The organism is Mixta intestinalis, from assembly GCF_009914055.1.
Lineage (GTDB): Bacteria > Pseudomonadota > Gammaproteobacteria > Enterobacterales > Enterobacteriaceae > Mixta > Mixta intestinalis.
Genome location: NZ_CP028271.1, coordinates 1,141,521 through 1,198,809, shown reverse-complemented (window position 1 = coordinate 1,198,809; position 57,289 = coordinate 1,141,521). Strand labels below are relative to the sequence as shown.

Below are 57,289 nucleotides of genomic sequence, written 5' to 3'. Positions count from 1 at the left end.
GCTGCAAAGCCTGCACCACCACGGCTTTTTACGTCTGGCCAACGATGTGGTCTCCGCCAATACCCAGATCGCTAAGGTGCTGGTGGACGGCCTGAATAAGCCGGGTTCGCAGAATGCGATGCAAAACCTGTCGGCACTGCTGATGGCGCTGGCGGATATTCCGCCGGGTGAGTTTTATAAGACGATTTCTGCCGTTAAGTCAGCGCTGAGTGCGGTCAATCACCATACGCAAACCCAGCAGCAACATGACGTGGCACCGGGCGTCAGCGGCACCTGGAAACTGCTGCATGATGAAGATCTCTGGCACGCGGTAATGCCGCTAGTTGCCGGACTGAAAGCCTTTGCCAGCGCGATGGAACAGCCAGCGCCGGAGAAACCGATCAGCGCCTTCAGCGGCAAAGACAGCCATGCCTGATACCGAGCTGACGCTGCTGCTCTCCCGCGCCCAGTTTGCGATAACTATCGGCCTGCACATTATCCTGGCAGGTTTTAGCTTCGGCCTGTCGCTGTGGCTGACGATACTTGAAGGGCTTTGGCTGTGGCGTAAACAGCAGCGTTATCTCGACGTCTATAACTTCTGGTTGAAGATCTTTGCGCTGAACGTGGCGGTCGGCGTGGTTTCCGGCGTGGTGATGGAGTTTCAGTTTGGCACCAACTGGGCCCCTTTTATTGAGCGCGTCGGCGGGCTAATCGGCCCGCTGATGTTCTACGAAGTGCTGGTCGCCTTCTTTCTGGAAGCAGGCATGGTGGGCGTAATGATGTTCGGTATGGATCGCATCGGCCCGCGCCTGCATTTTATGGTGACGGCGCTGGTGGCAGTGGGCGCGCTGATCAGCGTGTTCTGGATCATAGCCGCCAACGCCTGGATGCAAACGCCCGCCGGGTTTGTGCTGGATGAGCAGCAGCGTTTCCAGCCACAGAGCTGGCTGGCGATTATTTTTACCCCTTCTTTTCCCTGGCGGCTGGCACATATGACGCTGGCGATGCTGATCGGCACCGCTTTAATGGTAGCGGCGGTGGGCGCATGGCAATTGTTGCGCAACGAGGATAACGGGCGAGGAAAGCTGATGGCTTCAATGAGCCTGTGGGGGCTATTGTTCCTGACGCCGCTTCAGGCGCTGATCGGCGATCTGCATGGTGAAAATACGCTGCGCTATCAGCCAGCAAAAATTGCCGCCGTCGAAGGCGACTGGCAGCGACCGCCGCCGGGCCAGGGCGAGCCGTTGCGTCTGTTCGCCCTGCCCGACCAGCAGCAACAGCGCAACCGCTGGGAACTGGCGATTCCTGATATCGGCTCGCTCTATCTGCGCCATAACTTAAGCGGTCAGATAAAAAGTCTCAGCGAGTTTCCGCCGCAGGATATCCCGCCGGTTGCCCCGCTATTTTTTGCCTTTCGTCTGATGGTTGGGCTGGGCATGTTAACGATCGCCGTTAGTCTGGCGGCGCTGGTGCAGCGGCTACGCGGGCGTTTGTGGCAAACGCGCTGGCTGTTAAAAACGGTGGTGTTAATGGGGCCGGCAGGCTTTATCGCCATGCTCGCCGGTTGGGTCGTTACCGAGATGGGGCGGCAGCCCTGGACCGTTTACGGTCTGCTGCGTACCGCCGACAGCGTCTCACCGCTTGATAGCAGGCTGGTCATCGCCTCCGGCTGCGCTATTTTGTTCATCTACGGCCTGGTCTTTTTTATCGGCCTGCGTTATCTGCTGCGCTATGCCAATCGCACCATTGAGGTCGGTGAGGCTGGTCCGGCACCGGAAATGGATCCTTCAGGAGATAAATCGTGATTGCCCTGTCGCTGGCTGATATTTCTGCCGCCACGCTGGCGGTCTCGCTGCTGCTGTACCTGCTGCTGGACGGCACCGATCTTGGTGTCGGTATGCTGCTGTTCTGTTTTCGCAACGCCGAATCACGTCGCCGCCTCACCGCCACTATCCTGCCGATCTGGGACGCCAATGAAACCTGGCTGGTGCTGCTGGCGGGCGGCATGCTGGCGCTGTTTCCTGTGGCCTACAGCACGCTGTTTAGCGCCATCTATTTACCGCTGTTTATTATGCTGCTGGCGCTGGTGATGCGCGCCGTGGCGCTGGAGTATCGCGGTCATGTTAATCAGCGCTGGCACCGTGCGCTGGATAAACTTCACCAGCTTAGCTCGCTGATTGCCGCTTTTATTCAGGGCGCGCTGGTCGGTTTGGTGGTGAGCGGACAAACTGAATCCGGGCCTTTTGCCTGGCTGTCGCTCTATCCGGCGCTGTGCGGCCTGGGGCTGATTGCGGCTTATCTGCTCTGCGGCTGCTGCTGGATTCAGTGGCGTATCAGAGGACCGGAGGTCGTGCTGGCGCACCATTTGGCCTGGCTGTTTCTGGTACTCAGCCTGGCGCTGCTGGTGGCGATTAATATGCTGGATAATCGTGCCCTGCTCCAGGCCTGGCAGCGTCTGCCGGGCCGGATAGTGCTGCTGCTGACGCTGCTGACGCTGGCAGCTTTGCTTATCGCCATGGTACGCAGACGCCCCATGCTGTCGCTGATGCTGGCGTTAAGCCTGATAACCTTATGTTGGGGATTGCTGATTATCGGCCTCTATCCCTGGATACTGCCGGGCAAACTGACGATTCAACAGGCCGCCGCTGCGCCAGCAACGCAGCTATTTCTGCTGAGCGGCTACGCGCTAATCCTGCCGGTCACCCTCGCCTATAACAGCTGGGCCTTCTGGGTATTTCGTGCCAAAGTGCGCTAGTTTCGCCGTAGCTGTACTAATATGCTGCATGTTAACGCTATGAGAGGCATAATCTTTCTCCCGCTGAGAACACTAAGGAAAAGATATGCTCACTGGCCCATACGTTAATGGTGCTGCGATAATTATTGGCGGTTTGCTCGGTGCGGTAGCAGGTCGCCATATTCCGGAACGCATTAAAACGGCTCTGCCGCTGACCTTTGGACTCTGTTCAATCGGTCTCGGTATCAATCTGGTGGTCAAAGTAAACTATATGCCCGCCGTGGTCATCGCCATGGTACTCGGCGCGGTCATTGGTGAGCTGTTTTGGCTGGAACAAGGCGTCGGTAAAGCTGCGGGGTTGACACGTGGCCTGGTTAACCGCTTTCTACCGCCGGTAAAAGGTATCGGTGCCGAGAGCTTTACTGAAAATTTCGTCGCGATTCTGGTACTGTTTTGCGCCAGTGGAACCGGCATCTTTGGGGCGATGCATGAAGGAATGACCGGCGATCCCTCCATTCTGTATATTAAAACGGTGCTCGATCTGTTTACCGCTGCGGTTTTTGCCACCATGCTGGGCTATGCGGTGATCGCTATCGCCGTTCCACAGGTGCTGATACAGGTAGGGCTGGCGATGCTGGCGGTGGTCATCTTACCGCTGATCTCGCCGGCGATGATGGGCGATTTTTCCTGTGCGGGCGGCCTGATTATGATTGCGGCTGGCCTGCGCATCTGCAACATCAGGCTGTTTCCGGTGGTAAATATGCTGCCTGGCCTGTTCCTGGTGATGCCCTGCTCTTACCTGTGGGCCACGCTGGTCAGTTAACCTGCTAAAGAAAACGGGCCGCGACTGGCGGCCCGTTCTGCTCACATTGCGTAAGAAAGCAGAATCTGCGTTTTGGTATCGGTATGTTCCGAGGCCGACTCCGGCGGATTATTATTCCAGGTGACGTTGTACGCCAGCTTCAGCGCGAAGTGCGCATTGATCGCGACCTGCAGGCCGGTTTCAGAGTTAACGGTAGTGTTATCGTTAAAGCTGCTCAGCACCGATACGCCCTGAATAAATTTGGTAGTATCGGTCAACTGCCATTGGTAGCTCAGTGCGCCGTAGCCCAGCCCCTGAGTTTCAGAACCGCCGTCATGGAAATCGTCATAGCGCACGCCTGGACCCAGTTCCACGCGCAGCAAGTGCACCGGACCATTCAAAACCTGGCGTCCATAACCTATCGCCAGTACATCACGGGAATCATAGCCGTTAAAGCGATCGCTGAGCCAGCTCGCCTGACCAAACAGATAGTCATTAGCGTTCATGTTATAGCGGGTGCGTCCACCGATCTGATAGGTTTCGGAAGAGCGCTCATCGTTGGATGACGTGTTAGCCGCATTGCCCCATAAACTGTAGGCAGTATTTGGCTGATACCATGTCATATTGGTCTGGGCAGTTAACGAGGAGCTGGTGGTGTTCCCGGTTTGCGCCAGGTAGCCCGCCGCCGCGTTACCTTCAAACGGCTTTTTTGCCGTAGAGGGATCGTCCATGACGGTAAAAACGTTATTATCCGCTAAAGCCTGGTGACAAAACGCGCTGGCGGAAAGCAGCAGCGCAGCAGACAGCTTATTAAGCACTTTCATTATTGTGTGATCCGTACGACAGTTTTAAAAAAAGAAGAGTCTGAAGCGTTTTACGCGCCGATCAACGCCATTTAGCATAAATATTGTAAACAGGCGTTAAAAAGCCCATACGCTGATAAACAAACTGATAAAAATCGCTCTGAATGGGATTCTTCTGATTAACGGCGCGCATTATAAAGGCGTACTGAAAGACTTAAAAGCAGACGAAAATAAATATTTTTCTGATGAATAAGCAAATATAAAGCACGCCGTTGGCGTGCCTTACGCGATCAGTTTTGCGGGGCCTGCGCTGCCAGTACGCCCTTTCCTTCCGGAATAGTGGTAAAACGCGTGACAATTTGATGCCAGCTGTTTGCCGGATCGAGCTGGGTGAATGTCTGCGGATAAATAAATTTCGCCAGATATTCGAGGCCGACAATATTCCATGGATGATTATAAAAGTTGTGATAAATGCCGTAAAAACGTCCGGCTTTAATGGGCTGTAGCTCAGCAAAGCCGGGGCGCTGTTTCATATGGTTAAACGCGTTATCGACCTGCTGCTGCGTCACGCCATAGCCAAAGGGAATCGCCGCGTTATTTTTACTCGCCCACTGTGAACCAGAAACAATATACGCGTCCGGCTTCATGGCGATCACCTTTTCCAACGCCACATCACCGGTTGCGCCCGGCAGTAGTTCAGAGCCGAGGTTGATAGCGCCTACCGCTTCCACCATCGATCCCCAGCCAACGTGCGCATGGGTAAAACAGCAGGACTCCAGTCCGGCCAGACCCGCTTTGGCCTCAATAAAGACGCGTGGCTTTGGCGATACGTCACGCACCTTCTCCTGAATGGCCTGATAGTGCTGCTGATAAAAGTCGGTGTACTGCTGTGCTTCCTGCTCACGGTTTAGCGCCTTGCCCATCAGAGTAATACTTTGCGGCGCATCCCTGACCGGGTTTTCAAAGGTATCGATAAACATGACCGGAATATTTAACTGACGCAGCTTTTGCAGCACGCCGGTTTCGGTAAGCGAAGGCTTAGATCGCAGCTGGGCAATCATCAGATCGGGACGCTGGGCGATAACGCTTTCCAGGTTAACCTCCCCTTTGTCGCTAAAGCCCATATCGGTGATATGGCTGGCCTGTGGCCATTTGCTCAGCATCAGCTGCCAGGTTTGCCCGTCGCTTTTTTTCAGCAGGTTATTCCATGCCACGATACGCTGGAAAGGATTGGCGCGATCCAGCAGCGCCAGCGCGAGAATATCCCGTCCATCCTGTACCACAATGCGTTCAGGCTCCTTATTCAGGGTGATGCTCTGCCCGTCGAAATCGGTTAGCGTAACGGGATAGCGGGTAGCGACCGCCGGGGCGGAAGCCATCAGCATCAGAACCGGAACAGAAAATTTTATCGCGCGATGCACATCGTCTCCTTGTTACAGGTGGGCCTGTTATTAATAAGTTATATCGTTGGCAGACAGATAGTAATGATAATTAATTGCATTAGCAAACCCGTTTTAGGGCTGATTCGCCCCTTGCGCCTGCATGGACTAAGCTAAAAATGCGTTCGGGAACAACAGGCTGGATTTGCACATGACGACTGTGGCCTGCCACACGGTTACTTTTTTACCGACTTAACCCTGAATGGCGCTGTGAAGATTATCAGGCAGTTGCAGCCACATTATTCCTGACGACGCTTCCAGCCTGTGCGCTCGCGCTGATTTTGTATGAAATTTGCGCGTTACAATGATCATTACACAGCGAAGATGAGGATAACCCCATGTGGTCAGCCATAAGTCGTCTGTTGAGTGAGCAGTTAGGCAACGCAGAAATCAGCCTGCGCACAGAGCTACCGGGTGGCGAAATCCACGCCGCCTGGCGTCTGCGCTATGGCGGGCAATGGATATTTGTAAAAAGCAACGGCCCGGAGATGCTACCCGCCTTTACCGCAGAGGCGGATCAGCTGGCGTTGCTGGCACGCAGCCAGACGGTACGGGTGCCGCATGTCTATGGCATCGGCAGCGATCGTGATTATAGCTTTCTGCTGCTGGAATATATTCCCGCACAGCCGCTGGATGCGCAAAACGCCCGCCGGTTAGGAGAGCAGCTGGCGCGCCTGCATCAGTGGAGCGAACAGCCGCAGTTCGGCCTCGATTTTGATAACAACATTACCACCATGCCGCAGCCCAACAGCTGGCGTCGCCGCTGGTCGCGTTTCTTTTCCGAGCAGCGCATCGGTTGGCAATTACAGCTGGCTGAGGAGAAAGGCATTCGCTACGGCAACAGCGATCTGATTATCGATTGCGTACAGCGCGTGCTGGCCAGCCATCAGCCGCAGCCTTCGCTACTGCACGGCGATCTCTGGCCGGGCAACTGTGCGGGCAGCGACAGCGGACCCTGGATCTACGATCCTGCCTGCTACTGGGGCGATCGCGAGTGCGATTTAGCCATGCTGTCACATTTCCCCACGCTGCCGGATAAAATTCTGGAGGGCTATCAGTCGGTATGGCCGCTGCCTGCCGGATTTGCCCAGCGTCAGCCGGTTTATCAGCTTTATTATCTGTTGAACCGCGCTAACGTTTTTGGCGGCGGCTGGCTGAAAGAGGCGCAGCTGGCGGTGGAACGCCTGCTGGAGCTGGATGATTTACGGCAGCATCGGGCCTGAGTTTCAGGCCCGTTGTTCGTATCAGATCAGGCCCAGCAGCGACAGGACGAAATAGCCAGCAATGGCAATAATTACCGGCAGTACATACAGCGGAAAAATTTGCAGAAAGAGAGTATGGCGCGGCACGACGATCTTCTCTTCGAGCTGCTGGCGGCTGCGTCCTTCGTCGCCTTTCGCCTGCTCCAGAATCAGCATATCCTCCACGCCCTCTTTCAGATGACGTGACTGCCGCCACATCCGCGCCCCGGATGCCTGTAGCGCCAGGCCGACAAAAATCAGAATGTAAATCACCCAGAAACCTATATTGCTGCCGCTATGGAAATTCGGCACCGGCGAATTTCGCCAGAAAAAACCGAGAAACGGCGTGTTAAAGCGGATCATATCGATCATCACATGCATAAAATCGAGCAGGACGGCATCAATACCGGGCCGTTTTCCGCTGTGCTGAAACATAAATCCCAGTAGTGAGATCAGCGTTGAAATCAGCGCCGGAATAAAAATAATCCAGCCAGCCACGCGTTTGATGATGGCAACACGGCCAGCCTGTTGATAAGTCATGGGTTCTCCTTGTACCTGTTGTCTGGCTGTAAGTCTACCTGCTGTCAGGGAAATCTGCCTGAAAAAAAGCGTTGGCAATGGCTATTATCCTGGCGAGACATACATACCTGTTTGGCTGCTTCATGCTATGGTGAAACAAACTGTCAAACCGGAGTTTCGTATGACCTATACCCGCCCTGTACTGGCCGCAATATTTGATATGGATGGATTGCTGATCGATTCTGAACCGTTATGGGATCAGGCCGAGCTGGATGTTTTTGCCACGCTGGGCGTGGATCTTTCGCGGCGCAGCGAACTGCCCGATACGTTGGGTATGCGTATCGATCAGGTGGTACGCATGTGGTATGAAACGCTGCCGTGGAACGGCCCCAGCCAGCAGGAAGTCACCGAGCGCATTATCGCCCGCGCCATTAACCTGGTGGAGGAGAAAAAACCGCTGCTGCCGGGCGTGGAGCAGGCGCTACAGCTTTGCCATGCGCAGGGGTTGAAGGTCGGCCTCGCCTCCGCCTCGCCGCTGCATATGCTGGAAAAGGTAATGGCGATGTTTAACCTGCGCGACTATTTTGAAGTCCTGGTTTCCGCTGAATCGCTGCCGTGGAGCAAGCCTCATCCGCAGGTTTATCTGGATGCCGCCGCGCGACTCGGCGTCGATCCGCTCAACTGCGTCACGCTGGAGGACTCTTTTAACGGCATGATCGCCACCAAAGCGGCCCGGATGCGTTCGGTGGTCGTGCCCGCACCGGAGTATCGTGACGATCCCCGCTGGGCGCTGGCTGACGTTAAGCTGGACTCGCTGCTGGCGCTGACGCCTCAGCATCTGAAAGGTTATTAAGCGCGGCCCGCTTCGCTGATGCAGCGGGTTTGCTGCCTGCGATGATTATGCCCGGCGCGGTTTAACTCGCGCGTCGGGCTGTTTTAATACCGCGACAAGCCAGGTAATTTTCTGACAAACTTGATCTGGCGTGCAGAATAAATAAAACACCATTTCATTTTTATTGAATTCATCTTCCGTCAGGCCTATCATGTTTCTCACGATACAGGTGAGCTATCACCCTATATTTTTAACGACAGAGAGGCATCGACATGCAAGTTCGTCAGAGCATCCACAGCGACCATGCCCGTCAGCTGGACACAGCGGGTTTACGACGCGAATTCCTCATCGAAAAAATTTTTGATGCTGATAATTACACCATGACCTACAGCCACATTGACCGCGTTATCGTGGGTGGCGTTATGCCGGTCCACAACAGTGTGACCATCGGTAGCGAAGTAGGTAAACAGCTGGGCGTAAGCTACTTCCTGGAGCGTCGTGAGCTGGGCGTAATCAATATCGGCGGCCCAGGTATCATCGAGGTTGACGGTAAAGCCTGGGAAATCGGCAACGAAGAAGCGCTGTATGTCGGTATGGGCGCGCAGTCCGTGGTGTTCAAAAGCGTTGACGCCAGCAAACCGGCCAAGTTCTACTACAACAGCGCACCGGCCCATACGCGCTACCCTGACAAAAAAATCACCCCGGCTGACGCCTCTCCGACCACGCTCGGCGATGCATCCACCAGCAACCGCCGCACCATCAATAAATATATCGTGCCGGACGTGCTGCCTACCTGTCAGCTGACCATGGGCCTGACCAAGCTGGAAGAAGGCAGCCTGTGGAACACCATGCCTTGCCACACGCATGAACGCCGTATGGAAGTTTACTTCTACTTCGATATGGATGAAGAAACCGCCGTATTCCATATGATGGGTCAGCCGCAGGAAACACGTCACCTGCTGGTTCATAACGAACAGGCTATTCTTTCACCGAGCTGGTCAATCCATGCAGGCGTTGGCACCAAACGCTATACCTTCATCTGGGGCATGATGGGTGAAAACCAGGTGTTCGATGATATGGACCACGTAAAAGTCAGCGAGCTGCGTTAACGTCGAAAGTCGAAAGAAGGAAGCGAATGAATGATCCTTAATGCATTTAATCTGCAGGGCAAGGTCGCGCTGATCACCGGTTGCAACACGGGTCTGGGCCAGGGCATGGCTGTCGGTCTGGCGCAGGCGGGCTGCGATGTGGTTGGCGTCAACCGCTCCGGCGCACGTGATACCCCTGCGCTGGTTGAAGCCGCAGGCCGTCGCTTCGTCAATATTGATGCTGATTTAATGGACAGCAGCGCGATTCCGCAGGTGGTGGAAAAAGCGGTAGCCGCCTTTGGTCGCATCGATATTCTGATCAACAACGCCGGGATTATCCGCCGCCAGGACGCGATTGAATTCAGCGAACAAAACTGGGACGACGTAATGAATGTCAACAGCAAGACGGTATTCTTTATGTCGCAGGCGGTAGCGCGTCAGTTTATCAGCCAGGGCAGCGGCGGTAAGATCATTAATATCGCCTCCATGCTTTCCTTCCAGGGCGGAATTCGCGTCCCGTCCTATACCGCGTCAAAAAGCGCGGTAATGGGCCTGACGCGTCTGATGGCGAACGAATGGGCGGCGCACAATATCAATGTGAACGCCATCGCGCCGGGTTATATGGCAACGAACAACACTGAACAGCTGCGTAATGATGAAGATCGCAGTCAGGAAATTCTGAGCCGTATTCCTGCCGGACGCTGGGGCGTACCGCAGGATCTGATGGGTCCGGTGGTCTTCCTCGCCTCATCCGCTTCTGATTACGTAAACGGCTATACGCTGGCGGTTGACGGCGGCTGGCTCGCTCGTTAACCCTTACCGGGCGGGGTTTCACCTCGTCCGGCATTCACTTCTGGTTACAACGTCACAACTTCCCTTCTACTGGATAAATCCCCTATACTGGATACATTGACAGTTAGTTTCCAGGTTATTTCCATGACGGCCGAAGGCCACGTTATTTTCGCCATTGCCAGCGCTATTTTTGCCAAGCGCGCCGAGCTAACGCCTGAGCTGGCTAACGGTGACTGGTGGCATATTATTCCGGCGGTGCTGCTCACCTGCCTCCTGCCCGATATCGATCATCCTCGTTCCACGCTCGGTCAGCGCTTTCGCTGGATATCGCAGCCTGTAGCGCGGGCATTTGGCCATCGCGGTTTTACCCACAGCCTGCTGGCAGTGCTGGGCGGTGTGGCGCTGTTACAGTTTAATCTGCCCCAAACCTGGCCAGTGCCTGCTGATGCCCTGCACGGCATGGTACTGGGCTATCTCAGCCATATCGCGGCGGATATGCTGACGCCCGCTGGCGTGCCGCTGCTTTGGCCCTGCCGCTGGCGTTTCCGCTTACCGCTGCTGAATACCCGCTCCGGCAACCAGCTGGAGCGCATCTTTTGCCTGGCGCTGGTGATCGGCGCACTCTGGTTCCCACCGGGTATGCCGCATTTTGGCGCAGACGGCTGGCCCACCAAACTTATGAATAACGTTCAGTTTGGCATAAACCGCTTAATTAACCTGCGATATGACTGATTTTTATACTAATTAATCAAAAAAGTTATAAACAATTCCATTCGGATCTAATCCCCCTTTTGGCCAAGCTGTTACCATGCGGCCAACCGCGCCATATCGGCGTCAGAAATTAATTTCGCCCTGCTTCACCGCCTCGGCAATCCCGGCGGTGAGGCAAACTCATGGAGAAACAGGATGACTGTCCCGCTTATTCTCAATATCCTGGTGTTTATCGTACTGCTGATCGTGCTATCCCGTCTGGGACGCAACGGCTGGAGTCTGTCGAAAAAGGTGCTGGCAGGCCTGGTGATGGGCGTACTGTTCGGCCTGGCCTTACAGCTGATCTATGGCGACAGCGCGCCGGTGCTGAAAGCGTCTATCGCCTGGTTTAACGTGGTCGGCAACGGCTATGTGCAGCTGCTGCAAATGATCGTTATGCCGCTGGTTTTCGCCTCAATCCTCAGCGCCGTGGCGCGTTTGCATAACGCCTCCTCACTGGGAAAAATCAGCGTATTAACTATCGGCGTCCTGCTGTTTACTACCGCTATTTCTGCACTGGTGGGCGTTTTCGTTACCTCGCTGTTTGGTCTTAGCGCAGAAGGTCTGGTACAGGGCGCGCAGGAAACCGCTCGTCTCTCCGCCATTCAGTCCAACTACGCGGGTAAAGTTGCCGATCTCAGCGCGCCGCAAATGCTGCTGTCGTTTATTCCGAAAAACCCGTTTGCCGATCTGGCCGGCGCTAACCCTACTTCGATCATTAGCGTGGTAATTTTTGCTGCCTTCCTCGGTGTGGCGGCGCTGCAACTGCTGAAAGACGATCGGGAAAAAGGCGAGCGTGCGCTGAAAGCGATTGAGGTTTTACAGCTGTGGGTAATGAAGCTGGTGCGCCTGATCATGAAGCTGACGCCGTACGGCGTACTGGCGCTGATGACCAAAGTCGTGGCCGGTTCTAATTTGCAGGATATCATCAAACTCGGCAGCTTTGTGGTTGCCTCCTATCTTGGCCTGGCGATTATGTTTGCGGTGCATGCGCTGCTGCTGTCGGTAAACGGCATCAACCCGATGCGCTTTTTCCGCAAGGTCTGGCCGGTAATTACCTTCGCCTTCACCAGCCGCTCCAGCGCGGCCAGCATTCCGCTTAATGTGGAGGCGCAAACCCAGCGTCTGGGCGTACCGGAATCGATCGCCAGTTTCTCCGCCTCATTTGGTGCGACTATCGGTCAGAACGGCTGTGCCGGACTTTATCCGACCATGCTGGCAGTGATGGTGGCACCGACGATGGGCATCAACCCGCTCGATCCGGTCTGGATCGCCACGCTGGTGGGTATCGTTACCCTCAGCTCCGCCGGGGTTGCAGGCGTTGGCGGCGGTGCCACCTTCGCGGCGCTGATCGTACTGCCAGCGATGGGGCTGCCGGTGACGCTGGTAGCGCTGCTGATCTCCATCGAACCGCTGATCGATATGGGCCGTACCGCGCTGAACGTCAACGGCTCCATGACCGCCGGTACGCTCACCAGCCACTGGATGAGGCAGACCGATAAGCGGTTGTTCAACAGCGATGAGCACCAAGAACTGGCGCACCGCTGACAGACTAAGGGCCGGATATCCGGCCCTTTTTTATTGCCGCTATCTTTTCAGACGCGCACCGCCCCGCCCGTGCGCTATAACACAAATCCCCGGAAAATCCAGGCGTACCTATGGTGCTGTTCTATAGTTAATGGAGTCTTGCACGACATCAACAGGAGCGATGCCAATGTCGAAAGAAACCGATAATAAGGAACTGAGCCACAGCGCACCGGCTACTGGTCCTGAATCCGCTAAGCCCGGCCTTGATTCACTGGCGCCAGAGGATGGTTCACATAAGCCTTCAGCCGAACCTACTCCGCCCGGCAAACAGCCAACCGCCCCCGGCAGCCTGAAATCACCCGCTACGCGTAACGCCAAGCTCGATCAGCTGGACGCCCACCGTAAAGGCGGCGAAAATTTCCCGCTCACCACCAATCAGGGAACTCGCATCGCCAACGATCAGAACTCCCTGAAAGCGGGCACGCGTGGCCCAACGCTGCTGGAAGACTTTATTATGCGTGAAAAGATCACGCATTTTGACCATGAGCGCATCCCGGAACGTATCGTTCATGCCCGCGGTTCGGCGGCGCACGGCTATTTCCAGCCCTACCGCGCCATGAGCGAGGTGACCAAAGCCGATTTTCTAAGCGATCCCAATCGGGTGACGCCGGTATTTGTACGCTTTTCCACGGTACAGGGCGGCGCAGGGTCGGCGGATACCGTGCGTGATATTCGCGGCTTCGCCACTAAATTTTATACCGAGGAAGGCGTTTTCGACCTGGTCGGTAATAATACCCCGGTGTTCTTTATTCAGGACGCCCATAAATTTCCCGATTTCGTTCATGCGGTAAAACCGGAACCGCATAACGAAATTCCACAAGGCCAGAGCGCCCACGACACCTTCTGGGATTACGTCTCGCTCCAGCCGGAAACGCTGCATAACGTCATGTGGGCGATGTCCGATCGCGGCATTCCGCGCAGCTATCGCACCATGGAAGGCTTTGGTATTCATACCTTCCGGATGATTAACGCCGAAGGCAAGGCAACCTTTGTGCGCTTCCACTGGAAACCGGTGGCGGGCAAAGCCTCACTGCTGTGGGATGAGGCGCAAAAGTTGACCGGGCGCGATCCTGATTTCCATCGTCGCGATCTCTGGGAAGCAATTGAAGCCGGTGATTTCCCGGAGTATGAGCTTGGCGTACAGCTAATCCCGGAAGAGGATGAGTTTAAATTCGATTTCGATCTGCTGGATGCCACCAAGCTAATTCCGGAAGAGCTGGTACCGGTGGAGCTGATCGGCAAAATGGTGCTCAACCGCAACCCGGATAACTTCTTCGCTGAAACCGAGCAGGTCGCCTTCCATCCGGGTCATATCGTGCCGGGACTCGATTTTACCAACGATCCGCTGTTGCAGGGACGCCTCTTCTCCTACACCGATACGCAAATCAGCCGTCTCGGCGGCCCTAATTTCCACGAGATTCCCATTAACCGCCCCGTCTGCCCTTACCACAACTATCAGCGTCAGGGCATGCACCGTATGGATATCGATACCAATCCGGCCAACTATGAGCCGAACTCCATTAACGATAACTGGCCGCGTGAAACGCCGCCGCAGCCGCGTCGCGGCGGTTTCGAAAGCTATCAGGAGCGTATCGAAGGCCACAAGGTGCGCGAGCGCAGCCCTTCGTTCGGCGAATACTATTCGCAGCCGCGCCTCTTCTGGCTAAGCCAGACGCCGGTAGAGCAGCAGCATATTATTGAGGCCTTCTCTTTTGAACTGAGCAAAGTGGCACGCGCCTATATTCGCGAACGCGTGATCGATCATCTGCTGCATATCGACGTCTCACTGGCGCACGGCGTGGCGCAGAATCTGGGTATCGCACTGTCGGATGAGAAGCTACACACCGCGCCGCCGAAAGATGTTAACGGCCTGCGTAAAGATACCAGCCTCAGTCTCTACGCGGTCTCCAGCGGCAATATTAAAGGCCGTCAGGTGGCGCTGCTGTTAAGCGATGGCGTAAAGGCTGCCGACGTGCTGGCAATTTTACAGGAGCTGAAAACGCACGGCGTGCATGCCAAACTGCTGGCGGCGCATATGGGCCAGGTGCGCGCTGACGACGGCTCGACGCTGCCGATTGATGGCACCTTTAGCGGTCTGCCGTCAGTGACGGTGGATGCGGTTATCGTCCCGGACGGCAACATTGATGCCCTGCTGCTGAGCGGCGACGCCCGCTACTATCTGCTGGAGGCCTATAAGCACCTTAAGGTGATTGCCCTGAGCGGCGAGGCGCGTCGTTTTAAAGCGCAGTTCGGGCTTGGCGATGATGAGCCGGAAGAAGGTCTGGTGGAAGATGTGAAAGCAGAAGGCGTGCTGATGAGCGAGTTTATCTCTTTCCTCGGCGCACATCGTATCTGGTCACGCAGCCAGAAAGCGCTTAGCGTACCGGCCTGATCGCGCATCTTGCCTATGGCGTAAATGACGCCCCGCATCGCCAGGTGTGGGGCTTTTTTTTGCCGTTAAGCAAAGGCGCCTGGCCTTCAGGCAATGATTTTCAGAAAACGTAGCTAATTATCAGACACAGAGCGGCGTGATGGTAAGGAAAAGCAGCGGCGGGCGGTTATACAGCGGCGATAACAGAGGGCAGCCTGCTTTCAGGCTGCCCCTACACCATTATCGCTGTAGCGATTACTGGTTAGCCTGCGGATCGGTATCGTACTCTTTACAGCTCTGGAAGCCGTAGTTCATTACGCGACCGGTATCGCTGTAGCTGACAAAATAGGTTTGCGGTTTACCATCACGCTCGCCCAGCACATAGGTCTGGCAGGTGCCGCGTGCGTGAACCATGGTGATTTCCGTTGAGGCCGGACCCGCAATCTGACGAACCTGTTCGCGGGTCATTCCTTTCTTCACATCCTTAACAACCGGCTGAGTCACGTAGCTTTCAGCACGATCGTAAGCGCTACAGCCGGATAACACGGCCAGAGCCACAGCAGCACCAATGAATCCTGTGAATTTCTTCATTTTGTTGTTCCTCATTTATTGTCCATGTCAGCTAAGCGTGGAACATAAATGCTGATTTATCAAATTTATGGCTGGCTTTTCTGCTTTTTTCGCCGTTGCGCTGCGGCTTCGCCAGCAGAGCGCACGTTTTTCAGGTAAAGGGTGACCAAAAAGCGTAGGGTGAGACTGCACATCCTCTTATAATCCGCCCCTGCGCCCGCAGGTATTAACACAAATTTGAAAAAATTCGCGGCGTTATTCACTATCGATAATGATTCCTGACAGGGAGAGACAAGGAAAATGAACTCAACTCACCATAACCGTATCGGTTATGCCATTAGCCTGGGTTTACTGGCAGCACTGGGGCCGCTGTGCATCGATTTTTACCTGCCAGCCTTACCTGAGCTGGCGGCGGATTTACAGACGCCAACGGCTACCGCACAGCTGAGCCTGACCGCGGGCCTGCTCGGACTGGGTGCCGGACAGCTTATTTTTGGCCCGCTCAGCGACAAAATGGGCCGCATGCGTCCGCTGGCACTGTCGCTGATATTACTGTTTATCGCCTCTGTCGGCTGCGCGCTGGCGCAGAATATCAACCAGCTGTTGATGGCACGCCTGTTTGAAGGGCTGGCCGGCGCGGGCGGCGCGGTACTGTCGCGCGCCATTGCGCGTGATATGTACAACGGTCACGATCTAACCCGCTTTTTCGCCATGCTGATGCTGGTCAACGGCCTGGCTCCGATCGTTGCCCCGGTGATGGGCGGCGCGCTGCTGTCTTTCCTCGACTGGCGCGGGCTGTTTATGGTGCTGGCGCTGATCGCCCTGCTGCTGCTGGTTATGACGCGCTTTAAACTCCCGGAAACGCTGCCGATGGAGCGGCGCAGTCAGGGCTCTGTCCTCTCTGCCTGGACGGCGCTGGGCCAGGTAGTCACTCATCGCCCCTTTATGGGCTTCTGCCTGACGCAGGCTTTTATGATGGCGGGTATGTTCGCCTACATTGGCGCCTCACCTTTCGTGCTACAGGAAATTTATGGCCTGTCGCCGCAGGCGTTTAGCTTCTGTTTTGCGGTTAACGGGCTGGGACTGATTATCGCTTCGCAGGCCAGCGCACGCCTTTGTCCGCTGTGGGGAGAATATCGCGTGCTGAAAGGCGGGCTGGCGCTGGCGTTTATCTCCGCTGGCACGCTGCTGCTGGCTGGCTTCTCCGGCGCGGCGCTGTCGCTGATGCTGATCGCCCTCTTCTTTACCGTTGCCAGTAATGGCGTGATCGCCGTCACCGCCGGGTCGCTGGCGATGCAGAGCCAGGGCAAGCGCGCGGGCAGCGCCTCGGCAGTGCTGGGCGTCACCATGTTCACCCTCGGTGCCATCAGCGTACCCATCTCCGGCCTGGGCGGTACATCTGTGCTGACCATGACATTGACGATTTTCGGCTGCTACCTGCTGGCGATAGTGATGTTTGTCCTGCTGACAAAAAAACCGCAAACCGTCTGATTTCGCAGCGCCTGACATAAGATCGGGCGCATACCGGCTTGTTGTTTTGTCGGATGCACGTTAGTTTTAACTAAACAGACATGCGTAACGCGCTATCAGGCCACTGATTTGAGGAGAGGTTTATGTCATTGCAGCAGGAAATAATTGCGGCGCTGGGGGTAAAACCCACGATTGATGCTCAGGAAGAGATCCGCACCAGCGTTGAGTTTCTGAAATCCTATCTGAAAACCTATCCCTTTATAAAAACCCTGGTGCTCGGCATCAGCGGCGGCCAGGACTCGACCCTGTGCGGGAAGCTGTGTCAGATTGCGATGAGCGAGCTGCGCGAAGAAACCGGCGATAGTGAATATCAGTTTATCGCCGTGCGTCTGCCCTACGGCGTGCAGGCGGATGAGAAAGATTGCCAGGACGCGCTCGATTTTATTCAGCCCGACCGCGTGCTGGTAGTCAATATCAAAGAGGCGGTGCAGGCCAGCGAGCGGGCGCTGAAGGCGGCGGGCATTGAGCTTTCCGACTTTGTGCGCGGCAACGAAAAAGCGCGCGAGCGCATGAAGGCGCAGTACAGCATCGCCGGAATGACCAAAGGCCTGGTGGTAGGCACCGACCACGCGGCGGAAGCGGTGACCGGCTTCTATACCAAATATGGCGACGGCGGCACCGACATTAACCCGATCCACCGCCTGAACAAAGGCCAGGGCAAAATGTTGCTGAAAGCGCTCGGCTGTCCACAGCACCTCTACCTGAAACACCCTACCGCCGATCTGGAAGACGATCGTCCCGGTCTACAGGATGAAGTGGCGCTGGGCGTGACCTATGGTCAAATTGATGCGTATCTGGAAGGCCAGCAGATCGAGGAATCCGCAGCGAAAACGATTGAAAGCTGGTATCAAAAGACCGAGCACAAGCGCCGCCTGCCGGTTACCGTTTTTGACGATTACTGGAAGAAATAATCTTTCGATGAGCGGGCTGCTGGCCCGCTTTTTATTTATACCCCGGCGCTATATCTGGACGTTCATATTCAGCTTCTTCGTTAATAAATAATCCTTTTCTTATCAATCAGCTCTTTTTACTTCGCTCGGCCTTTCCTCACTATTGCTGCATTCATTCGGCAATAACGCTGCCATGTGTACCGAAAACGTCCTCTTACCGCGCCGCTTTTTTGCACTGTTCAATTTCCATGCTCGCTGATAAACTGGATATGCAACCAGTAACCGGAGTTTCCTGTGGTAAGACGTGCTGCCAGTCATCGCCTGGAATTTGAGCCAGCGGCGATTTATGAATATCCTGAACATCTGCGCGCTTTTTTAGCCGATATCCCTAAACTGCCCGGCGTTTATATCTTTCACGGCGACAGCGATGTTATGCCGCTCTATATTGGAAAGAGTATTAACCTGCGCACACGCGTTATGTCCCACTTTCGCACGCCGGAAGAGGCGAAAATGCTGCGCCTGACGCGTCGCATCAGCTGGATCACCACCGCTGGCGAGCTGGGCGCGCTGTTGCTGGAGGCGCAGATGATCAAAAACCAGCAGCCGCTGTTTAATAAGCGTCTGCGGCGCAACCGCCAGCTCTGCTCACTACAGTGGGATGGCATTAACCGCCCGGAAGTGGTTTACGCCCGCGATCTCGATTTCTCCGCCTCGCCGGATCTGTTCGGGCTGTATGCCAGCCGACGCGCGGCTTTAGAGACGCTAAGGAAAATCGCCGATGAGCGTCAGCTCTGTTATGGCCTGCTGGGGCTGGAGAGCCACAGCCGCAACCGCGCCTGTTTCCGCGCCAGCCTGGGGCGCTGTGCCGGAGCCTGCTGCGGCAAAGAGCCGGTCAGCGAGCATCACAGCCGCCTGCTGGAGGCGCTGGAGAAAGTGCGCGTCATCTGCTGGCCATGGTCGGGCGCGGTCGCGCTGGTGGAAGAAGGCCCGCAGGAGACGCAGATGCATATTATCCATAACTGGTTCTATCTCGGTTCCGTCAGCCATCTCGACGAGGCGAAAGAGTTATACAGCCCGCCGAAAGGCTTTGATAACGACGGTTATAAATATCTCTGCCGTCCGCTGCTGAGCGGAAAGTATCCCATTATTCCACTCTGATCCCGTTGCCGCTTCGCTTCGCGCCATCCGCGATCCGCGTCTACCTTTTACTCAGTTGTGTCGCCGTTTGTTGGGCACTTTACTGATGAAAGGAGCAAGCATGTCTCAACATGATCACAGTGGATTTTCGCGCCGCCAGGTAGTTGGCGGCTTAATGGGCAGCATGGCGGTTACCGGTATGGCGATGGCAGGCAGCGCCAGCGCTGCACAAGGCGGCAACGGTACGCAAGGTCAGAACCCCGCGCCGCCGCTTACCGGTAAAGACCCGCGCGAAGCTTACCCAAAACCCCCTTTCGAACGTCAGCCGCAGGATCCGCCAGGCCTGGCCAGCAAAATGGTGCCGCGCCCCGATCACGGTGAAGAGAGCTATCGCGGCAGCGGGCGTCTTGCCGGGCGCAAAGCGCTAATTACCGGGGGCGATTCCGGCATCGGGCGTGCCGTCGCTATTGCCTATGCGCGTGAAGGTGCTGACGTGGCGATTAACTATCTGCCGGAGGAAGAATCTGACGCGCAGGAAGTGATCGCGCTGATTCAGCAGGCTGGACGGAAGGCAGTAGCGATTCCGGGCGATATTACTGATGAAGCGTTCTGCCAGAAGCTGGTTAGCGAGGCAGCAAAGCAGCTGGGCGGGCTGGATATTCTGGTCAATAACGCCGGACGCCAGCAATATGTCGAATCGATTACCGATCTCACTACCGAATCCTTCGATAAAACCTTTAAAACCAACGTCTACGCCATGTTCTGGATTACCAAAGCGGCGATGGCACATCTGAAGCCGGGCGCATCGATCGTTAATACCTCTTCGGTACAGGCGGGCAAGCCCAGCGCAATCCTGCTTGATTATGCCCAGACCAAGGCGGCGATCGTGGCCTTTACCAAAGGGCTGGCTAAGCAGCTGGCGGAGAAAGGTATTCGGGTCAATGCGGTAGCGCCGGGGCCTTACTGGACACCGTTGCAGTCCAGCGGCGGGCAGCCAATGGATAAAGTGATGAAGTTTGGTGAGGAAGCGCCGTTTGGCCGTCCGGGCCAGCCGGCAGAGATCGCTCCGCTCTATGTAACGCTCGCCTCGGCGGAAAGCAGCTTTACTTCCGGCCAGGTGTGGTGTTCAGACGGCGGCACCGGCACCTTCTAAAACAAAACCGCCGACGCTGCCCACGGCCTTAAGGCAATGTGGGCAACGTCGGCGGTCTCACTATGTTTCCGCGCGGCGATTATTCAGCAGCAGGCGGAGGCGTCATTTTACCGTCGTGATGCGGCTTTTCAGTCAGACGTTTCTCAAAGTTAGCGTTGTACTGCTTTTTCTGTTCCGGCGTCAGCACGTTATACAGCTTGTTCTGCGTTTCCATCATCGCCAGCGCGTTCTCTTTGGCGTTAGCGGTCATTTTTTCCGCCTGGGCTTCCGCTTTGCTGCGGTCAAAGCTGTCAGCCGCGATGATTGCGTGGTTAGCGCGGCGCTCTTCCAGCGACGGACGCTTCATATCTTTACGGGCATCTTTCATGATGTCGCGCATCTGCTGTTTTTGCGCATCGGTCAGGTTGAGGTTTTTGTACATGCCCATCGGACCGTGCTCCATTGGCCCCCTGTGATGCATCGGCTTTTCATTACCGGCTGGCGGTGTGATGGTATCTGCCGCATGGGCGATGCCTGCTGCGCCAAAAGCCAGTGAAGCCGCTACAAAAAGAGATGTCAGTTTACGCATAATATTGTCCTTACTTATCAGTTTTATGACGACAGCCTGTGTCGCTGCTACGGGATTCAGTCTACGACACGGAACGTCAAGTACTCAGGTCATGAGTAAAGCCCTGAAAGCATAGAAGATAAAAATGCAGCAATCCTGGAGAGAATAAGAAGATTAGCGCAAGGAATTGCAAATAAATATGACGATAGACGGAAAATGGCGGGAATTGTGGAGAAGTGTAACCTTCACGACAGGGTTGAGAAAAGAAAAAGTTTGCGCCACGAAAAGAATCAGGCGTAACCCTCATCGACACCTGAAACAGGATTGCCACGCCTGTAATGACGCCAGAGGTCGCGCCTCTGGCTATTCTGTGGCGGCCTGATGGCTGACCGTATGGAGGTTATCTTCCACCAGCATCAGCCCGGCGCGCAGTCCGGTTGCCACGTTGGGATTGGGAAACAGCACATATTCGCGCGCCTGCTGCACGAAATAACGCCGATCGTCATCCTCAGCCAGCAGCGTACCCTGCGGAAAAGCGGTAAAGTTCAGCGTCTCCGGACTCATATGCAGCGTAAAGCGCTCACTGTTACGTGTGATTTGCTGTGCAACGCGATAGCGGCGCGGTGGCGTTTGCACCTCCGGCAGTGGCTCACCAAACAGCAGCGCCGCCAGCGCCTGACGCGTGGCGGCAAACTGTGTCAGATCGTTCTGCCCGAACGGTAACGCCTTACCCAATTCCAGCGTACAGCTGGCCGCCTGAAAGTGTTCACAGCTGTAATGGCTGAAGGTGCCGCCCGGCGCACGATGAAACACCAGCGCCTCCATGCCCGCCGCCGCCAGCCACTGCATAAAATCCTGCGGCCAGGGGCGCGGGCTGAACGGCATCACGCCAAAGCGCGTATGGTAAGAGCCGCGAATCGCGGTATGCAGATCGAGATGCCAGCGCACCTCCTGATGTATCCCTGCCTGCCAGAAGGTTTCCAGCGCCTGCTCCAGCCGCCAGGCGCGCTGCGCCTCAGGACATTCATCAAACTGCTGCCAGCGCCCGCCAAACAGCCGGTTCAGATCGCAACGCAGGTAACGCTTTCCGGCACGCAGCGCGGGCGGATTCCCCAACAGCACCAGCAACCGCACCGCCAGCCGCTCCTCGCCGCGCAGTAATTTACCGAGTAGCGCGTTAAGGATTTCAACCGGCGCGGTTTCATTGCCGTGGATGCCGGCGGAAATCGCCACCGCATGTTGCGTTGGCTCCAGCGGCGTCAGTTCCAGAATCCCTTCATCCAGCCACTGCCAGTGCAGATGCGGCAGCCTGCCGCTGGTCTTCGTCGGCGCACTGCCGGACAGCGTTTGTTGTAACAGATCCTGCATGCAATCTCCTGTAGCGCACAAAGGCGGCAGCGTGCGATAACAGGCTGCCGTATCGGGGTTATTCCTGCTGGAACGGGTAAACGCTTCCTAAATCCAGCAGGCGCGTCAGTTCATCCAGCGCCTCACGGCCTTCCGTCAACAGTTGGGGATCGGCGAGATCAGCCTGGGTCAGTCGATCGCGGTAGTGGCGATCCACCCACTGGTTCAGCAGCGTAAACAGACGGTCGTTCATCATTACCGCCGGGTTTACCGCCTGCTGTTCGGCCGCGTTCAGCGCCACGCGCAGACGCAGACAGGCTGGCCCACCGCCGTTGTTCATGCTTTCACGCAGATCGAACACCATGAGTTCACGAATTGGCCCGCCGCTCTCCACTAGCTCAGAGAGATAGCGCCAGACACCGGTATGCTGACGCGCCTCCTGCGGCAGCACCAGCAGCATATCGCCGTTATCGCGGCTCAGCAGCTGGCTGTTGAACAGATAGGTCGCCACCGCATCGCCAACGGACACACGATCGTCAGGCACAATCACCGGGGTAAAGCCTGGCACCTTTTCACCCAGTTCCATCAGTAGCCGATCCTGATGCAGAAAGGCCAGCTGGTGCGCAAACAGCACCTGACGATTGCTGACGGCGATAACATCATTATGGAAAACGCCCCGATCGATAACCGCCGGGTTCTGCTGCGCAAACAGCGTGCGGGCCGCATCGAGCTGATGCAGCCGGGCCACCGCCTCGCTCGCCTCACGGGTTTGCCGCGCCGGATAGCGTGCCGGAACCAGCCCGCCGTGCCCCTCCTCGCGCCCATAGACAAACAGCTGTACGCCCGGTTCGCCATAGTCGCCGCCGAAGCGGTTATGGTTCGCCGCGCCCTCGTCGCCAAACATCGCCACCTGCGGCAACGCATGATGATGAGCGAAGTGGCGCGCATCGCGGAAAATCGCACGCAGCAGCGCGCCAGTAGTCGGCGCTTCCATAGCACGGTGAAATTTGTTGTTCAGGTTAGCCACGGTAAAGTGCGTTTTGCCATCCGCGCTGTCGGCGGAAGGCGATACCGTAGCCGCATTCGCCACCCACATTGCCGACGCGGAACTGACGGCGGAAAGCAGCTGTGGTGCCCGTTTTGCCGCCTTCGCCAGCACCTGCGCATCGCTGCCGCTGAAGCCAAGCTGGCGCAGCACCGGTAAATTAGGGCGCTCGTGCGGCGGGATCACGCCCTGGGCAAAACCAGCATCCGCCAGCGCCTTCATTTTCAGTAGCCCCTGCTTTGCCGCCAGCCGGGGATTCGAAAGCTGATGCTGATGTCGCGTCGAGGCTTCATTACCGAATGAGAGCCCGGCGTAGTGGTGCGTCAGCCCTACCAGACCGTCAAAGTTAACCTCTCTGGCCGTCATTAACGCATCTCCTGTTGACTGAAATCGAGTCCCGGTGCCAGCGTCTCAGGCAGCGTCAGGTCAGGCGTTTCCAGCGAGGCCATCGGCCAGGCGCAGTAGTCCGCCGCATACCAGGCGCTGGCGCGGTGGTTGCCGGAAGCACCGATACCGCCGAACGGCGCGCTGCTGGCGGCCCCGGTCAGGGGTTTGTTCCAGTTGACGATACCCGCCCGCGCTTCCAGCAGCAGCTGGTCAAATTTCTCCCGCTGCGGCGAAATCAGTCCACACGCCAGCCCGTAGCGCGTGCTGTTAGCCAGCGCAATCGCCTGGTCAAAGCTGTCGTAGCGCACCACCGCCAGCAGCGGACCAAAAACTTCCTCATCCGGCAACGTTTTTATATCGGTAACATCAATGATGCCCGGCGTCAGCAGCGCGCTGTCGTTAGCTGGCCAGCGCATTTTTAACAGCACCTTGCCGCCCAGAGTGACGCGCTTCTGCCACTCCTGCCAGATATGTCCGGCGGCCTGCGGTGAAATTACGCTGCCCATAAAAGGCTGCGGCTCATCGTTCCAGCGCCCGATGCGTAGCCGCTGCGTCACCGCCACCAGCCTTTGCAGGAAGGCATCTCCCTCAGCACCGCGTTTCACCAGCAGGCGACGGGCGCAGGTGCAGCGCTGACCAGCGGTAATAAAAGCAGACTGCACGGCGATATGCACCGCCGCATCGATATCAGGCACATCTTCCACGATCAGCGCATTGTTGCCGCCCATCTCCAGCGCCAGCATCTTCTCTGGCTGCCCGGCAAACTGCCGATGCAGCTGATAGCCGGTACTGGCGCTGCCGGTAAACAGCAGGCCGTCAATCTGCGGCTGCTGCGCCAGCGCCTGCCCGGTATTGCGCCCGCCCTGCACCAGATTAATCACGCCCGGCGGCACGCCCGCTTCCAGCCAGAGACGCAGCGTTTTTTCTGCGGTCAGCGGCGTCAGCTCACTGGGTTTAAACACCACGCAGTTGCCCGCCAGCAGCGCCGGAACAATATGGCCGTTAGGCAGATGCCCCGGAAAGTTGTAGGGACCAAACACCGCCAGCACGCCATGCGGACGATGGCGCAGCGCGCTTTCCGCCTCCTGATGACTGCCGGTGCGTGCGTGATACGCCTTAACCGAAATGGCGATTTTGTTGATCATCGCCTGCACTTCGGTTTGCGCCTCCCAGCGCGGCTTGCCGGTTTCACTGGCGATAGTTTCGCTCAGCGCAGTTTTATGCTGTTCCAGCTGCGCGGCGAATTTTTCTACGATAGCCTGACGCGCCGCAAAAGGCTGACGCGCCCAGGCGGGGAAGGCAGCGCGTGCCGCTTCACAGGCGGCGGCGACCTGTTGCGCATCAGCAGCGTTGCCGCGCCATAGCGGTGTACCGTCTACCGGATCGTTTTTACTGAAAGATTCTCCGCTGCCGGCGATCCATTGACCATTAATGCAGTGCGTCATGCTGTTTTCTCCTCGCTACAAAGTGGCACCACCCGCAGCGCGTCGCCGGGCTGGCAGCGTAAAATTTCTGCGGCCTGCGCCGGAATGCGCAGCGTTTCCTGCTGCACATCGGCGCGCAGCAGCAGCACGCGAAAATGGTGATAGTTATCGTTGCTTACCAGACAGAGCGGCAGATCGTCCTGCGGAGCGTCGCCCACCTCTGCGGTAAGCAAACGGCTTTCACGCACCGCCCGAATGCGATCGATATCGCACTCCAGCGTCGGGCCGCCGTCAAAAATATCGACGTAGTTCTGATAACGGAACCCTTCAGATTCCAGCACCGCGCGCGCTGGCGCGGTTTGTGGATGCACTTTGCCGATTACCGCCTGGGCATCAGACGACAGATAATGCACATAGAGCGGATGCTTGGGCATCAGCTCGGCGATAAACGCCTTCTGCCCGGTACCGCTCAGAAAATCGGCATGAGCGAAATCCATTGAGAAAAAGCGGCTGCCGACGCTCTCCCAGAAGGGAGAACGCCCCTGCTCATCGCTGACGCCGCGCATTTCTGCCACCACGCGCGTCATAAAGCGGTCGCGAAAAGCCGCCATAAACAGAAAACGTGATTTCGACAATAAATAACCGTTTTTACCGTCGCGCTTCTCCGGGTCGAGAAACAGCGTACAAAGCTCGCTGCTGCCGGTGTGGTCATTGCTCAGCGAGAGCGTGGCAAGATTGTTATAAACGTTCAGCTCTTTCGAAGCGTGCACCTGGGTGCCGACGCGAAAGTTATACCAGGGATCTTCCAGCCCCACCGCCACTTCAATCGCGCAAATGCCGCAGGCGCGATGGGTAGTGCTGTCAGCCAGCACGAAAACATAGCCCTGCTGGGCGCGCGGCAGCTTATCCTGCCAGGTTTGCAGCGAGCGCTCAATGCGCGCCGCCAGGGTTTTACTGTCGGCAGGCAGCGAGGTCAGGCCGCCGCCGGTTTTTCCTGCCAGCTCCATCAGCTGCGGCAGATCGTCACGTTCGACAGGACGGATATACATCATCACGGCGCTCCTTTTAGCAGCGCTTCACAGGCGCGTTCAAAACGAGCCAGGCCTTCCTTCACCTCTTGCTCACTGATAATCAGCGACGGCGCAAAACGCACCACGTTGGCACCGGCAATCAGCACCATCACGCCCTCTTCTGCCGCCGCAAGGCTAATCTGTTTCGCCTTGCCGCTGAAATCTTCATTCAGCACCGCGCCAATCAGCAGGCCCAGGCCGCGTACCTCTTTAAACAGATGCAGGCGCTGGTTGATAGCGTTCAGGCCATCGGTAAACCAGCGATGACGCAGCTGCACGCCCTCCAGCACTTCCGGGCGGTTAATCAGCTCCATCACCTTACCGCCTACCGCGCCCGCCAGCGGGTTGCCGCCGTAGGTGGTGCCATGACTGCCGACATTCAGCGTCGCGGCCAGTTTTTCAGTGGTGAGCATCGCGCCGATGGGGAAACCACCGCCCAGCGCTTTCGCGGTGCTGAGAATATCTGGCGTAACGCCGTAATGCATATAGGCATAGAGCGCACCGGTACGGCCTACACCGCTCTGTACCTCATCAAAAATCAGCAGCGCGTTGTGGCGGTCGCACAGTTCACGCAGGCCGCGCAGGAAAGCGGGATCGGCAGGCACAACGCCGCCTTCGCCCTGAATCGGCTCAACGATAACCGCCGCGGTTTGCGGGCCAATAAGCTGCGCCGCCGACGCAAGATCGTTAAACACGGCGTGGTCAATCGCAGGCGGCAGCGGCGCGAAATCTTTTGAATAGGCGGGCTGACCGCCAGCGGTAACGGTAAACAGCGTACGTCCGTGAAACGCGTTTTTAAACGCGACGATGCCGCTTTTTTCCGGCCCGCTCTGCTCATGTGCATATTTACGTGCCAGCTTCAGCGCCGCTTCATTCGCCTCGGCACCGGAGTTACAGAAAAAGACCCGATCGGCAAAGGTGGCGTCAATCAGCTGTTTCGCCAGGCGCAAAATGGGCGCGTTGGTATAGCCGTTGCCGGTATGCCACAGCTTAGCCGCCTGCTGCTGTAACGCCTGTTGCAGCTCAGGATGCGCATGTCCCAGCGCGTTCACAGCAATGCCACCGGCAAAATCAATATATTCCTTGCCGTTTTCATCCCATACGCGGGAGCCTTCCGCCCGATCCGGCACAAAGCTGGCTGGCGAATAAGCGGGAACCATCCAGCGATCAAAATCCTGACGAGAAACTGACTGTTGCATAGCGGCCTCGTAGCGTCACCCGGTGGGTGAATCAAAAGTTTAATTTATGTTAATGAAATGATTCATTGCAGCTCTACTCTAGAGTGCACGCTTTATGCCAGCCAGCGTTAAAGATGCATAGAATGCCCGTATATTACAAATATCAACAGGTTACAACCTGACGATATGCAAATTAATTGCATAAATAGTGAATAACTATCCGAGCCGCCGCCATTTCCGGCAAAAAAATTAGCGGAATTATGCAGAAGTAAAATAAAATATCGCTTTTGTGATCATGAATAACATTTGCTGTTAAAAAAGGGCAAAACAAGCACAGTAAAAAGGCGTTATGCATCAAAAAGGTGCAATGCAACCCGTCACTGTTATAGGTATTATCTCACTTTCTGTTTCTGTTATACCTAACATTTCTGTGGTTCACTGATCCCTCTTCTACACTTGTTCTGTTACGGCAAGGACTTCTCCTTCCACTGGAAGCTTATTAATGAATATTTCGAGGTAGCTATGTTCGGTTTAGACGCGTTCGAACTGGCAAGGATCCAATTCGCGTTCACGGTATCTTTTCACATTATCTTTCCGGCCATTACCATCGGTCTGGCCAGTTTTCTGATGGTGCTGGAAGCGTTGTGGCTGAAAACCCGTAATGAGACCTGGCGCGATCTGTATCATTTCTGGTTGAAAATTTTCGCTGTGAACTTTGGTATGGGCGTGGTATCGGGGCTGGTGATGGCTTATCAGTTCGGTACTAACTGGAGCGGCTTTTCCGCCTTTGCGGGCAGTATTACCGGCCCGCTGCTGACCTATGAAGTGCTGACCGCCTTCTTCCTGGAAGCGGGATTCCTTGGGGTGATGATGTTCGGCTGGAACCGTGTCGGTCCCGGTCTGCATTTCTTCTCTACCTGTATGGTGGCACTGGGCACTTTGATGTCGACTTTCTGGATACTCGCTTCCAACAGCTTTATGCATACGCCGCAGGGCTATGAGGTGGTTAACGGCCAGCTGATCCCGGCGGAGTGGTTGAAAGTGGTGTTTAACCCTTCCTTCCCCTATCGCCTGCTGCATATGGCCACCGCTTCGTTCCTGACCACCGCCTTTTTTGTCGGCGCGTCCGGTGCCTGGCATCTGCTGCGCGGCAATAAAAGCCCGGCGATCAAAAGAATGTTCTCAATGGCGATGTGGATGGCGCTGATCGTCGCGCCGATTCAGGCCGGCATTGGCGATGCCCACGGCCTGAATACGCTGGAGCATCAGCCGGCAAAAATCGCCGCTATCGAAGGGCACTGGGAAAACGTGCCGGGCGAAGCGACGCCGCTTATCCTGTTCGGCTGGCCCGATATGCAGGCGGAAGAGACCAAATATGCGCTGGAAATTCCGGTACTGGGTAGCGTGATTCTGACGCACAGCCTGACCAAACAGATCCCGGCGCTGAAAAGCTTCCCGCCGGAGGATCGTCCTGACTCCACCATCGTTTTCTGGTCCTTCCGTATTATGGTGGCGATGGGGCTGCTGATGGTGCTGGCGGGGGTATGGAGCCTGGTACTGCGCCTGCGCAAGCGTCTGTACGATCAGCGTCTGTTCCACCGCTTTGCTCTGGTTATGGGACCATCAGGCCTGATTGCTATTCTCGCTGGCTGGTTTACCACCGAGGTGGGGCGTCAGCCGTGGGTGGTTTATGGCCTGCTGCGTACCCGTGACGCAGTATCCCATCACGGGACGCTGCATATGTCGATCAGCCTGCTGGCTTTTATTCTGGTCTATGCCTCGGTATTTGGCGTCGGCGTGGTCTATCTGCTGAAGCTGATTGGCCGTGGCCCGCAGCCATTTGTCGATCATCCGCCTAAAGGTGGCCCCGGTATGGCGCGCACCCCTGCACGCCCGCTCTCCGCTGCCGATGAGTCGCTTGATGAGCATAAGAAAGATGAACTGGGAGGAATTAAGTGATGGGTATCGATCTTCCGCTGATCTGGTTCGTCATCATTGTGTTCAGCATACTGATGTATGTGGTGATGGACGGCTTTGACCTGGGCATCGGCCTGCTCTATCCGCTGGTGCGTGAAAGTCGCGATCGCGACGTGATGATGAACACCGTGGCACCGGTCTGGGACGGCAACGAAACCTGGCTGGTAATGGGAGGTGCCGGGCTGTTTGGTGCCTTCCCGCTTGCCTACTCGGTAATTCTGGATGCGCTGGCTATTCCGCTAACCATTATGCTGATCGGGCTGATTTTTCGCGGCGTCGCCTTTGAGTTCCGCTTTAAGGCCACCGAATCACACCGCGCCTTCTGGGATAAATCCTTTATCGCCGGTTCCTTTATCGCCACCTTCGCCCAGGGCGTGGTGCTGGGTGCTTTCCTGAACGGTTTCCCGGTAGAGGGACGCGAATGGGCAGGCAGCGTGTTTGACTGGATCAGCCCGTTCAGCCTGTTCTGTGGACTGGGGTTGGTGGTGGCCTATGCGTTGCTGGGTGCCAGCTGGCTGATTATTAAAACCGAAGGTCATCTGCTGCAAACCATGCGTAAACTGGCGCGTCCGTTGCTGCTGGCACTGCTGGTCGTGATGGCGATTGTCAGCGTCTGGACACCGCTGACGCATCAGGCGATTGCCGAGCGCTGGTTTACCACGCCGAACCTGTTCTTCTTCCTGCCGGTACCAATTCTGGTGCTGCTGGTTTCCTGGGCGCTGTGGCGTAACGCCTGGCTACCTGACGCGCACTATGCGCCTTTTATCCTGACGCTGGTGCTGGTATTTCTCGGTTTCAGCGGACTCGGCATCAGTATCTGGCCGAATCTGATACCGCCGGATATCAGCTTCCGCGCCGCCTCTTCACCGCCGGAGAGTCAGGGCTTCATGCTGGTAGGGGCGCTGTTTATTATTCCGCTGATCCTGGTCTACACCTTCTGGAGCTACTACGTGTTCCGCGGCAAAATCGATCCTGAACAGGGTTACCATTAATCGGAGGCGGCTATGTTAATGCAGCGTATGACGGAAAAAAGCGTAAAGCAGCCGCTCTGGCGACGGCTGTTGTGGATGGCGATTATCTGGGGCGGCAGCGTGCTGGCGCTGTTTGTGGTAGCCAGCCTGTTCCGTATGCTGATGACCGCAGCGGGGCTGAAAGTGCATTAATCCTGCCGGGGCCGCCATCATCGTGGCCCCGCTTTTTTGTCTGCCTTTCCAGTGAAAACACCTTTTCCCATCGCATTGCTGAACGATTTACAATCACGGTGCGGCTGGCGTTATCAGCTCAAAACGATCGTGCTCCGCCTCCAACAGCATCGGCGGCTGTAGCTGTAACGTAATCCAGTTGGAGGTCACCCGCTGTTGCTTATCATCCTCCACCGTTACCGACAGGCGATACTGGTTGCTGGCCCCTGGCGTGCTATCCCAGGCGGGCATAATCACCGACCAGCCATGGGGGCTGCGGTTATCCGGCGGCGGCGTCAGGCTCAGCGCCTGGGTATCGCCCTGCCAGCTAACGGCGGTAATCGGATGGGCGGCGCGAATCTGTAGCTTCAGCGGCAGCGTCTCTCCCGGACTTAACTGCCAGGGCGGTGTCGCCAGGAACACCGACAGCGTTTTGCGCTGACGAAATTCCAGCACCGGCGTGGTATTACGTTCAACCAGATCGTAGCGGCTGCCGCGCAACGATCGCGCCTGCGCAACATTATCGGCTGAAAGCTGCTTACGCAGCGCCACGCCGGGGCGATAGTTGATACGCATCCCCAGCTGATCCTGCGACTGCCCGCTTTCACCTTCCTTATGCGAAGCGGTAAAGGTCAGCAGCGGCACCGGCGTATAGTTGACCCCCACCTTCACCGCCACCGGATTTTTCTCCGGGCTGCCATTGTTAAACAGATCGACCCGATCGCCAAGATATCGCTCCCAGGTGACTGAAACGCCCAGCTGGCGGTAAAAAGGCAGGTAGCCCTGGGTAGTGATATCGTAGCCGCGCGCCATGCGATACTGTTGCGTATCACTGCTGTTGCGCCAGCCGCCGAGCGGCGCATAGTAGTTTGCCGAAAGGTGCAGAAAATCGCCCCAGGCCTCGGTCCCCAGTGAAGCGCGCTGTGAGCCGGAGTCGAACTGACGATCCACCAGCGCGTTATAGCCCAGCAGCCAGTTGCCCGCGACCCAACGCTGCCCCAGTCCGGCATTGCCCACCAGCCCGTCATGGGTCTGCGTGACGCCAAGTTGGGAAAAAGTCAGGTACTGATAATTATCCTGCCAGGGCGTCAGTAGCTGCCCGCCGCTACCGTTAAAGTTGCCCTCCATATCGACCTGTAGCGCCAGCTGCGCCGTGCCATAGGGCGAGAGCAGCGACTGCCCTTCATTTACCAGCCGATCGGCCAGCTCATCACGCAGATGATTAAACGCCCACTCTCCCGCCTGCTGACCGAAGGAAACATCGCTGGCGTTCTTACTCGCCTCGCCGATGCTTTTCGCTATCTGCGCCAGGCGCGTGGAAAAGGCATCGCTGCGATCGGGAACCACATCGAGGCTGGGAAGCTGCTGCTGCATGGTGCTAAAGCGGGCCGGATCGTGAAACGGTGCGTCCGGAACCTGGCGGTCGCTCTGGAAGGCGTAAGCATCAGGCAGACAAAAAAGGCTGCTTAATAACAGGGGAACAACAAGCGGTGAAAATCGATGCGTTAATAACATAGCTGCGTTTGAAATAGCTTAGCCTGTCATGAGCGAGAGCGATAAATTACAGGTAAGCCCCTAGCTTAGCATAATCGTGAGCAGGATCATGATTTTCCCTATAATGATTCCCTCCTCTGATACAGAGAGCTGCACCCTCACTGCATGATGCCTTAAGCTTAGCAAAAGTGACAACGTCACTGAAAAGAGCGGTCCGGTGTGGCTAATTCTCCGGGTGTTATCTTCCTGTCTGTAAATTCTGAAAGTTTTTCTACGCCAGCACCGCTACGCTGCCTCACGTTTCGCACTTTATCGCCCCCTTTTTTTGCGCCCCTGATTAAGCCCGCCTTGTCCGCTGCGCCCTGGCTATACTTCGCAAAGACTAACCGGCGCTCCTGCCGCCGCTACGCTGGCTGTCGGAAGCGCAAATAACATGAGAAACAGACCCGCGCAATAGTTTGAAATCTCAAAAGTGTCAGGTAGACTGAGCCGGGTTTTATCTTTTTGTAAATCTGAGCAATTTTTCCAGCCAGCCGCGTCACAGAACGGCAAGCATCAGCCTTGCCCGCCGCGTTTCTGCGCTACCCGGTCTGGCATTTGTCCAGATAACCTGATGAGATCGTGAGGATCAAAGTGAAAATTCGTTTCGCGCTGACATTGCTCGCTGTGTTGACTGTCGCTGGCTGTAAGCCACCTGCGCCGCCCCTTACTGACGATACACTGGTCAGCAGCACCGTCAACGGCGTGACGCTGGTGCATCGCTACGCGGTAAATGCGCCCGCTGAATTTACGCCGATGAATGAAACCTGGCGCGCGCTGTATGACGCCTCGGTGATGACCTCGCCCGACTACGGCGGAAAAGTGGTGCGTCATCTGGAGAACGGTAAGCCTTTTCAGGTGCTGGGCAAGGTTGAGCACAGCTGGCTGGCGATTGCCGATATAAATGAAGAGCAGCTTATCGGTTACGTACCGTTGAAGGCTGGTGTGATCGCAGAACGCTATGAGGAGACGCTACGCAGCGATCGCCCACGTCCGCGTCGCGCCAGTAAGCAGGTTTGTGTTGATGTCGGTGGAACCAGCAAAGCCTGCCGCAACGGAAACACCGCTACCTGGATCCTCGATTAAACAACGCCTGCCGCATAACCATCGGCGGGCTTTCCCAACGGCGCTGAAGTTGGGGTTTTTCAGTCTGGAACAACGTAATTCAATGACGCCTGTAGATGTTGCCCGTGACGCACACAGCACGAGCTCTGAAAATATGTTACTGGCAGCGGCCTTACCACTGCTAAATACGATTGTGCATATTCGTATGGCCGCAACGCATGACGATCCGTCCGGGCTGCGAACGCAGCTGGTGGAAGAGGTGCGTCAGTTCGAAAACCGCTGTAAACAGGCCGGTCTGCCGTTTGAGACGCTACTCGCCGCCCGCTACTGTTTGTGTAGCGTGCTCGATGAGGCGGCGGCGCAAACGCCGTGGGGTACGCGCGGCGTCTGGTCCGGCAATGGCCTGCTGGTAACCTTTCACAACGAGAGCTGGGGCGGCGAAAAAGTTTTCCAGCTGCTCTCCCGCCTGTCGCAAACGCCAGCACAACATCTGGCGCTACTGGAATTGATCCACTACTGCCTGCTGCTCGGCTATGAGGGCCGCTACCGCGGCATGGAAAACGGACGCCAGCAACGCGATATCATCTGCTCCCGCCTTGGCGAACTGATTGCCGAAACGCGCCAAAACGATGAACAGTTTGATAGCGTCACCGTAGAAGCCAGGCCGTTAACCAGCCAGTTCTGGCGGCCACCGGTTCCGCTTTGGGCCTGTCTGGCCGTGACGGCGCTGATTGCCAGCCTGGTTTACAGTGGCCTCAACTGGCGGCTGGGCAGACAGGCGGAACCCTTGCTGCGCGCCATTTATCAGGCACCGCTGCCTGTAGTGACACTGTCACGTTCAGGCACGCCACCGCAGGCACTGCTTAACCTGCGCGAGCGGCTCAGCGACGTGCTGGCCGCCGGTCAGCTGGAAGTGAGCGATGGCCCCTTCGGCAGTAAGATTATTCTGCCTGCCGATCGGCTGTTCGATCCGGGCGCTACGGCGCTGAACGGAACAGGACGCGCCCTGCTGACGCGCGTTGCCGCCGCGATGAAAGATCTTCAGGGTTCGGTGCTGGTCTCCGCCTATACCGATAATCGTGCTATACACACCAGCCGCTTCCCTTCCAGCTATGAATTCTCCCTGGCGCGCGCCAGGGCGATTGGCACTCTGCTCAACCGGCAGCTGCCTGCCGGAAGATCGATAAAAGCGGAAGGCCGTGGCGACAGCGAACCGCTGCTGCCCAACGACAGCGCCGAAAATCGCGCCCGTAACCGCCGCATTGAAATTACGCTGTTTGCCGTGCCGACGCCGATTAACGCTGCGCAGAAGGAGACGTCGCAATGAAAAAGGTCTGGCCGCCGCTGTTTACCAGCCGCCTCGTCTGGGGATTTATCAGTATCAGCGCCTTTGCCTGCCTGGTCTGGATCGCCGGCCCGTTGCTGAATTTTAACAACAGTCGCCCGCTGGAGTCAGCGTTTAATCGCCAGCTGGTCATTGGGCTCGGCTATTTTCTCTGGATACTGATGCAGCTGATTCCGCGCCTGTATAAGGCCTGGTTCAATACCCGCCTGCTGAATAATCTGCAACAGCAGGCGGCGATCGATCCGGCGGAGCAGCAGGCAACAGAAACGATGCTAACCGACCGCTTTAATCAGGCCATTACGCAGCTGAAGAAAACGCAGTTCGGACGTCGCCGCGGCAACCTCTGGCAGCGTTACAGCGCGCCCTGGCTCTATCAGCTCCCCTGGTATGTTATCGTCGGCGCGCCGGGTGCCGGAAAGACCACCGCCCTGCTTAATTCGGGACTGGAATTTCCGCTTACCGACAGTCTGGGGAAAGGGGCGATTCGTGGCATCGGCGGCACGCGCCACTGCGACTGGTGGTTTACCGACAGCGCCGTGCTGCTTGATACCGCCGGGCGCTATACTTTGCAGGAGAGCCAGCGCGCCCGCGACGCCAACGAATGGCAAACGTTTATCACCCTGCTAAAACGCTATCGGGCACGTCAGCCGGTTAACGGCGTCATCATGACGATCAGCGTTGCCGATCTGCTCAGCGATGCGCCTGAAGCACGTTACGCACAGGCCAACGCGCTGCGCCAGCGTATGCAGGAGCTACACCAGTACACCGGCATTCATTTCCCGGTTTATATCATGGTGACCAAGACCGATCTGCTGAAAGGTTTTATGGGCTACTTCGCCACGCTCGATAAGCAGCAGCGCGATCGTATCTGGGGCTTCACTTTTCCCTGGGAGCCAAACCGCGACCGCAGCTCTGCGTTAAGCGCCCGCTTTGAGCAACAGTTTACGCTACTGCAACGCCAGCTTCATCATGAAGTCGCGTCCCGTATGGCGCAGCAAAATGATCTGATGCAACGCGCCGACTGTTTTCTTTTCCCCCAGGAATTCGCCTCGCTGCGCCCGCTGCTGGCAGAATATCTGGAGATTGTTTTCGCTCCGGTAGGCGGTGCGGTTGCCTGGGCGCCACGCGGTCTGTTCTTTACCAGCGGCACCCAGGAAGGACTGCCATTCGATCGCATTATGGGCCAGCTGACGCGTAAACTGCAGTTACCGCGCACCGGCGAACACTCCATCGCCGCATGGGACAGCGTTAATCGCGCCGCGCCGATTCCCGGCAACAAGGGACAAAGTTATTTTATCCGCCACCTGCTGAGCGACCTGATTTTTAAAGAGAGCGGCCTTGCGGGCAGCGATCGCCGTTGGGAAGAACGTAATCGGCTGTGGCACTGGATTGGCTATGGCGCGATGGCCGCCTCGCTGGTGCTGGCCTGCGCGCTGTGGCTGACCAGCTATCTGCAAAACCAGCGCTATCTGGAGCAAATTGCGGCACGGGTTCCATCGTTAACACATCAGGGCACAGAACTTGCGCAGCAGAATACCGGCACGATTTTCGATCTGCTACCCTATCTGAACAGCCTGGTAAAACTGCCACAGGTAGAGAGCTTTTCGCTCGATAGCCCGCCGCCCACTATGCGCGCCGGACTTTATCGCGGCGATCAGGTGAGCGACGCTGCCTGGGTGCTTTATCAGAACGCCCTGAAATCGCTGCTGTTGCCGCGCGTTGCCCAGGAAATTACGCGTATCTTAGGCAGTGATAAAGGCGAAGATAGTGAGTTCAGTCGCAATGCGCTGCGCGCTTATCAGATGCTCTATCAGCCGCGCAGCTATGACGGCGAATTTTTACGCGGCTGGCTGATGCAAAATTTACAGCGTACCCTGCCGACCAGCGTGACGACACATGATTTACAGCAGCTTGACTGGCATCTCAGTCAGCTGCTTGACCGCCAGATCCAGTCGTCGCCTTTTGCGCGCGATAATGCGTTGATGATGCGCAAACTGGCCGCCAGCATGCCCGATTCCGCGCGTGACGCCGCTGCGTCACCCGATGGAGCGCTGCCGTCAGAAGGCGAACAACCGGCATCAGTGAGGTAACGGTAATGGCAGAGAACGTAGTGCCGGGCTGGTATGGGAAACTGCCCTCAACCGGCGATTTTCTGCAGCGGCGGCTGGCCGATAGCCTGGTCACCAGCTGGTCTAATTGGTTTCAGCAGGGCGTAACGCAGTGGCATCTGCAAAATGTCTCCACCGACGCCTTTCTGCGCGCGCCGGTCTGGAACTTTGCGATTCCCGTTACGCCCGGCTTCCAGCGTATTCAGCTGGGGTGCCTGCTGCCCTCGCGCGATCGTGTTGGCCGCGTCTGGCCGCTGGTGGCGATCAAAAGTTTTACGCTGAAGGAGTGGCATCCGGCACAGTTGAGCGTCGCTGGCGACTGGTACCGGCAGTTGGGTAACGCCCTGTTGCAGGCGGTGCGTGAAACCCTGCCGGTGGAGACGCTGGAGCAAAAACTGCTGGCGCTGTCGCCACTGCACACACCAGAGAAGGAACGTTCGGCGATTATGGATGTGATTGGTTATCAGGATCTGCCCTGCACGCTGAGCTGGCGCGAAGTCGCCGAGCGCTTCAACCCGCAGCATTTTATCAGCTACTGGTGGAGCAACCGCAGCGATGGCTTTCCGCATGCCACTCATAAACACAGCGGCATTTTAAACGCGCAGCTTTTTTCCCTGTTGTTTAATCCGGCGGCAGGCGCGCCACCGGGACGTAACGGCCTTTATCCGCCAATGTTTGAATAGCGCCTTTTGCGCCGTTTTTTTGATGCAGGAATCATCATGCGATTTACGATTGTGCAACAGACATGCGTGCCTCACCAGACGGTCGATTTCCTGCCGCCCGGCGGCACGATTGGCCGCAGTCTGGGCAACGATTTAGTTCTGCCGGATGAGGCGCGGGCAATTTCACGTCTGCAGGCGGTAGTGCATGTCTCCGCGCAGGGCGAATGCCGCCTGACCAACCACGGTAGCGTCACTACCGTGGTGTTGAACGATACGCCGCTGGAGCGCGATCGCCAGGTTACGCTCCACCATGGCGATCTCCTGACTATCGGCAATTATCAGATTGCCGTCACCGACCCGCTACGGGATACGATAAGCGAAAACCTCGCCAGCACGCTCGATCCGCTGTCGCTGTTTCAACAGCAGAAGGACGCGCAGGATCCGCTGGGTATGGCAGAGGAAGAGCCGCCGTTGGCCACCTCGACGCTGGAAACGCCATCTGAAAACACGAGTTCGCGCAGCAGTTCGCACAGCGCCACCCGGCTCGATATTGATCCTTTGCCGCGCGAACAAAGCGAGCAGGCAGAACCGCAGCCGCGCTGTAGCGACGACAAGCTGATTCAGGCGCTACTGGAGGGCATGGGGCTGGAAAAGCATGCTGATGAAGCTCTGACGGAAGAGCAGATGCGCATGACAGGCCGGATGCTCAGCCTGTTTTCTCAGGGGACGGTCGCGCTACTCTCCTCGCGTTCGATCCTCAAACGCGGAGTCAAGGCAGAAATGACCATGATCCTGAATGAGGCGAATAATCCCTTTAAAATTCTGCCTTCCGGTAAAACGGTGCTGATGCAGATGTACCAGAGCCAGATGCCCGGTTTTATGCAGCCGGAACAGGCGGTGCGCGACGCGCTGGTGGATTTGCAGGCGCACCAGCTGGGCATGATTGCCGGTATCCGCGCCATCATTGCCGCCATGCTGCAATCCTTTAATCCGCAGCGGCTGGAGGATAACGCGCGTCAGGACGGTCAGCAGTCAAAAATTCCTTTGACCCTTTGCCGCAAAGCGGCGCTGTGGGACTACTTTATGCGCAGCTATCAGCATACGGCGGGTGAGCTGGAAGACGATTTCCATTCGCTGTTCGGCGAAGCGTTCTTGCACGCTTACGATATGGAAGTGAACCAGTATAAAGACTCACAAACCAGAACGGATAACGAATGAATATCGCCTTTGCCGTCACCTCGCAGCAGGGCGAGCGTCATAATAATCAGGATCGGGTGGGCCATCTACTCAATGAACAAAAGGCCTGTTTTGTCGTCTGCGACGGCGTGGCAGGGCTGCCCGGCGGCGAACAGGCGGCGCATATCGCCTGCGATACGCTGCTGGATACATTAACTGACGAAAACTTCAGCATTCAGCAGAGTCGCGAGGCGATAGAAAAAAGCGCACGGGCCATTTATGAAGCGCAGCAGATTAATCCGAAACTGCAGCACATGAGCACCACCCTGGCCGCACTGTTTATCGACCGTACCCAACAGCTGGCATGGTGGGCGCACGCTGGCGACAGCCGTATTTACCACTTCCGCCGTGGCTATCTGAATCAGGTTACCCGCGACCATAGTCTGGTGCAGCGAATGCGTGATGCAGGCTATGAAAATTCCGGCATTAACAGCAATTTACTCTATAATGCGCTCGGCGCTGAAACGATGCGCGACGCCAGCTACAGCGAGGTGATAACGCTGGAAGATGGCGACGCCTTTTTAGTGTGTAGCGATGGTTTCTGGCTTCACCTGGCGGTGCCTGAAATGGAACAGGCGCTGCGTATGGTAAACAGCTGCCAGGAGTGGCTCATCCTGATGCAGCAGGCCATCGACAGAACACGAAAAAACGATAATTTGAGCGCGGTCGCCGTTTGGGTTGGTTCGCCTCAGGAAACCACCCTATTACAATCACTGGCTGATTCGGCACGCCTGCTGCCGCCTCGCGATTGATATCCAGGAGCGTTATGAAATACTGGTTGCCCGGCGTTATCACCCTTTTGATGGCCTCTGCCGCCAGCGCAGAGGATTATCGCGTGGTCTATTCCCCCAGCATGTCGCTGGAAGTGTTTATTGACAACGTTGCCAGCAATAGCCCTCAGGACTGGTGTAAAGAGACGCTACACCTGCGTATCGTCTCCGGCGAGAGTAAAACCTCCGATGTGTTAACAACATTTTTACCACGCGTCGGTACGCTGCTTGCCAATCAGTGTGGAAAATTGCAGGAGCTGCCGTGGGAAATGACCGATAGCAAAGGTGCGGCATTAGCCAGCGGCATGGCGGTGAAGGCACAAAACTGGCGTCCGGTGATTACCGCTGACGCCACCGCAACAGCAGATGCCGGTAATGCGGCTCCGCTGGATCTCTCCCGCCCGGCCAACAGCGAACCGCTACAGCATTTTGAGCTACCGGGCGGCTGTCATTTCCGCACCTGGTGGGACGATAACGGCCAGTCGCTGTTTATTCCCGATAATCGCAATCTGAGCTGCTCAACCGAAGGCTGGCTGGAAGGTGCCAGCGAACTGACGCTGGTAAACGCCGGTAAAACCCAGCCGGTAGCGGTGAATTTCTGGCAGGGCTATCCCTTAATCGGTATCAGGTCAGATGATAAAACGCTGAACGCGGCCAGTGTTAATAATCAGCGTATGGTGCTCGCTAAAGATGACGCGCCGGACAGCTGGCTGCTGCTGCCATTTGACAACCAGCTGCACCTCTGGCGCTTTAGCGGAACGCTGCTGGTAAAAATGGATAAGGATGCGGCGCAGAATCTGAGCGCGGTCAGAGAGCGCGTTAATAAGGCGCGCAAAGCGTGGGGCAGCCAGCTGCCCGCCGGGCAGAAGCTCACCGTGATGCTGGTGGATGCACTGCATCCCGATCTCGCCGATCCGGCGATTGGCGCATACCGCACCTTAAATTAAACGCAGGCGCGTGCCTGCAGAATACAGGCCGTAAACGCTCAGAGAGTGGTAACTATGTCGGCAAATGAAGAACAGAGTATGGTGGTTGGTGCCCTACCGGCGGGCCATCGGTTCAATGAGTTTGAAATTCAGGATGTTATTGGCGGAGGCGGCTTCGGCATTGTCTACCGCGCGTGGGATCATTTGCTGGAACGGACCATCGCTATAAAGGAGTATATGCCCGCCTCGCTGGCGGTGCGTAATGACGACCTGTCGCTGGGCCTGCGCAGCGAGCGTTTCAGTAAGCTATTTAACGCCGGACTCGGCAGCTTTATTCAGGAGGCACGCCTGCTGGCGCGCTTCAATCATCCGGGCCTGCTGCACGTGCTGCGCTTCTGGGAAGAGAACGGCACCGCGTATATGGGCACGCTCTGGTACAGCGGCATGTCGCTTAAAGCGTGGCAACAACAGCATGGCGACACCATTAATGAAGCATGGATTCGCCAGCTGCTTCCGCCGCTGTTCGGTGCCATCAGCACTATTCATCAGGCGGGCTATCTGCACCGCGATATCGCGCTCGACAATATCCAGATTCAGGAGAATCAGCTGCCGGTGCTGCTTGATTTCGGCTCAGCGCGCAAAGAGATCGGCAATCTTTCTGATGAAACAGAAATTATGCTGAAGCCTGGCTATGCGCCGATTGAGCAGTACAGCGAAGAAAGCGACAGCGATCAGGGGCCATGGACTGATATTTATGCGCTGGGCGCGGTGCTGCATACGCTCATTACCGGCAGCCCGCCCCCGGCCAGCGTGGTACGCTGCATTGAGGATCACTATCAGCCGCTGGCGCAGCGCCAGCCGGAAGGTTATTCCCTTGCGTTGCTGCACGCGGTAGATCGTGCGCTGATGATGAAGCCAGCCGATCGTCCTCAGTCGATTGATGAGCTGGCATCATTAATTTCCTTGCCGGTAAGCGACGTGCAGACGCTGGTCAATGCGGTAAGCGCAAGCCACGAAAAGCCGGAGAAAGCGCCAGAGCCGGAACCGGCGGAGCCGGCAGAACCTGTCGTTATGGCGGTTAACCATGGCGCCGCCAGCGCTGAACCGGTAACGCCGCGTACCCCGCGTCGCCTCTCGCTGCCGCTGGTTTTATTAAGCTGCGGTGCCCTGTTAGCGGTTATTGCCATTGCCGTGCTGCTTAACGGCAGCGATAAGCCTGAGGATAGCGCCGTTACCTCAGGCGCTATCACGCAGACTCCGAAAACGCGTGTGAAGCCGGGGCCAACGCTGGCAACGGTCTATCTGCGCCTGCGCAGTAACGAAACGGTGAAACTTAATGGCGAAGTGCTTGAGGTAAGGCCCGGCAATAACGGCTATGCGGCGCTTAACCTTGGCGCGGGCAGCTATCTGATTGAGGTACAACAGCATGATGGCGTACACCGGCAAAAGCTGGATATTAATCGTGCCGGAACCTGGCTGATTAATCCGTCACGCGCTGACTAAACCGTTACGCAATGCCGCTGCAAGGCGGCATTGCCGTCTATCCCTGTAAGCGATGATGGCAAACCTGTAGCTCGCGTACCTGCTGCGCCAGCTCGCTCAACGCCCTGTCCTCCATTCCACGCCGGTTAAGTTCCTGCTCCAGCGAAAAGAGATACTGCGCATTTGTCCCCAGTGGCCCGCTGGCACAGGCAATCAGCGGCGCGATAGTATGTGAACAGGTATCCGCTTCATAGTGCGGGTGACGTGGATCCATAATAAACACCAGCGCCGTTACCTGCTGTCCGTTCTCCAGCCTCAGTTCACGCCAGCTGGGGAGATAGCAGCCGGTGACCATTTCTCGTTTCCACAGCAGCTCCAGCTCTTCATGCAGATGCGCTTCCGGCAGACGGAAAGCCAAACCGCTGGTGCTGCCCCCCTCCTTCAGCGCCAGCATACGTCCGGGCTGCTGTGCCGTACCTCTGCCAACGGTCAGGCGCAAACAAAAGGCGCGATGCCAGCCGTGAAGCGTAGCAGCAACCACTTCTTCTGCCTCAAAAACCGGATTCCACATCAGGGAACCATAACCGAAAATCCATACCGGCCCGCTATCGGGCCGACAGGCCAGCGTTGCCGCCAGCGATGCGGCGCGCTGCTCACAGGTCCATAACAGCGACTCTTCAATTTCGCCAAAAGCGGTTTTACAGTCTGCTTTTAATAAAAACTCGCGTGTTAACAACCCTGCCTCCTCAACCACATCTGCACGTCCCGGTGACGATCGGGCGCCTCCCTGACACCAGCTGGTGGCCCGCACGCGTTTCGTCAGTTCTGGTAAACCTGTTTATCAACGCGATCGGCTGCAATGTGAAACCGATCACAAAAGAGATGGTGCTATAAAAAGCATCGGCGATTCAAGGTAAGACTTGAGAGATTTAAGGGAAATTTTTTGCAGAAGATGCGCTGGCTCACGCTGACTGCCGCTTTACGCCGGACGTAGCGCTAAGGGCTTATCCGGCATCGGCGGCCTATTTTTTAGGGTGCCACTTGCCATCATCCCCTTTGACATAGTGACTTTTTACCGCAGCCCAGGCCACTTTGTGCGCCACTTCCTCCCTGGATTCATCACCGCGGCGCTCTTTTTTATCCTTATACTCATCCCAGGCGCTGTTAAATGCCGCCTGGTAAATATCCTGGGCATGTGCTGGCAGCACATTTTTTACATTGTCGGGCAGGTCGTCTCTGTGTTTATACGGCATAGCTCCTCCTTTTTATTTAGCTTAAGTGTGGCTTAACACGACTGCTTCGCCAGCCATTCAGCGTGCGTTTTAATAATCGGACGCTTAGCCTCAGCTGTTTTAACAGCAGTTTTCCCCGATTAAAAAAGCGTCCGACGCGGCAATCACATAAAAAACATCTAATCTAAATGACTATTTTTAATGGATATTATCGGGAAAATCGTCATAATCGCCCTTCATGCATCCATTTAATTTCGTAAGTAAAATAAAGTAAAAAAAGCTGCGCATTTCTCCAGTCTGACTACACTGTGCGCGCCAGGAAAAATCATAACCACATTTAACCTTTAGCTATCCGCAAGCGGATTTGTGTAATAAAGGATGAAGTAACAGACAGGAGAACCTTGCCTATGGGTGTCCATGACAGCAAGAAAACCCGCCATACCGAGTACTCGCTTTTCTTTCCGCTGGCTGCGCTGGCCGTTCTCTGGCTGTATGGCGACGCGACCTCAATGCCATTGGTTATCGCCATCAACCTGCTGGCGCTGACGGGTATTCTGAGCAGCGCCTTTAGTGTCGTACGGCACGCTGACGTACTGGCGCACCGGCTGGGCGAACCTTACGGCTCGCTGATCCTGAGCCTGTCGGTAGTCATACTGGAAGTCAGCCTGATTTCGGCGCTGATGGCGACCGGCAGCGCGGCACCGGCCCTGATGCGCGATACGCTCTACTCGATTATTATGATTGTTACCGCCGGACTGGTAGGTTTTGCATTGCTGCTGGGCGGGCAAAAGTTCGCCACCCAGTATGTTAATCTGGCCGGCGTTAAGCAGTATCTGATCGCTATTTTTCCGCTGGCGATCCTGGTGCTGGTTTTTCCTAACGCGCTGCCGAACGGTAATTTTACCACAACGCAGGCACTGCTCATTTCCGTTATCTCGGCGGTGATGTATGGCGTGTTTCTGCTCATTCAGACTAAAACGCATCAGAGTCTGTTTGTCTATGAACATGAAGATGACGGCGACGATCCGCATCACGGCAAGCCCTCCGCGCACAGCAGCCTGTGGCACACGCTCTGGCTGCTGGTGCATCTGGTGGCGGTTATCAGCGTCACCAAGATGAACGCTAATCCGCTGGAGCATCTGTTGACGGAGCTGAACGCGCCACAGCAGTTTACCGGTTTTCTGGTGGCGCTGCTGATCCTTTCCCCAGAGGGGCTGGGCGCAATTAAAGCGGTGCTGGCTAATCAGGTGCAGCGTGCCATGAACCTGTTCTTCGGTTCGGTGCTGGCTACTATTTCGTTAACGGTGCCAACGGTTACGCTGATTGCCGCACTGACGGATCAGCAGCTTATTTTCGGCCTTGAGCCGCCGCATATGGTGATAATGGGTGCGGTGCTGATTTTGTGTAATATCTCTTTTTCCACCGGACGCACTAACGTACTGAACGGTGCCGCACACCTTGCGCTGTTTGTGGGTTATTTGATGACCATCATGTTATAAGCCACGTTTCGATGAAAAAAAAGCAGCGGTCCAGGCCGCTGCTTTTTTATGACTGGCGTTTGATGATTAGCTGCTGGTATCCAGCGCCGGGAAGCTTTTCACCAGATCATCAATCGCTTTCATCTGCACCAGGAATGGCTCCAGCTTATCCAGCGGCAGCGCGGAAGGACCGTCACATTTAGCGTTAGCCGGATCCGGATGTGCTTCGATAAACAGACCAGCAATGCCAACCGCCATACCGGCACGAGCCAGCTCAGCAACCTGAGCACGGCGTCCGCCGGACGCTGCGCCGAACGGATCGCGTGTCTGTAGCGCATGCGTCACATCGAAAATCACCGGGCTGTTGTTGGTAACTTTCTTCATCACGTTAAAGCCCAGCATATCCACAACCAGGTTGTCATAGCCGAAGTTAGCGCCACGATCGCACAGGATGACTTTGTCGTTGCCACCTTCAGCGAATTTTTCAACGATATTTCCCATCTGCCCTGGGCTGACGAACTGCGGTTTCTTTACGTTAATCACCGCGCCAGTTTTCGCCATCGCCTCAACCAGATCGGTCTGACGAGCAAGGAATGCGGGCAGCTGAATCACATCCACCACATCGGCTACCGGCTGCGCCTGCGCTGGTTCATGTACGTCGGTGATGATTTTTACGCCAAACGTCTGCTTCAGCTCCTGAAAAATTTTCAGGCCCTCTTCCAGGCCAGGACCACGGTAAGAGCGAATGGAAGAGCGGTTCGCTTTATCAAAAGAGGCTTTAAATACGTAAGGGATGCCCAGTTTATTGGTTACATTAACGTAGTGCTCGCAAATGCGCATCGCCAGATCGCGCGATTCCAGTACGTTCATGCCACCAAAGAGTACAAACGGCAGATCGTTAGCGACCTGAATATCACCGATATTGACAACTTTTTCTTTCATGCCTTCGCCTTTTTTTATTGAAGGGATAACGCGCTTAGTGCAGCGTTACCTGTTTTTGTTCAATAGAGTGAATCTGAACCTTAATCATTTCACTTACCGGATCTTCCGGGCACTGCTCGACAAAATAGATCAGGTCTGTCAGGGCGATATGCTCGCACTCCAGCTGCGCATAAATCAGGCCCCGATCGCGAATTTCGTACGGATCGTCAGGATCGATCTCCAGCAGCAGATTACAGACGTTGAGCGCCAGCTCCATATGCTTCTCTTCCATTAACGCCGTTTTCAGCGTATCCAGCATTTTGCGGATAACGGTTGAGGGTTCCGCTTCATCAAGATCTTCTTCATACAGCTCAGCCGTCGGGCTGATATTGCCTTTCAGCCAGACTTCCAGCGTATGCTCGCTCAGCGTATCGCCATTAAAGGGATTGATCAGCCACATCTCCCCATCCATCCAGTCAGCGCGCAAAATCAGCTGGGTAGGGAAAATGACCGGCATTAGCGGCAGGTCGAGCTGATGCGCAATATGCAGCAATACCACTCCCAGCGAGACGGCGGTCCCCTGGCGGGTATTCAGTACATTATCCAGCCAGAGGACGTCAGAAAGTTTGTAAACGCCGCTGGCACCGCCGAATTTCCATTTTTTATAAAACAGATCCAGCAGCATCTCCAGCTGGAGATCCGGGCCGTTCGCCGATGAAACATAGGCGCGGGCTTCATCAACCAGCGCCTGCAGCTGCGCATTGACCGCATCCGCCGGGAAATCGTGGCGAATAGCGCGTGACGTAGCGATAACCGCTTCGCACAGCGGCGCTTCGCTAAAATTGATGTTTGCTACTGATATCATACAATCCCCAAAAGCGGCAATTTGGTGACGGCCAGCTTAATAATGATGCCCAGCATCGCCAGCGCCACGATAAAGGCAATCCAGCGTACTTTAGCCTCACGCGGACGGCGGCCAAAAGCCACAACGCCCAGGGCGACATAGATAATAACGCCAAACAGCTTTTCCGTCAGCCAGTTACCCTGCGGCGTAAACGGATAAAAATGTGTAATCATTACCAGGCAAACGCCGGTAACGAACAGCAGGGTATCATTAATATGCGGTACGATACGTACCCAACGATGTGACATCATCGCCGATCCACTTTGCAGCCAGACAAAGCGCAAAATAAACAGCGTTATCGTCACCACAACGGTTAGCAGATGAAGATGTTTAATCACGCCGTAGCAGCCAGCCATGATGCTCTCCCTGTTAATATGAGGCGAAAGTCACGCGATCGTGACCCGCGTAGTCCTGGCAGGTAGTCACTGCCTGATAATCATGAGCAGCGAGAATATCACGCACCGCTTCTCCCTGCTGCCAGCCATGCTCCAGCATCAGCCAGCCGCCAGCCAGCAGATAGTGACGCGCCGCCTGAGCGATATGTCGAATATCCGCCAGCCCCTGTTCCGCCGCCACCAGCGCGCTGAGCGGTTCAAAACGCACATCGCCCTGCTGCAAGTGCCGATCCTCTGCGTCGATATAGGGCGGATTACTGACGATCATCGCAAACCGCCGTTCGCCGACGGCGCTGAACCAGTCACTTTGCAGAAAAGCGACGTTAGCGAGCCCCAACCGGCAGGCATTATGCTGCGCCAGCGCTACCGCTTCTGCGACGCGATCGACGCCAAGCAACCGACAATCGGGGCGCTCGCTGGCCAGTGCCAGCGCTATCGCGCCGCTGCCGGTGCCCAAATCAAGAATATCGACCGCCTCCGCCGGCAGACGCGCCAGCGCCTGCTCAACGAGGATTTCGGTATCAGGACGAGGAATCAGCGTGACTGGCGAAACGGCCAGCGGCAACGACCAGAACTCGCGCTCGCCGGTCAGATGCGCTACCGGCTCACCGCGCGCGCGCCGCGCCAGCAACGCATCCAGCTGCGCCAATTGTGGCTCGCTCAGCGGTGCATCATCAAACGCGATAAGCCAGCTACGCGGCTTACCGGTGACAAACGACAGCAACACTTCTGCATCGCGTTTGGGGCTTTCCCCGCCGCTCAGCGTGACGCAGGCCGCTTTTAACCAGCTGCGTATATCCATCAGTCCTGTCCGGCAAGCGCAGCCAGCTGATCGGCCTGGTGTTCCTGCACGATAGGCTCAATCAGCATATCGAGTTTCCCTTCCATCACCTCATCCAGCCGGTAAAGCGTCAGGTTGATACGATGATCGGTAACACGCCCCTGCGGGAAGTTGTAAGTTCGAATGCGATCGGAGCGATCGCCGCTGCCCAGCAGGTTACGACGCGTGGATGCCTCTTCCGCATGACGCTTCGCCATTTCCGCAGCGTGAATACGCGCCCCCAGCACCGAAAGCGCCTTGGCTTTGTTTTTATGCTGCGAGCGTTCATCCTGACACTCCACCACAATACCGGTCGGTAAGTGGGTAATACGAATTGCGGAATCGGTGGTGTTAACGTGCTGTCCACCCGCCCCGGAGGAGCGGAAGGTATCAATTTTCAGATCGGTCGGGTTGATTTCAGGCAGCTCCGCTTCCGGCAGCTCCGGCATCACCGCAATGGTGCAGGCGGAGGTATGGATGCGCCCCTGAGATTCGGTTTCCGGCACACGCTGCACGCGATGGCCGCCCGATTCAAATTTGAGCCTGCCGTAAGCGCCCTCGCCGTTAACGCGGGCGATGACCTCTTTATAGCCGCCATGCTCGCCGTCGCTGGCGCTAACAATTTCCACGCGCCAGCGCCGTGATTCCGCATAGCGGCTATACATACGGAACAGATCGCCGGCAAAAATAGCGGCTTCATCACCGCCCGCGCCCGCACGAACTTCCACAAAACAGTCACGCTCATCGTCGGGATCTTTCGGCAGCAGCAACACCTGTAGCTGCTGTTCCAGCTGCTCGCTCTGCGCACGCGCCGTTTTCAGCTCGTCCATCGCCATATCGCGCATTTCTGCATCGCTGAGCATCAGCTCGGCGGTGGCGATATCTTCCTGCACCTGCTGCCACTGCCGGAAGCACTGGCTGACGTCGGTTAGCTGGGCATATTCACGCGACAAGGCGCGGAAACGCTCCTGCTCAGCGATGACGCTGGCATCGCCGAGCATCGCTTCCACTTCTTCGTGGCGCTCCTGCAAGGCTTCCAGTTTGGCAACAATAGAAGTCTTCATCTGGTATGGTTTACCCTGTATTGGTATAAGAATTATCTAGTCCAGCCCGAGGCTGTCACGCAGGATCTGCAGGCGTTCGCTGTCGCCGTCGCGGGCAGCCTGCTGCAGGGATTTGGTGGGGGCATGAATCAGGCGATTAGTCAGCTTATGGGCCAAATCGTGCAGCACCTCCTGTGCATCAGCGCCCTGCTGCAGCGCGGCAAGCGCTTTCGCTTCCAGTTCAGCGCGAATTTGCCCGGCCCGATCGCGATAGTCACGAATGGTTTCAACGGCGCTCTGCGCACGTAGCCAGGCCATAAACTCGCTGCTTTCCTGCGCTACGATAGTTTCGGCCTGCACCGCTGCCGCCTTGCGCTGGGCCATATTATTTTCAATGATCGCCTGCAAATCGTCCACGCTGTAGAGATAGGCGTTGGCAAGCTTGCCGACCTCCGGCTCAACGTCGCGCGGCACGGCAATATCCACCAGCAGCATTGGCTGATTACGGCGCGCCTTCAGCGCCCGCTCAACCATACCGCGCCCAATGATTGGCAGCGGGCTGGCTGTTGAGCTAATAATGATATCGGCTTCCGCGAGGCGACTGTCGATCTCCGCCAGGCTAATCACTTCTGCGCCCACCTCATCCGCCAGCAGCTGCGCTCGCTCGCGGGTGCGGTTGGCAATCATCAGTTTCTGAACATTATGCTCACGCAGATGGCGCGCCGCCAGCTCAATGGTTTCGCCCGCGCCCACCAGTAACACATTAACGGTAGCGAGAGACTCAAAAATTTGACGCGCCAGGGTACAGGCGGCGAACGCCACCGAGACGGCGCTGGCACCGATTTCGGTTTCGGTACGCACACGCTTGGCAACGGAGAACGTTTTCTGAAACATCCGCTCCAGCTCGCTGGAGAGCGAATGCCCGCGCTGAGAATCAGCAAACGCTTTTTTCACCTGCCCCAAAATCTGCGGCTCACCCAACACCAGCGAATCCAGACCGCTGGCAACGCGCATCAGATGGCTGACGGCGGCGTTATCGTGATGCCAGTAAAGGCTCTTACGCACCTCATCTTCGCGCAGGTTATGGTATTCACACAGCCACTGCACCAGGCGTTCATGCAGGTTTTCCTGCTCTTCTACGCTAAGATAGAGTTCTGTCCGGTTACAGGTGGACAGCACCACGCCCCCCTGCACCATCGGCTGCGCCAGCAGGCTGTTTAAAGCCTCGTCCAGCGTATCCGGCGAGAAGGTAACTCGTTCGCGTAAGGCAACGGGTGCCGTTTTATGATTTATTCCGAGGGCCAGCAGCGTCATGGTGAATCAGATCGGGTTATCCCAATGTTGTTGGGGTTTTATGGTGCGCATTCTACAAGATGCGGGAGATCAAGAAAAGCCATACAAAGACTATGACTGTAATAAGATATAGCTGATAAGACTGAATTTTGGTAATTCCGCATTGACGGTTAATGGCTGAGTGATTAGCGTTAACCGTTTGAATCAAATAAACCTGTCTGAGGAGATGACCTGGTGTTCGATTCGCTAACCCGCCGTTCTTTGCGGCTGCTTCCGTTGGTCAGCGTGCTGCTGGCGGCCTGTACTATCAATAAACCGCAGGGTCCGGGACAGAGCCCCACCGCTCCCCAGTGGCAACAACATCAGCAGGCAGTGCAACAGGTAACCCGTTACCAGACGCGCGGTGCCTTCGCCTGGCTCTCAGACCAGCAAAAAGTTTATGCCCGCTTTAACTGGCAACAGAGCGCGCCGGACCGCTATCGCCTGCTGTTAACTAATCCGCTCGGCAGCACCGAGCTACAGCTTGACGCGCAGGGCGCAACGGTGCAGCTGGTAGATAACAAGGGTAAACGCTACGTCAGCAATGACGCGGAGAAGATGATTACCCAGCTAACCGGCATGGATATTCCGCTGGCCAACCTGCGCCAGTGGATGATGGGTCTGCCGGGCGACGCCACCGATTTTACGCTGGATGAAAACTATCAGCTACGCACCCTGCGTTACAGCCGCAACGGTCAGCAATGGGATGTGACAATTCAGGGCTACGACAGCAAAGTCAGACCGGCACTGCCCGCCAGTATCGAATTAAAACAGGGCGATAAACGCATTAAATTACGTATGGATAGCTGGACACTGCAATGACAACCACCTGGCCCGCGCCCGCGAAGCTGAATCTGTTTCTTTATATCACCGGCCGTCGTCCCGACGGCTATCACAATCTGCAAACGCTTTTTCAGTTTCTCGACTATGGCGACAGCCTGCATATTACGCCAAACGCATGCGGCGATATTCGCCTGCTGACGCCGGTCGCTGGCGTGGCTGATGAGGATAATCTTATCGTGCGCGCGGCGCGTCTGCTGATGCGTGCCGCTGGCGAACGTGGCACCCTGCCGCCGCAGGCCGGGGCGGATATCGCCGTTGATAAACGTTTGCCGATGGGCGGCGGTCTTGGCGGTGGCTCATCAAATGCCGCTACGGTGTTGGTGGCGCTTAATCACCTGTGGCAAACCGGACTGGAAAACGCAGCGCTCTGTGCCTTAGGGCTACAGCTGGGTGCCGATGTCCCGGTTTTTGTACGTGGTCACGCGGCGTTTGCTGAAGGCGTCGGTGAAGCGCTACAACCCGCTTCACCACCGGAAAAATGGTATCTGGTGGTGCATCCAGGCGTTGCCGTTTCCACTCCGCTGGTATTCAACGATCCGGCATTGACGCGTAATTCACCGGTACGTTCATTTGCTGCGCTGTTGCAGGCACCTTTCAGCAATGATTGTGAGGCAGTCGTAAGAAAACGTTTTCGCGAGGTTGATGCGCTTGTTTCCTGGCTGCTAGAATACGCGCCGTCGCGCCTGACAGGAACCGGCGCTTGTGTGTTTGCAGAATTCGACACCGAGTCCGCTGCCCGTCAGGTGCTTGAGCTGGCCCCGAACTGGATGCAGGGATTCGTCGCGCAGGGCGTAAACCTTTCGCCGCTTCACCGCAGCCTTTCAGGGCACCTGGCGTGAATGTGACAGTGTCACCCTGTTCCTGACGCTGCACATCGCGCTTTAATACACCCGTATGCACGCATGCGACCGGAGCGCGCCCGTTTCCGCTCGCCCGTATGCATTCTCTGGACGCAAAGCCTGAGGTTCTTCTCGTGCCTGATATGAAGCTTTTTGCTGGTAACGCCACCCCGGAACTAGCACAACGTATTGCCAACCGCCTTTACACCAGCCTGGGCGACGCCGCCGTCGGTCGTTTCAGCGATGGTGAAGTGAGCGTACAAATCAACGAAAATGTACGCGGTGGTGATATTTTCATCATCCAGTCCACCTGTGCCCCTACTAACGATAACCTGATGGAGCTGGTTGTCATGGTAGACGCGCTGCGTCGCGCTTCCGCTGGTCGCATTACCGCTGTGATCCCCTACTTTGGCTATGCCCGTCAGGATCGTCGTGTACGCTCAGCGCGTGTACCGATTACCGCTAAAGTGGTTGCGGATTTCCTCTCCAGCGTTGGCGTTGACCGCGTATTAACGGTGGACCTGCACGCAGAACAGATCCAGGGCTTCTTTGACGTCCCGGTTGATAACGTGTTTGGTAGCCCGATTCTGCTGGAAGATATGTTGCAGATTGGTCTGGAGAACCCGATCGTGGTTTCTCCTGATATCGGCGGCGTGGTACGTGCCCGTGCTATTGCCAAGCTGCTTAACGATACCGATATGGCCATTATCGATAAGCGTCGCCCACGCGCTAACGTTTCTCAGGTGATGCACATCATCGGTGACGTTGCCGGACGCGATTGCGTACTGGTAGACGATATGATCGATACCGGCGGCACGCTGTGCAAAGCAGCAGAAGCGCTGAAAGAGCGCGGTGCTAAACGCGTATTTGCCTACGCGACTCACCCGATCTTCTCCGGCAACGCGGCAGAAAATCTGCGCCACTCCGTTATCGATGAAGTGGTTGTTTGCGATACCATCCCGCTTTCCGATGAGATCAAAGCCCTGCCGAACGTGCGTACCCTGACGCTCTCTGGCATGCTGGCTGAAGCCATTCGTCGCATCAGTAACGAAGAATCCATTTCTGCGATGTTTGAACATTAATCGCCGATCTGCTGAAAACCGGGCACCCGCCCGGTTTTTTTATCCTGCTCCTGCCGCTCAGATAAAACTGCCGTTTACCGCCATCTTTTCCCGATGGTAAGCCAGCAACGCGCATAATGTTAACGGCTTGCTCTTTTTTTTACCGTTACGTTAACCACTGCTTTTTACTGTTGAAGACTCATGCTATTTTGCTGCGGTTTTTTACGGAGAAGCGCGTTATGGCACTTGATGTCTACACACTTTTTATTTGTGAACTCTATGTGCTGGGCTTCCTGAGCATTATGATGCTTTTCGCCTGGAGCGGCGCGCAATACGATCGGGTTCTGGGCTTTACCGCCGTAGCGATTATGGCGACCATGACCGCCGTCTGGCTCAGCAGCCTGCGCGACCAGGGGCAGATCTTTTTAGCGGTGGCGGTTGGCAATACGCTGGTGATGCTGGGATATGGCATGCTGCTGTGCGCATTTCGCGTCTTTGCCGGACAGCGGCCCGGATTTAGCTGGCTGTTTGGTGCCCTGCTCTGGGCGCTACTCTGCTGTTTCCCCTCTTTTTATCATTCGATGCCGAAGCGGATCATGGTGAGCTGTCTGCTATGCATCAGTTATACCGCCGCGCTCATCGTGCCGCTGATCCGCACACGCGCCACGCTGCAAATTACTTTCTGGCCCGCACAGCTACTGCTCTGGTTTCACCTGGGTTTTCACCTTACCCGCATGTGTTTCGACAGCGGAACGCCCAGCCACAGCCACGGTGCCACAGGCGACACCCCGTTTTCCAGCCTCGTCATTCTGGAATCGATCTTATTCGTTATTGGGCTAACTTTCACTATTCTGGCGATGGTGAATGAACGCACCCAAATCCGCTATAAGCAAGCTTCGCTGCGCGATCCACTCACCGGCGTCTGGAACCGGCGCGCACTGTTCGCTCAGGCAAGAAAGGCTGAAAAAAGAAGCGTTCAACAACAGATGATGCTTGCCGCGCTGGTTTTCGATCTCGACCATTTTAAAAGCATTAACGATCGTTTTGGTCACGGCCAGGGCGATCGGGTATTACTCGATTTCTGCCGCATCGTTACCAGCGTACTACCGATGGAAAGCACCTTTTCCCGCCTGGGAGGAGAAGAGTTTGCCGCCTTTTTTTGCGGCGACGTGGAGAAAGCACAGAGGCTGTGTGAAGAGATTCGTCTGCTGGTGATGATCTCCCGCCCGGATAACATTGAATATACCGTAAGCGTCGGCATTGCCGCAGGCCATCCGCCCCATACCTTTTCATCGCTGATGACAGCGGCGGATGAGGCGCTTTATCAGGCTAAAGCCGGTGGGCGCAACCGAACGGAAACGCTCGTGCCAGCACCGCTAACCACAGCGCTGGCTACAGAGAAAAATTAATGGGCGCGGTTATGATAATGCCCGGTACGGCGACAGCGTTTATCATCACCACAATAACGCACCCAGTAGTAACGATCGGTAATCTTTTCCCGCCCGCTAAGACGTGCACCTACCAGCCACATTAACGCGCCGATAAAAATGCCAAAAATTGACGCCTGGGTCAGCCAGGATGAGAGCTGTAGCTGCGGCAACTGGTTCAGTACCGCATAGCCTACGCCTGAAATCATGGTAATTAATCCCAATCCCATTAACGCGTTACCCGCAACCGTTGCGCTTTTACGTTTCATCGCTCATCTCCTTTCGCTGACAGTACAGCACAAAGTGTTAAACCAACATAAGCTTAGAATATGTACAACCTGCTCGTTGCGTATGCGATCACACATTTTAACTGTTAATTGACATTTTCCGGCGCTAAACGGCTGTATTTATATAGAAAACTTATTATTGCGCAACGCAATCAAACCGCTTTCATTGTTTTGTATTCTTCCCCTCTGGTCGCTACACTATCGCCCTTCGGTTTTAAGCAGGAAATGACCACCGTGAGTGATATCAAGCTGATCGTTGGCCTTGCCAACCCCGGCGCGGAATATGCCGCAACGCGCCATAATGCCGGTGCCTGGTATGTGGATCTGCTGGCAGAACGCCATAATCAGTCGCTGAAAGAAGAGAGTAAATTTTTCGGCTATACCGCACGCCTGAACGTTGGCGGAAAAGATGTGCGTCTGCTGGTGCCCACAACCTTTATGAACCTGAGCGGCAAAGCGGTAGCGGCGATGGCAACCTTTTACCGCATCGCGCCAGAAGAGATTCTGGTAGCGCATGATGAGCTGGATTTACCGCCGGGCGTGGCGAAATTCAAGCTGGGCGGTGGTCACGGCGGCCATAACGGGCTGAAAGACATCATCAGCAAACTGGGCAATAATCAGGGCTTCCATCGTCTACGCATCGGTATCGGTCATCCGGGCGATCGTAATAAGGTGGTAGGCTTTGTGCTGGGTAAACCGCCTGCGTCAGAACAGACATTGATCGATAATGCGGTAGACGAGGCCGCACGTTGCACCGAGATTTGGTTAAAGGATGACCTGTTGAAGGCGATGAATCGGCTGCACAGTTACAAGGCCAGCTGACTACTTCAGCCTGCCGTATTCATCCGGCAGGCTGGTAATCTGGCGCAGCGGCATCGCCGTTTTGCCGCACCCAGCCCCTCTGTTGCGCCAGCATGATTCGCTGTGCTTCATTTCCAGCGGCTGTGGCAGCGTTATCATAATAAAACCAGCTACCCCCTCTTGTATTCACGTTACGTCTCATACTTTTTATCAGCAACAATTGACGGAAATGCAGGTTTAAAACCTTTTTTCCCGTCCACAGATAATGAAATCCACCCCATTGAGGCCATAATTACGTGTATACTAGCGGCAATTTTTTCATGTCATTATCGGCAAGCGAGCTTGTCCGGTTATCTCAGCAATTAAGGTGATTCAAACATGGGATTCAAATGCGGTATCGTGGGCCTGCCTAACGTGGGTAAATCCACTCTGTTCAATGCGTTAACCAAAGCGGGTATCGAAGCAGCTAACTTCCCGTTCTGTACCATTGAGCCTAATACCGGCGTGGTGCCAATGCCTGATTCACGTCTCGATAAGCTGGCGGAGATTGTTAAGCCGCAGCGTACCGTACCGACCACGATGGAATTTGTTGATATTGCAGGCCTGGTAAAAGGCGCATCCAAAGGTGAAGGTCTGGGTAACCAGTTTCTGACCAATATTCGTGAAACCGAGGCGATTGGCCACGTGGTGCGCTGCTTTGAAAACGACAATATCATTCACGTTTCTGGCAAAGTGAACCCGGCGGAAGATATTGATATCATTAATACCGAGCTGGCGCTTTCTGACCTTGATACCTGCGAACGTGCGCTACAGCGCGTGCAGAAAAAAGCCAAAGGCGGCGATAAAGACGCCAAACTGGAACAGGCGGTGCTGGAGAAATGCCTGCCGCATCTGGAAAATGCCGGTATGCTGCGTTCCCTGCCGCTGGATGCAGAAGAGAAAGCCGCAATTCGCTATCTGAGTTTCCTGACGCTGAAGCCGACCATGTATATCGCTAACGTCAATGAAGATGGCTTCGAGAATAACCCTTACCTCGATCAGGTACGCGCTATCGCCGAGAAAGAAGGCTCAGTGGTTGTGCCGGTTTGCGCCGCCGTTGAATCTGATATTGCCGAGCTGGATGATGAAGAACGCGATGAGTTTATGGCGGAGCTGGGACTGGAAGAGCCGGGCCTGAACCGTGTTATTCGCGCTGGCTATGCGCTGCTGAATCTGCAAACTTACTTTACCGCAGGCGTTAAAGAAGTACGCGCCTGGACTATCCCGGTAGGCGCAACCGCTCCGCAGGCGGCAGGTAAAATTCATACCGATTTTGAAAAAGGCTTTATCCGCGCCCAGACTATCGCTTTTGACGATTTCATTACCTATAAAGGCGAACAGGGCGCGAAAGAAGCGGGAAAAATGCGTTCTGAAGGGAAAGACTATATCGTTAAGGATGGCGATATTATGAACTTCCTGTTTAACGTCTAAATATAATCTTTTGTTCCGGGCGGGCTTCTACCGTCTCCAAGGACAATAAATACGCTATAAATCCACGCAATTGCGTGGATTTCTTATATCTGAAGCATTCATTTAATCTCATGAAGCTCACTTAAAAGCGAGTATGGTAGTGAGTCTAACAATTTGATCGGCTTCAAAGGAGTGAGTACAATTTAGACTGGCCGCATAGATCATCAGACACTTCGCCGCTCTTAAAATAAGATATAGTCTTAGACCTATATTGAACTAACATCTGATTACGTGTATTAGCTCAGATCTGCTCTGACATTTACCGGTTATTTCTACAGCTATCTGTCAGATTACATCTGTTTTAGATTCTTTTCTGTCCAGATGTTTTTTCTATCAAGTAACGTTTCCATTGACGTCATGCCATAGCATATCTTTCCCTGATAGGTTCGCTCATTATTGTATTAAGCCAACTATTCATCAACATCCGATTGTAATGTATCGAGATCGCTATATAGCGTTTTGCGGAACGTAACATGATAAAACTCGTGCAATATCGTTTTATGGAACCGCTTGCAGATACCCTTTGTCTGTGGTGACACGGCTTTCGTTTTCTTATGGTCAATGTCATTTATCGCCAGATAAAGTTGATATCATGCTGCTCCACTTTACCGCAGAACTCAGTACCTCTGTCGGTCAGTATTCTCAGCATCGGCAGGCCATGAGACTCATAAAATGGCACTACACGGTCATTGAGCAGGGCGGCGGCGGTGATTGTAGTGGCATAGTGAATTTTGACACCTGATTAAAAGTGATATTTTCACCTCATCAAAAAACAGACCAGATAATAAAAATTTATGCAGAGGAAATTCATTAAAACTGGCTAACATTACATACACCAAAAGTTAATTAACCAGCAGCAAACTTAGATTAAGTAAAAACAAGATCTCCCTCACATAA

54 protein-coding genes and 1 pseudogene (1 of these 55 running past the window's edge) are annotated in these 57,289 nt (G+C 55.8%); 33 read left to right on the top strand and 22 right to left on the bottom strand.

Going from position 1 to position 57,289, the window contains the following annotated elements:
- The 4 genes from C7M51_RS05680 to C7M51_RS05665 all read left to right on the top strand — a co-directional run.
- Positions 1-415: the 3' portion of a helical membrane plugin domain-containing protein gene (locus C7M51_RS05680; RefSeq protein ID WP_160620892.1), read on the top strand. 74 nt of this gene lie to the left of the window's left edge; only the last 415 of its 489 coding nucleotides appear in the window; the start codon falls outside the window, past its left edge; the stop codon is at positions 413-415.
- Positions 408-1,784 (top strand): cytochrome ubiquinol oxidase subunit I, encoded by a 1,377-nt coding sequence (locus C7M51_RS05675; RefSeq protein ID WP_160620891.1) that lies wholly within the window; start codon positions 408-410, stop codon positions 1,782-1,784. Before C7M51_RS05680 ends, C7M51_RS05675 begins: the two co-directional genes overlap by 8 nt.
- Positions 1,781-2,734 carry a cytochrome d ubiquinol oxidase subunit II gene (locus C7M51_RS05670; RefSeq protein WP_160620890.1) on the top strand — a complete coding sequence of 318 codons (954 nt, stop codon included), beginning with the start codon at positions 1,781-1,783 and terminating at the stop codon, positions 2,732-2,734. The genes C7M51_RS05675 and C7M51_RS05670 overlap by 4 nt, the downstream gene beginning before the upstream one ends.
- Positions 2,735-2,819: 85 nt before the next feature.
- Complete coding sequence (locus C7M51_RS05665) at positions 2,820-3,536, top strand: DUF554 domain-containing protein (protein ID WP_160620889.1); 717 nt, start codon at positions 2,820-2,822, stop codon at positions 3,534-3,536.
- Positions 3,537-3,577: 41 nt separating this feature from the next.
- On the opposite strand, the gene C7M51_RS05660 is transcribed toward C7M51_RS05665, so the two are convergent.
- Together C7M51_RS05660 and C7M51_RS05655 are read right to left on the bottom strand one after the other, a co-directional pair.
- Entirely contained in the window at positions 3,578-4,339 is a 762-nt protein-coding gene (locus tag C7M51_RS05660) for a DUF481 domain-containing protein (RefSeq protein WP_160620888.1), read from the bottom strand.
- Positions 4,340-4,608: 269 nt separating this feature from the next.
- Positions 4,609-5,703, bottom strand: a complete 1,095-nt coding sequence (locus C7M51_RS05655) for an ABC transporter substrate-binding protein (protein ID WP_160623581.1) — start codon at positions 5,701-5,703, stop codon at positions 4,609-4,611.
- Positions 5,704-6,095: 392 nt separating this feature from the next.
- On the opposite strand from C7M51_RS05655, the gene C7M51_RS05650 reads away from it, so the two are divergent.
- Positions 6,096-6,980, top strand: a complete 885-nt coding sequence (locus C7M51_RS05650; RefSeq protein WP_160620887.1) for a fructosamine kinase family protein — start codon at positions 6,096-6,098, stop codon at positions 6,978-6,980.
- Between the two features lie 21 nt (positions 6,981-7,001).
- Here the strand turns inward: C7M51_RS05650 and C7M51_RS05645 are convergent, their stop codons facing one another.
- On the bottom strand, positions 7,002-7,538 hold the full coding sequence (locus C7M51_RS05645; RefSeq protein WP_160620886.1) for a YniB family protein: 537 nt from the start codon (positions 7,536-7,538) through the stop codon (positions 7,002-7,004).
- 160 nt (positions 7,539-7,698) lie between these two features.
- Here C7M51_RS05645 and hxpB point away from each other — a divergent pair, with 160 nt between their 5' ends.
- The 6 genes from hxpB to katE all read left to right on the top strand — a co-directional run bounded on the left by hxpB (position 7,699) and on the right by katE (position 14,958).
- On the top strand, positions 7,699-8,370 hold the full coding sequence (gene hxpB / locus C7M51_RS05640; protein WP_160620885.1) for a hexitol phosphatase HxpB: 672 nt from the start codon (positions 7,699-7,701) through the stop codon (positions 8,368-8,370).
- A 251-nt stretch (positions 8,371-8,621) separates the two neighbouring features.
- A complete protein-coding gene (gene kduI, locus C7M51_RS05635; protein ID WP_160620884.1) occupies positions 8,622-9,458 on the top strand; it encodes a 5-dehydro-4-deoxy-D-glucuronate isomerase in 837 nt (278 codons plus the stop codon).
- A gap of 30 nt (positions 9,459-9,488) precedes the next feature.
- Positions 9,489-10,250: a 2-dehydro-3-deoxy-D-gluconate 5-dehydrogenase KduD gene (gene kduD / locus C7M51_RS05630; RefSeq protein WP_160620883.1), complete on the top strand. Its 762-nt coding sequence runs from the start codon at positions 9,489-9,491 to the stop codon at positions 10,248-10,250.
- 123 nt (positions 10,251-10,373) lie between these two features.
- A complete protein-coding gene (locus tag C7M51_RS05625) occupies positions 10,374-10,961 on the top strand; it encodes a metal-dependent hydrolase (RefSeq protein ID WP_160620882.1) in 588 nt (195 codons plus the stop codon).
- Positions 10,962-11,135: 174 nt separating this feature from the next.
- Positions 11,136-12,527, top strand: coding sequence for an L-cystine transporter (locus C7M51_RS05620; RefSeq protein WP_160620881.1), 1,392 nt, complete (start codon positions 11,136-11,138; stop codon positions 12,525-12,527).
- A gap of 166 nt (positions 12,528-12,693) precedes the next feature.
- Positions 12,694-14,958: a catalase HPII gene (katE, locus tag C7M51_RS05615; RefSeq protein ID WP_160620880.1), complete on the top strand. Its 2,265-nt coding sequence runs from the start codon at positions 12,694-12,696 to the stop codon at positions 14,956-14,958.
- A gap of 234 nt (positions 14,959-15,192) precedes the next feature.
- Here katE and osmE read toward each other — a convergent pair whose 3' ends face one another.
- Positions 15,193-15,528 carry an osmotically-inducible lipoprotein OsmE gene (osmE, locus tag C7M51_RS05610; RefSeq protein WP_141174301.1) on the bottom strand — a complete coding sequence of 112 codons (336 nt, stop codon included), beginning with the start codon at positions 15,526-15,528 and terminating at the stop codon, positions 15,193-15,195.
- Positions 15,529-15,807: 279 nt separating this feature from the next.
- On the opposite strand from osmE, the gene C7M51_RS05605 reads away from it, so the two are divergent.
- The 4 genes from C7M51_RS05605 (at position 15,808) to C7M51_RS05590 (ending at position 20,217) form a co-directional block, all read left to right on the top strand.
- Positions 15,808-16,998 (top strand): multidrug effflux MFS transporter, encoded by a 1,191-nt coding sequence (locus C7M51_RS05605; RefSeq protein ID WP_160620879.1) that lies wholly within the window; start codon positions 15,808-15,810, stop codon positions 16,996-16,998.
- A 122-nt stretch (positions 16,999-17,120) separates the two neighbouring features.
- A complete protein-coding gene (gene nadE / locus C7M51_RS05600; protein ID WP_160620878.1) occupies positions 17,121-17,948 on the top strand; it encodes an ammonia-dependent NAD(+) synthetase in 828 nt (275 codons plus the stop codon).
- A gap of 273 nt (positions 17,949-18,221) precedes the next feature.
- Positions 18,222-19,085: an excinuclease Cho gene (gene cho / locus C7M51_RS05595; protein WP_160620877.1), complete on the top strand. Its 864-nt coding sequence runs from the start codon at positions 18,222-18,224 to the stop codon at positions 19,083-19,085.
- 100 nt (positions 19,086-19,185) lie between these two features.
- Positions 19,186-20,217 carry an SDR family oxidoreductase gene (locus tag C7M51_RS05590; protein WP_244323804.1) on the top strand — a complete coding sequence of 344 codons (1,032 nt, stop codon included), beginning with the start codon at positions 19,186-19,188 and terminating at the stop codon, positions 20,215-20,217.
- A 79-nt stretch (positions 20,218-20,296) separates the two neighbouring features.
- On the opposite strand, the gene spy is transcribed toward C7M51_RS05590, so the two are convergent.
- From spy to C7M51_RS05560, 6 genes are all read right to left on the bottom strand, one after another.
- Positions 20,297-20,785, bottom strand: a complete 489-nt coding sequence (spy, locus tag C7M51_RS05585; protein ID WP_160620876.1) for an ATP-independent periplasmic protein-refolding chaperone Spy — start codon at positions 20,783-20,785, stop codon at positions 20,297-20,299.
- 342 nt (positions 20,786-21,127) lie between these two features.
- A complete protein-coding gene (gene astE, locus C7M51_RS05580; protein WP_160620875.1) occupies positions 21,128-22,132 on the bottom strand; it encodes a succinylglutamate desuccinylase in 1,005 nt (334 codons plus the stop codon).
- 58 nt (positions 22,133-22,190) lie between these two features.
- On the bottom strand, positions 22,191-23,522 hold the full coding sequence (gene astB, locus C7M51_RS05575; RefSeq protein ID WP_160620874.1) for an N-succinylarginine dihydrolase: 1,332 nt from the start codon (positions 23,520-23,522) through the stop codon (positions 22,191-22,193).
- Positions 23,522-24,988, bottom strand: a complete 1,467-nt coding sequence (astD, locus tag C7M51_RS05570; protein WP_160620873.1) for a succinylglutamate-semialdehyde dehydrogenase — start codon at positions 24,986-24,988, stop codon at positions 23,522-23,524. Before astD ends, astB begins: the two co-directional genes overlap by 1 nt.
- Complete coding sequence (astA, locus tag C7M51_RS05565; protein ID WP_160620872.1) at positions 24,985-26,019, bottom strand: arginine N-succinyltransferase; 1,035 nt, start codon at positions 26,017-26,019, stop codon at positions 24,985-24,987. The genes astD and astA overlap by 4 nt, the downstream gene beginning before the upstream one ends.
- Complete coding sequence (locus C7M51_RS05560; RefSeq protein ID WP_160620871.1) at positions 26,019-27,236, bottom strand: bifunctional succinylornithine transaminase/acetylornithine transaminase; 1,218 nt, start codon at positions 27,234-27,236, stop codon at positions 26,019-26,021. The genes astA and C7M51_RS05560 overlap by 1 nt, the downstream gene beginning before the upstream one ends.
- Before the next feature lie 501 nt (positions 27,237-27,737).
- Between C7M51_RS05560 and C7M51_RS05555 the strand changes: the two genes are divergently transcribed.
- Genes C7M51_RS05555 through C7M51_RS05545 form a run of 3 tightly spaced genes read left to right on the top strand, consistent with a single transcriptional unit; the run spans position 27,738 to position 30,355 of the window.
- Positions 27,738-29,174: a cytochrome ubiquinol oxidase subunit I gene (locus C7M51_RS05555; protein WP_160620870.1), complete on the top strand. Its 1,437-nt coding sequence runs from the start codon at positions 27,738-27,740 to the stop codon at positions 29,172-29,174.
- Positions 29,174-30,184, top strand: a complete 1,011-nt coding sequence (gene cydB / locus C7M51_RS05550) for a cytochrome d ubiquinol oxidase subunit II (RefSeq protein WP_160620869.1) — start codon at positions 29,174-29,176, stop codon at positions 30,182-30,184. The genes C7M51_RS05555 and cydB overlap by 1 nt, the downstream gene beginning before the upstream one ends.
- A gap of 18 nt (positions 30,185-30,202) precedes the next feature.
- Positions 30,203-30,355: a DUF2474 domain-containing protein gene (locus C7M51_RS05545; RefSeq protein ID WP_208852143.1), complete on the top strand. Its 153-nt coding sequence runs from the start codon at positions 30,203-30,205 to the stop codon at positions 30,353-30,355.
- A 93-nt stretch (positions 30,356-30,448) separates the two neighbouring features.
- Here the strand turns inward: C7M51_RS05545 and C7M51_RS05540 are convergent, their stop codons facing one another.
- A complete protein-coding gene (locus tag C7M51_RS05540) occupies positions 30,449-31,888 on the bottom strand; it encodes a YchO/YchP family invasin (RefSeq protein ID WP_160620867.1) in 1,440 nt (479 codons plus the stop codon).
- A gap of 612 nt (positions 31,889-32,500) precedes the next feature.
- On the opposite strand from C7M51_RS05540, the gene C7M51_RS05535 reads away from it, so the two are divergent.
- From C7M51_RS05535 to C7M51_RS05500, 8 genes are all read left to right on the top strand, one after another.
- Positions 32,501-32,992: an SH3 domain-containing protein gene (locus tag C7M51_RS05535; protein ID WP_160620866.1), complete on the top strand. Its 492-nt coding sequence runs from the start codon at positions 32,501-32,503 to the stop codon at positions 32,990-32,992.
- Positions 32,993-33,074: 82 nt separating this feature from the next.
- Entirely contained in the window at positions 33,075-34,298 is a 1,224-nt protein-coding gene (gene icmH, locus C7M51_RS05530; RefSeq protein ID WP_160623579.1) for a type IVB secretion system protein IcmH/DotU, read from the top strand.
- Positions 34,295-36,406 (top strand): type VI secretion system membrane subunit TssM, encoded by a 2,112-nt coding sequence (gene tssM, locus C7M51_RS05525; RefSeq protein WP_160620865.1) that lies wholly within the window; start codon positions 34,295-34,297, stop codon positions 36,404-36,406. The genes icmH and tssM overlap by 4 nt, the downstream gene beginning before the upstream one ends.
- A gap of 5 nt (positions 36,407-36,411) precedes the next feature.
- Positions 36,412-37,107 (top strand): type VI secretion system-associated protein TagF, encoded by a 696-nt coding sequence (tagF, locus tag C7M51_RS05520; protein WP_160620864.1) that lies wholly within the window; start codon positions 36,412-36,414, stop codon positions 37,105-37,107.
- A 36-nt stretch (positions 37,108-37,143) separates the two neighbouring features.
- Positions 37,144-38,304 carry a type VI secretion system-associated FHA domain protein TagH gene (tagH, locus tag C7M51_RS05515; protein WP_160620863.1) on the top strand — a complete coding sequence of 387 codons (1,161 nt, stop codon included), beginning with the start codon at positions 37,144-37,146 and terminating at the stop codon, positions 38,302-38,304.
- Positions 38,301-39,074, top strand: a complete 774-nt coding sequence (locus C7M51_RS05510) for a PP2C family protein-serine/threonine phosphatase (RefSeq protein ID WP_160620862.1) — start codon at positions 38,301-38,303, stop codon at positions 39,072-39,074. The genes tagH and C7M51_RS05510 overlap by 4 nt, the downstream gene beginning before the upstream one ends.
- 14 nt (positions 39,075-39,088) lie before the next feature.
- Positions 39,089-40,039: a hypothetical protein gene (locus C7M51_RS05505; protein WP_160620861.1), complete on the top strand. Its 951-nt coding sequence runs from the start codon at positions 39,089-39,091 to the stop codon at positions 40,037-40,039.
- 54 nt (positions 40,040-40,093) lie between these two features.
- Positions 40,094-41,521: a serine/threonine protein kinase gene (locus tag C7M51_RS05500; RefSeq protein WP_160620860.1), complete on the top strand. Its 1,428-nt coding sequence runs from the start codon at positions 40,094-40,096 to the stop codon at positions 41,519-41,521.
- Between the two features lie 37 nt (positions 41,522-41,558).
- On the opposite strand, the gene C7M51_RS05495 is transcribed toward C7M51_RS05500, so the two are convergent.
- The gene (locus C7M51_RS05495) at positions 41,559-42,236 is read right to left on the bottom strand and encodes a gamma-glutamylcyclotransferase (RefSeq protein ID WP_160620859.1); all 678 of its coding nucleotides are present in this window, start codon (positions 42,234-42,236) and stop codon (positions 41,559-41,561) included.
- Positions 42,237-42,522: 286 nt separating this feature from the next.
- Positions 42,523-42,753 carry a putative cation transport regulator ChaB gene (gene chaB / locus C7M51_RS05490; protein ID WP_160620858.1) on the bottom strand — a complete coding sequence of 77 codons (231 nt, stop codon included), beginning with the start codon at positions 42,751-42,753 and terminating at the stop codon, positions 42,523-42,525.
- A gap of 386 nt (positions 42,754-43,139) precedes the next feature.
- Here chaB and chaA point away from each other — a divergent pair, with 386 nt between their 5' ends.
- The gene (gene chaA, locus C7M51_RS05485) at positions 43,140-44,231 is read left to right on the top strand and encodes a sodium-potassium/proton antiporter ChaA (RefSeq protein ID WP_160620857.1); all 1,092 of its coding nucleotides are present in this window, start codon (positions 43,140-43,142) and stop codon (positions 44,229-44,231) included.
- A gap of 66 nt (positions 44,232-44,297) precedes the next feature.
- Here the strand turns inward: chaA and kdsA are convergent, their stop codons facing one another.
- From kdsA to hemA, 6 genes are read right to left on the bottom strand one after another with little or no spacing between them, the layout of a single operon-like run.
- Positions 44,298-45,152 (bottom strand): 3-deoxy-8-phosphooctulonate synthase, encoded by an 855-nt coding sequence (gene kdsA / locus C7M51_RS05480; RefSeq protein WP_160620856.1) that lies wholly within the window; start codon positions 45,150-45,152, stop codon positions 44,298-44,300.
- A gap of 34 nt (positions 45,153-45,186) precedes the next feature.
- Positions 45,187-45,996, bottom strand: a complete 810-nt coding sequence (gene sirB1 / locus C7M51_RS05475) for an invasion regulator SirB1 (protein ID WP_160620855.1) — start codon at positions 45,994-45,996, stop codon at positions 45,187-45,189.
- Complete coding sequence (locus C7M51_RS05470; protein ID WP_160620854.1) at positions 45,993-46,391, bottom strand: SirB2 family protein; 399 nt, start codon at positions 46,389-46,391, stop codon at positions 45,993-45,995. The genes sirB1 and C7M51_RS05470 overlap by 4 nt, the downstream gene beginning before the upstream one ends.
- 13 nt (positions 46,392-46,404) lie before the next feature.
- The gene (prmC, locus tag C7M51_RS05465; protein ID WP_160620853.1) at positions 46,405-47,232 is read right to left on the bottom strand and encodes a peptide chain release factor N(5)-glutamine methyltransferase; all 828 of its coding nucleotides are present in this window, start codon (positions 47,230-47,232) and stop codon (positions 46,405-46,407) included.
- Complete coding sequence (prfA, locus tag C7M51_RS05460) at positions 47,232-48,314, bottom strand: peptide chain release factor 1 (protein ID WP_160620852.1); 1,083 nt, start codon at positions 48,312-48,314, stop codon at positions 47,232-47,234. Before prfA ends, prmC begins: the two co-directional genes overlap by 1 nt.
- A gap of 36 nt (positions 48,315-48,350) precedes the next feature.
- On the bottom strand, positions 48,351-49,607 hold the full coding sequence (gene hemA / locus C7M51_RS05455; RefSeq protein ID WP_160620851.1) for a glutamyl-tRNA reductase: 1,257 nt from the start codon (positions 49,605-49,607) through the stop codon (positions 48,351-48,353).
- A 213-nt stretch (positions 49,608-49,820) separates the two neighbouring features.
- Between hemA and lolB the strand changes: the two genes are divergently transcribed.
- From lolB to C7M51_RS05435, 4 genes are all read left to right on the top strand, one after another.
- On the top strand, positions 49,821-50,447 hold the full coding sequence (gene lolB, locus C7M51_RS05450) for a lipoprotein insertase outer membrane protein LolB (RefSeq protein ID WP_160620850.1): 627 nt from the start codon (positions 49,821-49,823) through the stop codon (positions 50,445-50,447).
- Positions 50,444-51,307 (top strand): 4-(cytidine 5'-diphospho)-2-C-methyl-D-erythritol kinase, encoded by an 864-nt coding sequence (gene ispE / locus C7M51_RS05445; RefSeq protein WP_160620849.1) that lies wholly within the window; start codon positions 50,444-50,446, stop codon positions 51,305-51,307. Before lolB ends, ispE begins: the two co-directional genes overlap by 4 nt.
- Before the next feature lie 134 nt (positions 51,308-51,441).
- Positions 51,442-52,389 carry a ribose-phosphate diphosphokinase gene (gene prs, locus C7M51_RS05440; RefSeq protein WP_141174333.1) on the top strand — a complete coding sequence of 316 codons (948 nt, stop codon included), beginning with the start codon at positions 51,442-51,444 and terminating at the stop codon, positions 52,387-52,389.
- A 218-nt stretch (positions 52,390-52,607) separates the two neighbouring features.
- Positions 52,608-53,777, top strand: coding sequence for a GGDEF domain-containing protein (locus tag C7M51_RS05435; RefSeq protein ID WP_160620848.1), 1,170 nt, complete (start codon positions 52,608-52,610; stop codon positions 53,775-53,777).
- Here C7M51_RS05435 and ychH read toward each other — a convergent pair.
- Positions 53,774-54,064 carry a stress-induced protein YchH gene (ychH, locus tag C7M51_RS05430; protein WP_160620847.1) on the bottom strand — a complete coding sequence of 97 codons (291 nt, stop codon included), beginning with the start codon at positions 54,062-54,064 and terminating at the stop codon, positions 53,774-53,776. The two genes, C7M51_RS05435 and ychH, sit on opposite strands and share 4 nt — an antisense overlap.
- A gap of 252 nt (positions 54,065-54,316) precedes the next feature.
- Between ychH and pth the strand changes: the two genes are divergently transcribed.
- Positions 54,317-54,904 (top strand): aminoacyl-tRNA hydrolase, encoded by a 588-nt coding sequence (gene pth, locus C7M51_RS05425; protein WP_160620846.1) that lies wholly within the window; start codon positions 54,317-54,319, stop codon positions 54,902-54,904.
- Here pth and C7M51_RS05420 read toward each other — a convergent pair whose 3' ends face one another.
- Entirely contained in the window at positions 54,905-55,042 is a 138-nt protein-coding gene (locus C7M51_RS05420) for a hypothetical protein (protein ID WP_160620845.1), read from the bottom strand.
- Between the two features lie 219 nt (positions 55,043-55,261).
- On the opposite strand from C7M51_RS05420, the gene ychF reads away from it, so the two are divergent.
- Positions 55,262-56,353, top strand: a complete 1,092-nt coding sequence (gene ychF / locus C7M51_RS05415) for a redox-regulated ATPase YchF (protein ID WP_160620844.1) — start codon at positions 55,262-55,264, stop codon at positions 56,351-56,353.
- Between the two features lie 329 nt (positions 56,354-56,682).
- Here ychF and C7M51_RS05410 read toward each other — a convergent pair.
- Positions 56,683-57,110, bottom strand: a pseudogene (locus C7M51_RS05410) (transposase family protein); the annotation flags it as partial.
- Positions 57,111-57,289: the final 179 nt, after the last annotated feature.

Bases quoted from the DNA above. Each gene is read 5' to 3' on its own strand.
- C7M51_RS05675 (WP_160620891.1), top strand. From the start codon at position 408: ATGCCTGATACCGAGCTGACGCTGCTGCTCTCCCGCGCCCAGTTTGCG.
- C7M51_RS05665 (WP_160620889.1), top strand. From the start codon at position 2,820: ATGCTCACTGGCCCATACGTTAATGGTGCTGCGATAATTATTGGCGGT.
- C7M51_RS05660 (WP_160620888.1), bottom strand. From the start codon at position 4,339: ATGAAAGTGCTTAATAAGCTGTCTGCTGCGCTGCTGCTTTCCGCCAGC.
- C7M51_RS05655 (WP_160623581.1), bottom strand. From the start codon at position 5,703: ATGCTGATGGCTTCCGCCCCGGCGGTCGCTACCCGCTATCCCGTTACG.
- C7M51_RS05650 (WP_160620887.1), top strand. From the start codon at position 6,096: ATGTGGTCAGCCATAAGTCGTCTGTTGAGTGAGCAGTTAGGCAACGCA.
- C7M51_RS05645 (WP_160620886.1), bottom strand. From the start codon at position 7,538: ATGACTTATCAACAGGCTGGCCGTGTTGCCATCATCAAACGCGTGGCT.
- hxpB (WP_160620885.1), top strand. From the start codon at position 7,699: ATGACCTATACCCGCCCTGTACTGGCCGCAATATTTGATATGGATGGA.
- kduI (WP_160620884.1), top strand. From the start codon at position 8,622: ATGCAAGTTCGTCAGAGCATCCACAGCGACCATGCCCGTCAGCTGGAC.
- kduD (WP_160620883.1), top strand. From the start codon at position 9,489: ATGATCCTTAATGCATTTAATCTGCAGGGCAAGGTCGCGCTGATCACC.
- C7M51_RS05625 (WP_160620882.1), top strand. From the start codon at position 10,374: ATGACGGCCGAAGGCCACGTTATTTTCGCCATTGCCAGCGCTATTTTT.
- C7M51_RS05620 (WP_160620881.1), top strand. From the start codon at position 11,136: ATGACTGTCCCGCTTATTCTCAATATCCTGGTGTTTATCGTACTGCTG.
- katE (WP_160620880.1), top strand. From the start codon at position 12,694: ATGTCGAAAGAAACCGATAATAAGGAACTGAGCCACAGCGCACCGGCT.
- osmE (WP_141174301.1), bottom strand. From the start codon at position 15,528: ATGAAGAAATTCACAGGATTCATTGGTGCTGCTGTGGCTCTGGCCGTG.
- C7M51_RS05605 (WP_160620879.1), top strand. From the start codon at position 15,808: ATGAACTCAACTCACCATAACCGTATCGGTTATGCCATTAGCCTGGGT.
- nadE (WP_160620878.1), top strand. From the start codon at position 17,121: ATGTCATTGCAGCAGGAAATAATTGCGGCGCTGGGGGTAAAACCCACG.
- C7M51_RS05590 (WP_244323804.1), top strand. From the start codon at position 19,186: ATGTCTCAACATGATCACAGTGGATTTTCGCGCCGCCAGGTAGTTGGC.
- spy (WP_160620876.1), bottom strand. From the start codon at position 20,785: ATGCGTAAACTGACATCTCTTTTTGTAGCGGCTTCACTGGCTTTTGGC.
- astE (WP_160620875.1), bottom strand. From the start codon at position 22,132: ATGCAGGATCTGTTACAACAAACGCTGTCCGGCAGTGCGCCGACGAAG.
- astB (WP_160620874.1), bottom strand. From the start codon at position 23,522: ATGACGGCCAGAGAGGTTAACTTTGACGGTCTGGTAGGGCTGACGCAC.
- astD (WP_160620873.1), bottom strand. From the start codon at position 24,988: ATGACGCACTGCATTAATGGTCAATGGATCGCCGGCAGCGGAGAATCT.
- astA (WP_160620872.1), bottom strand. From the start codon at position 26,019: ATGATGTATATCCGTCCTGTCGAACGTGACGATCTGCCGCAGCTGATG.
- C7M51_RS05560 (WP_160620871.1), bottom strand. From the start codon at position 27,236: ATGCAACAGTCAGTTTCTCGTCAGGATTTTGATCGCTGGATGGTTCCC.
- C7M51_RS05555 (WP_160620870.1), top strand. From the start codon at position 27,738: ATGTTCGGTTTAGACGCGTTCGAACTGGCAAGGATCCAATTCGCGTTC.
- cydB (WP_160620869.1), top strand. From the start codon at position 29,174: ATGGGTATCGATCTTCCGCTGATCTGGTTCGTCATCATTGTGTTCAGC.
- C7M51_RS05545 (WP_208852143.1), top strand. From the start codon at position 30,203: ATGCAGCGTATGACGGAAAAAAGCGTAAAGCAGCCGCTCTGGCGACGG.
- C7M51_RS05540 (WP_160620867.1), bottom strand. From the start codon at position 31,888: ATGTTATTAACGCATCGATTTTCACCGCTTGTTGTTCCCCTGTTATTA.
- icmH (WP_160623579.1), top strand. From the start codon at position 33,075: ATGACGCCTGTAGATGTTGCCCGTGACGCACACAGCACGAGCTCTGAA.
- tssM (WP_160620865.1), top strand. From the start codon at position 34,295: ATGAAAAAGGTCTGGCCGCCGCTGTTTACCAGCCGCCTCGTCTGGGGA.
- tagF (WP_160620864.1), top strand. From the start codon at position 36,412: ATGGCAGAGAACGTAGTGCCGGGCTGGTATGGGAAACTGCCCTCAACC.
- tagH (WP_160620863.1), top strand. From the start codon at position 37,144: ATGCGATTTACGATTGTGCAACAGACATGCGTGCCTCACCAGACGGTC.
- C7M51_RS05510 (WP_160620862.1), top strand. From the start codon at position 38,301: ATGAATATCGCCTTTGCCGTCACCTCGCAGCAGGGCGAGCGTCATAAT.
- C7M51_RS05505 (WP_160620861.1), top strand. From the start codon at position 39,089: ATGAAATACTGGTTGCCCGGCGTTATCACCCTTTTGATGGCCTCTGCC.
- C7M51_RS05500 (WP_160620860.1), top strand. From the start codon at position 40,094: ATGTCGGCAAATGAAGAACAGAGTATGGTGGTTGGTGCCCTACCGGCG.
- chaB (WP_160620858.1), bottom strand. From the start codon at position 42,753: ATGCCGTATAAACACAGAGACGACCTGCCCGACAATGTAAAAAATGTG.
- chaA (WP_160620857.1), top strand. From the start codon at position 43,140: ATGGGTGTCCATGACAGCAAGAAAACCCGCCATACCGAGTACTCGCTT.
- kdsA (WP_160620856.1), bottom strand. From the start codon at position 45,152: ATGAAAGAAAAAGTTGTCAATATCGGTGATATTCAGGTCGCTAACGAT.
- sirB1 (WP_160620855.1), bottom strand. From the start codon at position 45,996: ATGATATCAGTAGCAAACATCAATTTTAGCGAAGCGCCGCTGTGCGAA.
- C7M51_RS05470 (WP_160620854.1), bottom strand. From the start codon at position 46,391: ATGGCTGGCTGCTACGGCGTGATTAAACATCTTCATCTGCTAACCGTT.
- prmC (WP_160620853.1), bottom strand. From the start codon at position 47,232: ATGGATATACGCAGCTGGTTAAAAGCGGCCTGCGTCACGCTGAGCGGC.
- prfA (WP_160620852.1), bottom strand. From the start codon at position 48,314: ATGAAGACTTCTATTGTTGCCAAACTGGAAGCCTTGCAGGAGCGCCAC.
- hemA (WP_160620851.1), bottom strand. From the start codon at position 49,607: ATGACGCTGCTGGCCCTCGGAATAAATCATAAAACGGCACCCGTTGCC.
- ispE (WP_160620849.1), top strand. From the start codon at position 50,444: ATGACAACCACCTGGCCCGCGCCCGCGAAGCTGAATCTGTTTCTTTAT.
- C7M51_RS05435 (WP_160620848.1), top strand. From the start codon at position 52,608: ATGGCACTTGATGTCTACACACTTTTTATTTGTGAACTCTATGTGCTG.
- ychH (WP_160620847.1), bottom strand. From the start codon at position 54,064: ATGAAACGTAAAAGCGCAACGGTTGCGGGTAACGCGTTAATGGGATTG.
- C7M51_RS05420 (WP_160620845.1), bottom strand. From the start codon at position 55,042: ATGATAACGCTGCCACAGCCGCTGGAAATGAAGCACAGCGAATCATGC.
- ychF (WP_160620844.1), top strand. From the start codon at position 55,262: ATGGGATTCAAATGCGGTATCGTGGGCCTGCCTAACGTGGGTAAATCC.